General features: G+C 40.2%; 63 protein-coding genes and 8 pseudogenes (2 of these 71 only partly in view). 16 read left to right on the top strand and 55 right to left on the bottom strand.

Features of this window, described 5'->3' with window-relative positions; translation table 11 throughout:
• The 8 genes and pseudogenes from BXP28_RS01240 to BXP28_RS01205 form a co-directional block, all read right to left on the bottom strand.
• On the bottom strand, positions 1-1266 hold the 5' portion of the coding sequence (locus BXP28_RS01240) for an amino acid permease (RefSeq protein WP_023483532.1). The gene continues 105 nt to the left of window position 1, outside the view; only the first 1266 of its 1371 coding nucleotides appear in the window; the start codon lies at positions 1264-1266; its stop codon lies beyond the left edge, outside the window.
• Positions 1267-1356: 90 nt separating this feature from the next.
• Complete coding sequence (ald, locus tag BXP28_RS01235) at positions 1357-2469, bottom strand: alanine dehydrogenase (RefSeq protein ID WP_036658160.1); 1113 nt, start codon at positions 2467-2469, stop codon at positions 1357-1359.
• A gap of 118 nt (positions 2470-2587) precedes the next feature.
• A pseudogene (locus BXP28_RS01230) lies at positions 2588-2855 on the bottom strand (Tn3 family transposase); the annotation flags it as partial.
• Positions 2856-3803: 948 nt separating this feature from the next.
• The gene (locus BXP28_RS01220; RefSeq protein ID WP_036658155.1) at positions 3804-4037 is read right to left on the bottom strand and encodes a hypothetical protein; all 234 of its coding nucleotides are present in this window, start codon (positions 4035-4037) and stop codon (positions 3804-3806) included.
• Positions 4038-4079: 42 nt separating this feature from the next.
• Entirely contained in the window at positions 4080-4556 is a 477-nt protein-coding gene (locus tag BXP28_RS01215; RefSeq protein WP_036658153.1) for a hypothetical protein, read from the bottom strand.
• A 69-nt stretch (positions 4557-4625) separates the two neighbouring features.
• Positions 4626-4700 carry a hypothetical protein gene (locus BXP28_RS25720; protein ID WP_496543689.1) on the bottom strand — a complete coding sequence of 25 codons (75 nt, stop codon included), beginning with the start codon at positions 4698-4700 and terminating at the stop codon, positions 4626-4628.
• An 11-nt stretch (positions 4701-4711) separates the two neighbouring features.
• Positions 4712-4840 carry a hypothetical protein gene (locus BXP28_RS23735; RefSeq protein ID WP_257125659.1) on the bottom strand — a complete coding sequence of 43 codons (129 nt, stop codon included), beginning with the start codon at positions 4838-4840 and terminating at the stop codon, positions 4712-4714.
• Between the two features lie 633 nt (positions 4841-5473).
• Complete coding sequence (locus tag BXP28_RS01205; RefSeq protein WP_235430733.1) at positions 5474-5974, bottom strand: YqxI family protein; 501 nt, start codon at positions 5972-5974, stop codon at positions 5474-5476.
• A 90-nt stretch (positions 5975-6064) separates the two neighbouring features.
• Here BXP28_RS01205 and BXP28_RS01200 point away from each other — a divergent pair, with 90 nt between their 5' ends.
• Both BXP28_RS01200 and BXP28_RS01195 read left to right on the top strand, forming a co-directional pair.
• Positions 6065-6550 carry a hypothetical protein gene (locus BXP28_RS01200; protein WP_046655214.1) on the top strand — a complete coding sequence of 162 codons (486 nt, stop codon included), beginning with the start codon at positions 6065-6067 and terminating at the stop codon, positions 6548-6550.
• A gap of 756 nt (positions 6551-7306) precedes the next feature.
• On the top strand, positions 7307-7501 hold the full coding sequence (locus tag BXP28_RS01195; protein WP_023484139.1) for a hypothetical protein: 195 nt from the start codon (positions 7307-7309) through the stop codon (positions 7499-7501).
• 235 nt (positions 7502-7736) lie between these two features.
• Here BXP28_RS01195 and BXP28_RS01190 read toward each other — a convergent pair whose 3' ends face one another.
• Positions 7737-7934, bottom strand: a complete 198-nt coding sequence (locus BXP28_RS01190) for a hypothetical protein (protein WP_036658150.1) — start codon at positions 7932-7934, stop codon at positions 7737-7739.
• A 555-nt stretch (positions 7935-8489) separates the two neighbouring features.
• Here BXP28_RS01190 and BXP28_RS01185 point away from each other — a divergent pair.
• Positions 8490-8981: a hypothetical protein gene (locus BXP28_RS01185; RefSeq protein ID WP_235430732.1), complete on the top strand. Its 492-nt coding sequence runs from the start codon at positions 8490-8492 to the stop codon at positions 8979-8981.
• Between the two features lie 751 nt (positions 8982-9732).
• On the opposite strand, the gene BXP28_RS01175 is transcribed toward BXP28_RS01185, so the two are convergent.
• On the bottom strand, positions 9733-9933 hold the full coding sequence (locus BXP28_RS01175; protein ID WP_036658145.1) for a hypothetical protein: 201 nt from the start codon (positions 9931-9933) through the stop codon (positions 9733-9735).
• Between the two features lie 223 nt (positions 9934-10156).
• Here BXP28_RS01175 and BXP28_RS01170 point away from each other — a divergent pair, with 223 nt between their 5' ends.
• Positions 10157-10567, top strand: coding sequence for a hypothetical protein (locus BXP28_RS01170; protein ID WP_023483462.1), 411 nt, complete (start codon positions 10157-10159; stop codon positions 10565-10567).
• A 674-nt stretch (positions 10568-11241) separates the two neighbouring features.
• On the opposite strand, the gene BXP28_RS01165 is transcribed toward BXP28_RS01170, so the two are convergent.
• From BXP28_RS01165 to BXP28_RS01135, 10 genes are all read right to left on the bottom strand, one after another.
• A complete protein-coding gene (locus BXP28_RS01165) occupies positions 11242-12384 on the bottom strand; it encodes a S8 family peptidase (RefSeq protein ID WP_023483463.1) in 1143 nt (380 codons plus the stop codon).
• A 44-nt stretch (positions 12385-12428) separates the two neighbouring features.
• Positions 12429-12815, bottom strand: a complete 387-nt coding sequence (locus tag BXP28_RS01160; protein ID WP_023483464.1) for a DUF1878 family protein — start codon at positions 12813-12815, stop codon at positions 12429-12431.
• Between the two features lie 104 nt (positions 12816-12919).
• Positions 12920-13294 (bottom strand): YqxI family protein, encoded by a 375-nt coding sequence (locus tag BXP28_RS01155; protein WP_023483465.1) that lies wholly within the window; start codon positions 13292-13294, stop codon positions 12920-12922.
• Positions 13295-13985: 691 nt separating this feature from the next.
• Positions 13986-14135 (bottom strand): hypothetical protein, encoded by a 150-nt coding sequence (locus BXP28_RS22365; protein WP_155116258.1) that lies wholly within the window; start codon positions 14133-14135, stop codon positions 13986-13988.
• Complete coding sequence (locus BXP28_RS01150) at positions 14125-15099, bottom strand: hypothetical protein (protein WP_023483466.1); 975 nt, start codon at positions 15097-15099, stop codon at positions 14125-14127. The genes BXP28_RS22365 and BXP28_RS01150 overlap by 11 nt, the downstream gene beginning before the upstream one ends.
• Before the next feature lie 39 nt (positions 15100-15138).
• Positions 15139-15480, bottom strand: coding sequence for a hypothetical protein (locus tag BXP28_RS01145; RefSeq protein ID WP_051428090.1), 342 nt, complete (start codon positions 15478-15480; stop codon positions 15139-15141).
• A 107-nt stretch (positions 15481-15587) separates the two neighbouring features.
• Positions 15588-15698, bottom strand: coding sequence for a hypothetical protein (locus BXP28_RS24820; protein ID WP_367869704.1), 111 nt, complete (start codon positions 15696-15698; stop codon positions 15588-15590).
• 514 nt (positions 15699-16212) lie between these two features.
• Entirely contained in the window at positions 16213-16365 is a 153-nt protein-coding gene (locus BXP28_RS22355) for a hypothetical protein (protein WP_155116257.1), read from the bottom strand.
• Positions 16355-16963 carry a hypothetical protein gene (locus BXP28_RS01140; protein WP_023483545.1) on the bottom strand — a complete coding sequence of 203 codons (609 nt, stop codon included), beginning with the start codon at positions 16961-16963 and terminating at the stop codon, positions 16355-16357. The genes BXP28_RS22355 and BXP28_RS01140 overlap by 11 nt, the downstream gene beginning before the upstream one ends.
• A gap of 213 nt (positions 16964-17176) precedes the next feature.
• Complete coding sequence (locus BXP28_RS01135; protein WP_051428089.1) at positions 17177-17707, bottom strand: hypothetical protein; 531 nt, start codon at positions 17705-17707, stop codon at positions 17177-17179.
• Positions 17708-18621: 914 nt separating this feature from the next.
• On the opposite strand from BXP28_RS01135, the gene BXP28_RS01120 reads away from it, so the two are divergent.
• Complete coding sequence (locus BXP28_RS01120; protein WP_036658141.1) at positions 18622-19059, top strand: hypothetical protein; 438 nt, start codon at positions 18622-18624, stop codon at positions 19057-19059.
• A 132-nt stretch (positions 19060-19191) separates the two neighbouring features.
• On the opposite strand, the gene BXP28_RS01115 is transcribed toward BXP28_RS01120, so the two are convergent.
• The 10 genes and pseudogenes from BXP28_RS01115 to BXP28_RS01070 form a co-directional block, all read right to left on the bottom strand.
• Entirely contained in the window at positions 19192-19563 is a 372-nt protein-coding gene (locus BXP28_RS01115) for a 3'-5' exonuclease (RefSeq protein WP_051428088.1), read from the bottom strand.
• Between the two features lie 267 nt (positions 19564-19830).
• Positions 19831-20130: a tyrosine-type recombinase/integrase gene (locus BXP28_RS01110; protein WP_036658138.1), complete on the bottom strand. Its 300-nt coding sequence runs from the start codon at positions 20128-20130 to the stop codon at positions 19831-19833.
• A 33-nt stretch (positions 20131-20163) separates the two neighbouring features.
• Positions 20164-20397 (bottom strand): hypothetical protein, encoded by a 234-nt coding sequence (locus BXP28_RS01105; RefSeq protein ID WP_036658135.1) that lies wholly within the window; start codon positions 20395-20397, stop codon positions 20164-20166.
• Complete coding sequence (locus BXP28_RS01100; protein WP_158529810.1) at positions 20384-20719, bottom strand: hypothetical protein; 336 nt, start codon at positions 20717-20719, stop codon at positions 20384-20386. Before BXP28_RS01100 ends, BXP28_RS01105 begins: the two co-directional genes overlap by 14 nt.
• Positions 20720-21035: 316 nt before the next feature.
• Positions 21036-22565, bottom strand: coding sequence for an alkyl hydroperoxide reductase subunit F (gene ahpF / locus BXP28_RS01095; RefSeq protein WP_036658131.1), 1530 nt, complete (start codon positions 22563-22565; stop codon positions 21036-21038).
• Positions 22566-22576: 11 nt separating this feature from the next.
• Positions 22577-23140: an alkyl hydroperoxide reductase subunit C gene (gene ahpC, locus BXP28_RS01090; RefSeq protein ID WP_023485392.1), complete on the bottom strand. Its 564-nt coding sequence runs from the start codon at positions 23138-23140 to the stop codon at positions 22577-22579.
• A gap of 142 nt (positions 23141-23282) precedes the next feature.
• Entirely contained in the window at positions 23283-23447 is a 165-nt protein-coding gene (locus tag BXP28_RS01085; protein WP_036658506.1) for a FeoB-associated Cys-rich membrane protein, read from the bottom strand.
• Between the two features lie 16 nt (positions 23448-23463).
• Positions 23464-25451 (bottom strand): annotated as a pseudogene (gene feoB / locus BXP28_RS01080) (ferrous iron transport protein B).
• Positions 25448-25675: a FeoA family protein gene (locus BXP28_RS01075; protein ID WP_036658128.1), complete on the bottom strand. Its 228-nt coding sequence runs from the start codon at positions 25673-25675 to the stop codon at positions 25448-25450. The pseudogene feoB and the gene BXP28_RS01075 overlap by 4 nt, the downstream one beginning before the upstream one ends.
• 795 nt (positions 25676-26470) lie before the next feature.
• Complete coding sequence (locus tag BXP28_RS01070; RefSeq protein WP_036658125.1) at positions 26471-27349, bottom strand: LysR family transcriptional regulator; 879 nt, start codon at positions 27347-27349, stop codon at positions 26471-26473.
• 111 nt (positions 27350-27460) lie between these two features.
• On the opposite strand from BXP28_RS01070, the gene BXP28_RS01065 reads away from it, so the two are divergent.
• From BXP28_RS01065 to BXP28_RS01055, 3 genes are all read left to right on the top strand, one after another.
• Positions 27461-28618 carry an MFS transporter gene (locus BXP28_RS01065; protein WP_023483535.1) on the top strand — a complete coding sequence of 386 codons (1158 nt, stop codon included), beginning with the start codon at positions 27461-27463 and terminating at the stop codon, positions 28616-28618.
• A gap of 258 nt (positions 28619-28876) precedes the next feature.
• Positions 28877-29389, top strand: a complete 513-nt coding sequence (locus tag BXP28_RS01060; protein WP_036658123.1) for an IS630 family transposase — start codon at positions 28877-28879, stop codon at positions 29387-29389.
• Complete coding sequence (locus tag BXP28_RS01055; protein ID WP_077584845.1) at positions 29386-29679, top strand: transposase; 294 nt, start codon at positions 29386-29388, stop codon at positions 29677-29679. Before BXP28_RS01060 ends, BXP28_RS01055 begins: the two co-directional genes overlap by 4 nt.
• Before the next feature lie 143 nt (positions 29680-29822).
• On the opposite strand, the pseudogene BXP28_RS01050 reads toward BXP28_RS01055, so the two are convergent.
• From BXP28_RS01050 to BXP28_RS22350, 3 genes and pseudogenes are all read right to left on the bottom strand, one after another.
• Positions 29823-30741, bottom strand: a pseudogene (locus BXP28_RS01050) (ABC transporter ATP-binding protein).
• 482 nt (positions 30742-31223) lie between these two features.
• Positions 31224-31586, bottom strand: a complete 363-nt coding sequence (locus BXP28_RS01045; protein ID WP_023484911.1) for a hypothetical protein — start codon at positions 31584-31586, stop codon at positions 31224-31226.
• Positions 31587-31600: 14 nt separating this feature from the next.
• On the bottom strand, positions 31601-32560 hold the full coding sequence (locus tag BXP28_RS22350; protein WP_024093569.1) for a hypothetical protein: 960 nt from the start codon (positions 32558-32560) through the stop codon (positions 31601-31603).
• A 239-nt stretch (positions 32561-32799) separates the two neighbouring features.
• On the opposite strand from BXP28_RS22350, the gene BXP28_RS01035 reads away from it, so the two are divergent.
• Positions 32800-34056, top strand: coding sequence for a hypothetical protein (locus BXP28_RS01035; RefSeq protein ID WP_051428087.1), 1257 nt, complete (start codon positions 32800-32802; stop codon positions 34054-34056).
• 90 nt (positions 34057-34146) lie between these two features.
• The gene (locus BXP28_RS22345; RefSeq protein ID WP_155116255.1) at positions 34147-34287 is read left to right on the top strand and encodes a hypothetical protein; all 141 of its coding nucleotides are present in this window, start codon (positions 34147-34149) and stop codon (positions 34285-34287) included.
• Between the two features lie 487 nt (positions 34288-34774).
• On the opposite strand, the gene BXP28_RS01030 is transcribed toward BXP28_RS22345, so the two are convergent.
• Positions 34775-35065 (bottom strand): hypothetical protein, encoded by a 291-nt coding sequence (locus tag BXP28_RS01030; RefSeq protein ID WP_077584844.1) that lies wholly within the window; start codon positions 35063-35065, stop codon positions 34775-34777.
• Between the two features lie 39 nt (positions 35066-35104).
• On the opposite strand from BXP28_RS01030, the gene BXP28_RS01025 reads away from it, so the two are divergent.
• On the top strand, positions 35105-35503 hold the full coding sequence (locus BXP28_RS01025; RefSeq protein ID WP_158225746.1) for a S8 family serine peptidase: 399 nt from the start codon (positions 35105-35107) through the stop codon (positions 35501-35503).
• Between the two features lie 13 nt (positions 35504-35516).
• Here the strand turns inward: BXP28_RS01025 and BXP28_RS01020 are convergent, their stop codons facing one another.
• From BXP28_RS01020 to BXP28_RS23700, 17 genes and pseudogenes are all read right to left on the bottom strand, one after another.
• A complete protein-coding gene (locus BXP28_RS01020; protein WP_023484916.1) occupies positions 35517-35912 on the bottom strand; it encodes a PRD domain-containing protein in 396 nt (131 codons plus the stop codon).
• Positions 35913-36177: 265 nt separating this feature from the next.
• Entirely contained in the window at positions 36178-37047 is an 870-nt protein-coding gene (locus BXP28_RS01015; protein ID WP_257125689.1) for an IS3 family transposase, read from the bottom strand.
• Between the two features lie 20 nt (positions 37048-37067).
• Positions 37068-37751, bottom strand: a complete 684-nt coding sequence (locus BXP28_RS01010) for a helix-turn-helix domain-containing protein (RefSeq protein ID WP_036658119.1) — start codon at positions 37749-37751, stop codon at positions 37068-37070.
• Between the two features lie 403 nt (positions 37752-38154).
• A pseudogene (locus BXP28_RS01000) lies at positions 38155-39470 on the bottom strand (DUF418 domain-containing protein).
• A gap of 653 nt (positions 39471-40123) precedes the next feature.
• Positions 40124-40279, bottom strand: a pseudogene (locus tag BXP28_RS25485) (sensor histidine kinase); the annotation flags it as partial.
• A 126-nt stretch (positions 40280-40405) separates the two neighbouring features.
• A pseudogene (locus tag BXP28_RS24815) lies at positions 40406-41893 on the bottom strand (binary toxin-like calcium binding domain-containing protein).
• Positions 41877-42068 carry a binary toxin-like calcium binding domain-containing protein gene (locus BXP28_RS00975; protein ID WP_051428085.1) on the bottom strand — a complete coding sequence of 64 codons (192 nt, stop codon included), beginning with the start codon at positions 42066-42068 and terminating at the stop codon, positions 41877-41879. The pseudogene BXP28_RS24815 and the gene BXP28_RS00975 overlap by 17 nt, the downstream one beginning before the upstream one ends.
• A 52-nt stretch (positions 42069-42120) precedes the next feature.
• Positions 42121-42693, bottom strand: a complete 573-nt coding sequence (locus tag BXP28_RS00970) for an ADP-ribosyltransferase (protein WP_226989795.1) — start codon at positions 42691-42693, stop codon at positions 42121-42123.
• Positions 42654-42866, bottom strand: coding sequence for a hypothetical protein (locus BXP28_RS23715; protein ID WP_024093468.1), 213 nt, complete (start codon positions 42864-42866; stop codon positions 42654-42656). Before BXP28_RS23715 ends, BXP28_RS00970 begins: the two co-directional genes overlap by 40 nt.
• Before the next feature lie 187 nt (positions 42867-43053).
• On the bottom strand, positions 43054-44670 hold the full coding sequence (locus BXP28_RS00965; protein ID WP_257125658.1) for a beta-ketoacyl synthase N-terminal-like domain-containing protein: 1617 nt from the start codon (positions 44668-44670) through the stop codon (positions 43054-43056).
• Positions 44655-45500, bottom strand: a complete 846-nt coding sequence (locus BXP28_RS23710; protein WP_237088780.1) for a beta-ketoacyl-[acyl-carrier-protein] synthase family protein — start codon at positions 45498-45500, stop codon at positions 44655-44657. Before BXP28_RS23710 ends, BXP28_RS00965 begins: the two co-directional genes overlap by 16 nt.
• Positions 45501-45511: 11 nt before the next feature.
• Positions 45512-46558, bottom strand: coding sequence for an aminomethyltransferase family protein (locus BXP28_RS00960; protein ID WP_023484160.1), 1047 nt, complete (start codon positions 46556-46558; stop codon positions 45512-45514).
• A gap of 49 nt (positions 46559-46607) precedes the next feature.
• Positions 46608-47653, bottom strand: a protein-coding gene (locus BXP28_RS00955; protein WP_104932612.1) for an IS630 family transposase whose coding sequence is annotated in 2 segments (ribosomal slippage) — positions 46608-47147 and positions 47150-47653 — 1044 coding nt in all. Because the reading frame shifts where the segments join, the coding sequence is not laid out codon by codon here.
• 808 nt (positions 47654-48461) lie between these two features.
• Complete coding sequence (locus BXP28_RS22335; RefSeq protein WP_155116254.1) at positions 48462-48605, bottom strand: hypothetical protein; 144 nt, start codon at positions 48603-48605, stop codon at positions 48462-48464.
• A 139-nt stretch (positions 48606-48744) separates the two neighbouring features.
• Positions 48745-49053, bottom strand: coding sequence for a hypothetical protein (locus BXP28_RS00945; protein WP_024093317.1), 309 nt, complete (start codon positions 49051-49053; stop codon positions 48745-48747).
• Positions 49054-49169: 116 nt separating this feature from the next.
• Entirely contained in the window at positions 49170-49313 is a 144-nt protein-coding gene (locus tag BXP28_RS23705) for a hypothetical protein (RefSeq protein WP_235430758.1), read from the bottom strand.
• A gap of 286 nt (positions 49314-49599) precedes the next feature.
• A complete protein-coding gene (locus tag BXP28_RS23700; RefSeq protein WP_024093316.1) occupies positions 49600-49767 on the bottom strand; it encodes a glycosyltransferase in 168 nt (55 codons plus the stop codon).
• 825 nt (positions 49768-50592) lie between these two features.
• Between BXP28_RS23700 and BXP28_RS23525 the strand changes: the two genes are divergently transcribed.
• Positions 50593-51627: a hypothetical protein gene (locus tag BXP28_RS23525; protein ID WP_218918697.1), complete on the top strand. Its 1035-nt coding sequence runs from the start codon at positions 50593-50595 to the stop codon at positions 51625-51627.
• A gap of 87 nt (positions 51628-51714) precedes the next feature.
• A pseudogene (locus BXP28_RS00930) lies at positions 51715-52726 on the top strand (IS3 family transposase); the annotation flags it as partial.
• On the opposite strand, the gene BXP28_RS23125 reads toward BXP28_RS00930, so the two are convergent.
• Positions 52646-52900, bottom strand: coding sequence for a hypothetical protein (locus tag BXP28_RS23125; protein ID WP_162544273.1), 255 nt, complete (start codon positions 52898-52900; stop codon positions 52646-52648). The pseudogene BXP28_RS00930 and the gene BXP28_RS23125 sit on opposite strands and share 81 nt — an antisense overlap.
• A gap of 153 nt (positions 52901-53053) precedes the next feature.
• Between BXP28_RS23125 and BXP28_RS00925 the strand changes: the two genes are divergently transcribed.
• The 3 genes from BXP28_RS00925 to trhA all read left to right on the top strand — a co-directional run bounded on the left by BXP28_RS00925 (position 53054) and on the right by trhA (position 55313).
• The gene (locus BXP28_RS00925) at positions 53054-53260 is read left to right on the top strand and encodes a cold-shock protein (RefSeq protein WP_023483458.1); all 207 of its coding nucleotides are present in this window, start codon (positions 53054-53056) and stop codon (positions 53258-53260) included.
• A 100-nt stretch (positions 53261-53360) separates the two neighbouring features.
• Positions 53361-53639 (top strand): HU family DNA-binding protein, encoded by a 279-nt coding sequence (locus tag BXP28_RS00920; protein ID WP_036656232.1) that lies wholly within the window; start codon positions 53361-53363, stop codon positions 53637-53639.
• A gap of 1035 nt (positions 53640-54674) precedes the next feature.
• On the top strand, positions 54675-55313 hold the full coding sequence (gene trhA, locus BXP28_RS00915; RefSeq protein WP_023482516.1) for a PAQR family membrane homeostasis protein TrhA: 639 nt from the start codon (positions 54675-54677) through the stop codon (positions 55311-55313).
• A 395-nt stretch (positions 55314-55708) separates the two neighbouring features.
• Here the strand turns inward: trhA and BXP28_RS00910 are convergent, their stop codons facing one another.
• The 3 genes and pseudogenes from BXP28_RS00910 to BXP28_RS00900 all read right to left on the bottom strand — a co-directional run.
• Entirely contained in the window at positions 55709-56431 is a 723-nt protein-coding gene (locus BXP28_RS00910) for a methyltransferase domain-containing protein (protein ID WP_036658111.1), read from the bottom strand.
• Positions 56432-56448: 17 nt separating this feature from the next.
• Complete coding sequence (locus BXP28_RS00905) at positions 56449-57090, bottom strand: acetyltransferase (RefSeq protein WP_036658109.1); 642 nt, start codon at positions 57088-57090, stop codon at positions 56449-56451.
• A pseudogene (locus tag BXP28_RS00900) lies at positions 57087-57671 on the bottom strand (DegT/DnrJ/EryC1/StrS family aminotransferase); it runs 554 nt beyond the window's last position. Before BXP28_RS00900 ends, BXP28_RS00905 begins: the two are co-directional and overlap by 4 nt.

The raw sequence follows: 57671 nt of genomic DNA, 5'->3' as shown, positions 1-57671 counted from the left end.
CAAAAAGAGACAGAATAATATGGCAATTATTGGAAGTATAGGCATGAACGGTACTTTAAATCCGCTTTGAATCTCTGGGTGTTTTTTTCTTAATATAATTGTACATATGCTAACCAATATAAAAGCAATTAATGCACCTATATTAGATAAGTTAGCCAAACTTTTTAAATCTATAAAACCAGTAATAAGTATAATTATAGTACCTATAATCCATACTGAAAAGGTAGGTGCATTTGTTCTTCTGCTAACAGTCGAAAAAGATTTAGGTAATAATCCATCTCTGCTCATTGCAAAAAACACACGTGTAGCAGCATAAATATAAGCCAGAATAACTGCCATAATACCTACTATAGCACCGATAGATATAATACCCGCAATCGTATTCTGATTCACAAAATAGAGTACATGTGCCATTGCATCAGGTACATTAAGCTCTGAATACGGCAATACCCCCGTCATTACAAGACAAACCGCTATATAAATAAGTGTACATACTGCCAAGGATGAGATGATTCCAATAGGTAAATTCCGTTGAGGATTTTTCACCTCTTCTGCCGATGTAGAGATTGCATCGAACCCTAAAAACGCGAAAAAAACCGCTGAGGCTCCATTTAGAACCCCTTCAATACCAAAGGGTAAAAAAGGTGACCAATTTGATGGTTTAACATAGAAAAAACCAACAACTACAAATAGGAAAATTATGAATAACTTAACAAGCACCATCATGTTATTGATTTTTTTACTTTCTTTTGTGCCCAGGGATAAAATAAATGTAATGAATAAAACAATACCACAAGCTGGCAAATTAATGATGCCACCAGCTGATGGTATAGTGACTAGATATTCTGGGAGATGAAAACCAAGTCCCTCTAGAAATCCAACAAAGTATCCTGACCAACCACTTGCTACAGTTGCTGTTGTTAAAGCATATACTGCAAGCAGTATCCATCCAGTGAGATAGGCAACAAACTCTCCAATAGCAATATAGGTATAAGTATATGCACTTCCCGATACTGGAATACCGGATGATACTTCTGCATAACACAATCCTACTAAACCACAAACAATGGCCGCAATGATAAACGAAAAGATCACCCCTGGCCCTGCATCCGTTGCAGCTACTAAACCGGTTAAAACTAATACACCTGTTCCAATAACAGCACCAATTCCCATTAAAATCAAATCAAAAGCACCTAGATTTTTTTCAATTTCGTTTCTTTTTAAGGAGCTTACATTTAATTGCTTTTTTTTAAAAATCGATGACATGATAATACCTCTCTCGTCAGAGTTTTCCTAGTAGTAAAAAGAAAGGCAAACTAATACAGAATGCCTTTCTTCAAAATTTCATAATACAATTCAATCAAGTAATGAAAGAGGTTCTTTATAATCATAACCAATTGCATCAGCGACAGCTTTAAATGTAACTTGTCTTTTCATAACATTAATCCCTTTTTGAAGTGCCAAATTTTCCAGGCAAGCTTTTGAATAACCTTTATTGGCAATTTCTCTAGCATAAGAAAGTGTAACATTTGTCAAAGCAATGGTAGACGTCCGAGGTACTGCACCTGGCATATTAGCGACAGCATAATGAACAATTCCATGTTTTTCGTAAGTAGGATTATCATGAGTAGTCACACGATCACTTGTTTCAAAAATTCCTCCCTGGTCAATAGCTATATCTACTAATACTGAACCAGATCTCATTTGTTTAATCATTTTTTCAGTAACTAATTTAGGCGTTTTTGCCCCTGGTATTAAAACAGCTCCAATAACAAGATCCGAATTCTTTACTGCTGTTTCAATATTTGTCTCGTTGGACATTAAGGTTGTGACTTTCTCATCAAAAATATCATCTAATTGACGGAGACGTTCAGGATTTAAGTCGATAATGGTTACCTTAGCTCCTAAACCAACAGCAATTTTTGCAGCATTCGTCCCCGCAGTTCCACCGCCAATAATAGTTACTTGTCCCCGTTCTACACCAGGTACACCTGATAGAAGAATCCCTTTTCCTCCATGATTTTTTTCCAAAAATTGTGCGCCAATTTGGCTTGACATACGTCCTGCGACTTCACTCATCGGTGTTAATAATGGTAAAGAATTACTCAATTGTACTGTTTCGTAGGCGATAGCAATAACGCCACTCTCTACTAAGGCTTTCGTAAGCTCTGGTTCTGAGGCAAGATGTAAAAATGTAAATAAAATTAAGCCCTCCCGGAAAAAGCGATACTCTTCTTGAATAGGCTCTTTTACTTTTATGACCATATCTGTATTCCATGCTTCTTTGGCACTAGCTACAATTTCAGCTCCAGCAGCCTTGTATTCTTCATTTGTGAAAGAAGAACCCAATCCTGCATTAGTTTCAATATAAACTAAATGTCCATTCTTTACTAATTCCGTAACGCCTGAGGGAGTTATTGCGACCCTGTTTTCATTGTTTTTAATTTCCTTTGGAATACCAATTCTCACACGGCATCGCTCCTATGTTAGTATTATTATGCATTAATATGATAGCGTTTTCAAAATAATTTGGCAAGTATTATTTTCATTATAATTTAGGCTCAAAGCCAGAAACTTTCTACCACTTTAACCCTTCGTTGATTTCGCATCGCAGCTCCTCGGAGTGTAAGTAATTGCAAAGGAAGATGGCTTTTACTGCTTTCCCTAACTCTCCTAAAGCTTGATAGGTGGGATGCTTCAGGTTATTTCGTGTGAATCTTTTCAGAATGGCTTCGGTTTCTGCCGTTTCCAAGCGTAGAGCTGTAGCATACTTCATCATTTGATCATACTGCTGCCGAATCAATTCCCAGGTTGATCGGATGTATTAATACCGGCTGCAGATAAAGATAAGCATTTTTTATAGGATTAATATAGCTTTCGTGGTAGAAATATACAATAAAGGGCGTAGAATATACGAAGTTCCAAATACAAAACCAAATTCGGAACTTAAAAATTATCATATGCAAGTTGGCACTTGGTAACAGCTAGCTGAGATTACCGGAATACACCCTTGCAACGCTCAATTAATAATCCTTAGCGTACGATTTTTTCCTTTTCGTGAGGTAAGCCCTACTTTGCGGTCTCTGTCAGCTACGCTGGTATTGCCCCTAATACCAAAATTTACCCCCCTTTGCTTCAAGGGGGGCTATGTCATCAATCATTGTTTGATTTTTCGCGATTATACCAAAGTGTTGCAGCAATACTTGAAAATACAAGTGCTAATACCGCCAAAATAGCTCCCATAATCTTTACACTCCTTTACCAAACACAAGAATAATCTACGATTGTACCCCTATAACTTAAACCATAAGGACTGTATTGTATCTTTTGATACCATTTAATTTTATAGTGTATATCGGGAATTATTTTGCCATATTTAGCAATGGCGGCCTTACGGCCAGCAGCAGATAAAGTTAAACTTGGAGAAGAGTGCTTGGCAGCCCAAGTATCAAGCTCTGAACCAATAAAAACTTTGTAAAATGGCCCTTTAATTTGCGTTTGGTAAGCTGCCTCAGCGTTTGAACTAAAAAATCCTAAAACCACACATAGCAAGTAAAATTTTTAACGATTTCTTAATTGTTACCACACTCCTAACTTTATTTAAATACCGGATCTACCAAAATTATACTGGTATTTATTTGTGTTATCAACATAAAATGGTTGTTCTTATTTTAAGAATCAAAAAAATAACCCTTCCAAAGGTGATATGCTTCCCTTTAGGTAGACAGATGAAATAATAAAAATCTGTTCCTGAAGGGGAGTGTTTTTTATGTCTAAAAGAGCTTATTCCGCAGAGGATAAATTTAAAATCTTGAAAGCGTACGAGGATGGCCATTATCCCCGTTTTCAATCCCCATTCTCTTCACATCAGTTTCTTTAACAAATATATTGCTACCATCATAAGCAGCTTCCATGATGAAATCGCCAATTAATTTCCTTCGAAACTCGTATAGTTTAGTCTTGTCCACATAAGTTTTAGTATTTTCAGCTTCTTCCAGATCTGAATTACAACCTTCTATTGATTCCGGTGCCGGCAATAGATTATCTAAAGTAAACCTTTCCTTTTGATCAAGAAGTCCTTAAAACCCTACAGGCCATTCTCCCAGAAGCAGCTCGAGCTTAGATAGTTGGTGGTTGAACTGCAGTAATTCAGAAGTAAGTTCGTTCATTTTCTCCAACCGGGTCACTTCGGTGACATAAGCCGGTGATTGTTCAGTAACATATTTTCTTGTGTAATAATAATTCAGTTCCATCTCCAATGATCCGATCTTTTCCTGTACTTCCTTTTGGTCTTTATAGAGCAGGTACTCTTTATCACTTTGTATATAATCAATCACTTCTTCCAAAATCATATCCTTAAATCTATGATCGGACGATTCGGTATACTCTATAATGTATTGGCCAATCGGAAAACTTTGTAACAAAGAATCAAAAAACTTCCGGAAACTTGCATCCGTAAGCAATTTTTTATTCTCCTGAAGGATGATTGAAAACATATGAATATCCGTTTTCGCCAAATAAAGAGCTATTCTTTCTACAATCTCTTGGTTACTCATTAAAAAATTTCCTTCTCCTTAGATTTTAATTATAAATACTAGCTCCTTTGTTAGACTCAACCCGTATTTTTAGTATTCCCAACTTTTAGCCACAATCTGACGAATCAGTCGGGCTGCTTTATCAGTATTTCCTAAGCTCTGAATAACACGATGCTTTATCTTTTTTCCGTCCCGGTAGCTTTCAGCAAGTCCTGAATGTACTGTTCAACAGTATCTATAAACCAATAGACTTTTCCGCCTATCTTTTTATCTTCGGGAGGAAGCTTACCCCTTTTATAATACACATTTATTTTTCTCCTATCGTAACGAAATCCTGCCTCCCGTAGCATATCCGCAAATTGAGTTTGATTTAGTAATTCAACCTCCGCTTTATCCACAATATACATATGGTCCGAGCCCTCAGGCAATAAATAGGTATCTTTTTTAAAGAAAAGGTGAATAGCTTCTAATGCCAAAGTTAGCCATGACCCATCTAAAAATTGAAACAACTTACTCAAATCAAAGGACGTTCGATCCGGGTGTTCAAAAAAACAACAGAGCTCAAGAAAAATCTGTTCTACATCCGAAAGCCCTTCACAGCTCTTTTTGTTCTTAATGTGTTCTTCGATATCAAATTCCCAAACTCCATGATCAATAAATGCTATACAGTCTTCGTTACTACTTTCTGCGTCGTACTAAGTGCAGAACCACCTATCAATGTAATCTCCACTGCAATACATAAGATCCAGTTCTTAATTTTCACCTTTCAGCACCCCTTTCATGATGTTAGCGAATCTTGAATGATAACAAAAACCCCTTATGCTCTTGCAAGTAAATAACCATTTATTGGCATGCAATCACCATTCCTATTTTGCTGGCATATAAAAAAACAGGCCTGGAATCTTATGTGAAGATTCATAGCCTGTTTTTTATTAGTCTTATATAAGCCACATAATGATATCTGCAATAGATTCAGCCGTTTTTTCTGGTACTCCTACCGCTTTTAAAGCAGAAACAAGAGCACCTTTTGATGCAGTGTTTAATCTTTCTGTAGCATCTGCAATTTTATCGGCATATTTACTGATTACCTTCGCTTTTTCAGGAGACAAAGGTTTGAGTATCCATTGAAGAGATTTGCCTCCGACTCTACATATTGATCCGATAAATTTTATTGCTCTAAGAGCACCAAAAATTGGACCCCTAGGCTGTATTTTTCCTGATTTAGCTGAATTGAAGACATATTGTGTAGAAGCTTGTGAATACTTTAAAACAGTTGGTTTTTGATTGAAATTAGTTGGCACTGAAGGTGTTTGTGTTTTAGAAATTGATGTTTTTTCAGCTGCTTGAGCTGATGAAATTGAACCAAATCCTGAAGTAGTTAAAATGGTTAATGCTGTGAGTGCTACTATGCCTCGAGTGATGTTTTTCTTTAACTTCATTAAATAGTACCTCTTATTTTTTCATTTTGGTGCAGTAAATTGCACCCGAGTGATATAATAACATAAAATACAAATTTTGGGGTGTTTGTGTTGGTAAAACCAGAAAAAAATAAGGAAACCAAGAAAGAGACTATTGGGGATCACGTTTTTGCAATTACGGTTCTGGCTCTGATGTTGCTGTTTATACTTTCTATACCATTCTTTATCTTTTATGGAGTGCTTAAGTTGGTTTCTTTAACACCTTACGTATCCATAAATTCAAGTAGCACTTTCGAATCTATGGTTATTGTCTTTAAATTTTTTGTTATTACTGTAGTGACATTATTGATTGTAGATGGATTCTTTTGCCTGATTTTAATAAAAAAGAAGGGGTTATTTAATCTCATCTTAGAGGAACTGTTAGTGTTAATGGTGATGTATCTTTATGTATTAATTTATTCTCTGTATTCCGAGGATATTGTCATTAAGGATATTGGGGTAGCCCTTGTTTCTTTGTCCTTGTTTGTCTTATATCTTTTAATACACCTTTTGGATTTTGTGGTAGAAAAACTCAAGAGTAAGCAAAGGAACAATTAACAAAGCAAGGATTATCAAAAGTAATAGGGGAAAAGTGGGCGAAGAAAGCCAGCCAATCTTTATCTTTATATAAAGTAGCTGACGTTATTGAAGGAGTACAATTTGTTGCTGGCGGACTTCCACCTGATATTGCATAGAAAGTCAAAAGCCTCAAACGGAATACTCCTCCCCTTTGGGAAGGGTATTTTTATGAATGGCTTCGTTTTCTGCCGTTCCCAAGCGTAGAGCTGTAACATACCTTTATCATTTGGTCATGAGTGAAGTTCTTAAAAAAATTTCCATTGTTTGCGACTTATTGCACCCTGGCCTAATAAGGAAAAAAATTTAAACAGAGGAGAACAGAGAAGGTGTCCCAAGTCCGAAAGGATAAGCGTTTAATAAGGGATCGATGCCCTTTTTAACCCCTGAACAGGTTCCAATTAAGACTTTCCGAAAGGAAAGACCCATGTGATAAAAAAGAAAAAAGGCAGGGCATAGGCCGGACCTCCTATTTACGGTTTTTGTTCTTCCACGCCACCGGGTACCCATGGTTGCGGAGTGAAAGCGCAGCAAAAAAGCCCAATGGAACCTAGAGCCCGTTCCGGATTGCCGGTTAAGGGGTCTGGTTCGCTTGGGCTTTAGTGGGTGGTGGGGTTTCGTGGCCAAGTTAATATCAATGTATTTGCCAAGCATTCCCTCTACTAACATTAAGCCTCAACTAAAAGTCTGCTCAAGAAACATTGGGAGGATCTTCCCGTCCGAAAGATATCCGTCTCGTTGGAAGGGCTTGTCCGTGATGATACGATGCAGCTCATCTTTTTTGAAGATCGGATGAAAAAAATGGCTTTGAAAAAGGCACTTGACGGTATTAAAGTCCGGTTCGGCGATGCTTCGATCATGCGTACAGAATCCATTACAGGATCCGGCCAGGCTAAAGAGCTTCACATGAAAATTGGAGGACATTATAGATGATTGAGACTCCCACGGCTAAAGCCGCAAGCTGTCACCTTTGGTATCATTGAGATTCTTGAATGTTAGTTGGTCATACAGACTTTAGATTAACAGTGACAAGAACGAAACCATGCACACTATATTGGAACTATCATCGATCTAAAATTAGAGTAACCTACCGTGCTTCGGAAACGAAATCGATCAAGAGCACCGACTAAAAAAATTCATGGCTCCTTATCGGAACCATGAACTCTTCTTACGAATCCCTCTCTAAAACTGCTTGTGCATTCACCTCCTTTCGGAAGTAGCCACTTAGCCGGTCAAATGGAACAATTTCCCCATCTGACCAGCTCATCTTAGCCAGCCGGCCAATGTAAAAACCTGCGGCAGATCGTAATACCCGTCGCCCCGTAATTTCCAGTACATCCTCGTATTCGATTCCGTCAATGATCATCCTTAATCATCCTCCTTTGTTATGTGAACATCTTCTATGTTCAAAGAAACTGCAAATTTTTCCGCAAGGGCCGTCAAGGGGCTTGAAGAATGAAAAATTTTTTGAGTGAAGTTCTTAAAAAAATTTTCATTGTTGGCGACTTGTCGCCCCCCTTGATGGCCTAATAAGGAAAAATTTATTCTAAAGAGAACAGAGAAGGTGCCCCCACCCAAAAGGAGCAGCTGGGAAGTATATTCGCAAAGCGAAGATATTTTCCACTGCACACTGTCCGACAGGACAGGCGTTTAAATAAGGGCTCGATGCCCTTTTTAAACGCCCTGAACAGGGAAGACTTTCCGCAAGGAAAGTACCCATCTAGGGGCATCTTCTAATTACCAATGTGGTAAATCAATGCAAGAGCATAAGACCGTGAAAGTTCCTGAACCTGGTGAGTATCGGAGGAAAAATATCTCATTTAAACAGTTGTAAAAGGGCTTTCATTTTGTTACCCTTAACCTAAAAGGTGTATATAATGGATATATATTCCTTTTAATCATGGTAAAGGGGATGTGTTTAATGAAAGTGAAAATTATAGGAAGTGTTTTAGCTGCCACTTTAGTTCTAAGTTCAATTGGAGGCTCATATGCATTAGCTAACTCATCATATATGATCTCAACCGGGGTGAAATATACAAGTTATGAAGATGCAGATATTACTAACCATGATTTATATAAACGTTTAACCAAAGATAAACAAAAGGAATTTATGGAAATCGTCAAAGGAACTAATTTGAATTACCAACAACAAGTTCAATTACTCAAAGACAGAGAAAATATGGGGCAAGAGCAAGAAAAAACGTTGAAAGTTTCACTTATTAAAAAAGCTGCTAAAATTTTAGCTGCTAAACTAGGAGAAAAATCAATCGCAGACATAGCGGACTATCTTTTTGATTGGGAAGATAACCTTCAACAAGGAATTGAAAATTACTTAGTAGATAACAGTAGCCCATTGGACAGCAAAAACTATTATGTTTATCCTATTTTAAAAATATTTAGGAATGGCAGTTGATGAAAATTGGACAATTTTAAAAAAATAGCATTTTGGACATTAATGTTGTTTTTCTTAGTAACTAGCTCTATAAGAACTTTTATAGATTCTAATTTTGGTCAACCTATAAGAGATTATTTCCGCGATGTCTCTATTATTGTAAAAATAGTCATCGTAATACTGTTTGTGTTACTACTGCTTTATTTGTTTCCTTATAAGCCAAAGAAAAGCAGAAAGTAACTAAAAATATCCGACAAACTTAACCTAAATGGTGACTTATGGCACTCTACTTTTTTAGGGTTGCGGTAAGTCACCATTTTCGCTTAACCCAATAAAAGTTATTTATTTGCAAGTACATAAGCAATATCAGACTGAACATTAAAACAACCTAAAGGCTGTTTAGCTTTTCTTTCAATCAGATCTCGTGTCATGAAGTCCTGCTCCTAAAAGAGAGTCATTTGCCTATTATCAAAGTTCATAAGCAGAAGTTCCTGTGCTGTATTATTGTTACCGTTCACAACTTGTCGCGCTGCTTGAAAGGTTTCTCGATAAAAGTTACCACCATTTTTCGCTATTTTTTTATTTTCCCACTCCACCGGATGGTACGCATGGTTTCGGGACGAAATCGCATCAAAAAAGCCCAATGGAACCTAAAGCCAGTTCCGGCTTCCGATAATGGGTCTGGTTCGCTTGGGCCATATCTTTAACCATTTCTTGGTAGGGAAAATGGCGATTTATCACACCACCTAAAAAGGGGGATAATATTCGCCAATTAGGGTAACCAGAAAGCCACACTATTTTTTTTGTTTTTTCTATAAATTGCTAAAGGCACTACGGTTAAAAAGACTATTACAAAACCAATTACAGATACTGTATCACGTATAGTGATATCTTTAGTTGAAAAATTAACGGCTGCCATGGTGCCTAAACAGATTAAAATAATTAAGTGGCCATACTTTTCCAATATATCCATAAAATCACCTCCAAATACCATTATATGAACATTGAACCAATAAAAATACCATGATACTATATATGGGAATAAAATACATTTGAGGTATTTATTATTAACATTTCTTTTTTTCGTAAAAAGAGTATTTTGTGGGTGATGGCTTTTGTTTTGTTATTTTCATCTATTGGGTCTGCGAATGCAGCATTTAATCCAGAAGCTGACAAAGAGTATCAACCATTAGAAGATGTTTTTTCTGCTTGAATCTTTGCCTGATAGTGTTATTGCAGAGGGTGACAATGCAATAGTTGATTGGTTGAACAAGAATTCTAATATGCACGTTGGACAGCAAGGTGATTTTGCCACTTTTGGATTAATTGGTTGTGTTTCTGCTATTGGAACTGCACTTTTTACTAATTTGATACCTTTTGCAAAAATCGCCAAAATTAAAGCTGCAATTAAAGCAGCTGGAGGCGCGACAACGTTTGTTAAGACTTTGATGTCGGCATATAAAGCTGCAAAAAATGCAGGTAAAGCAACTTGGGATGCTGTAAAAATAGCTGTTTCTAAAGCTGGAGAAAAAGCAGGTCCAGAAGCTACAAGAGCACTGATAGAATTGTTTAATGTTGGAAATGTATATTCAGCTTGTTTTGAATAAATGCCATAAAGGAAAATGCAGGTCTAAATAGGGATATCGCCAACAAAACGCGAATTTCGCACGTTAAGGGGGCCCGCCAACAAAACGCGGAAAACGTACGTTAAGGAGAAGAAGCCAGCAAAATCGCCATTTCCCGTACGCTAAGGGATACAGCACAAAGTCAATTGTGTTGTGTAATTCTCGCTTTAACAATCGTTACAATGGCCTTAACGCAACACAATATAGCCAATTATGGCCGGATCACGATGCAACACAAGTTGTTAGCGTACGTTTTCCGCGTTTTGCTGTCTCTACCCCTTATCCGGATTGACCAAAAATAAAAAAGCCTTTAAAACCAGGCTTTCACTCGCTTTTATAGAAACCGTATTTCCTACTTACCATACATTATTTTTTTTCTTTGTATTTTCTACTCCCCTATTAGTGGGGGGGCTTATGATTCGCTTCGCTCATCTTATTTTTACGCGGCTTCGCCGCTGTCTGTCTCAGCTCCTTCGCTCCCGTTGCCACTCGGCGGCTTACCGCCGCCTGCGCTCCGGTCGCTTCGCCAGACGAATACGCTACCCCTTTGAATCCAAAGAAACTAACCGATCTTTATTTTCCTCTTAAGGAGTATTCTACAAGAAAATTTTAGAAAAGTAAACGACCTTAAGAACCGCTGGCATCGCTCATCAACCCTATGGGTTATCCGCTATACGCACCGTATTAGTATCTATCATTTTTAGAGAATTTTTTATACTTACTTTACCATTTCCATATTCAAAGGGGTCTCCTAATGGTATAGCTGATTTATTCATAATTTCTCTAACTTTCCAATTGGTTAAATCTGGGTCCCTCTCAAAAAGTAACGCAGCAACTCCTACAACATGAGCGGCAGCCATGGACGTTCCACTGTCACTTTCATAATCTCCGTTATTCCATGTGCTTAATATATCTGTACCCGGTGCCATCAACTCAAGTTTTGCCCCCTTACTTGATAGAAATCCTCTTGAATCATTTTTATCTAATGCTCCCACTGCTATTACAGAATCAAATTTAGCTGGATAAGTGATCGTATCATCGTCTATATATCCTTTATTTCCAGCAGAAGAAACTAATAATACTCCTTTTTGATAAGCTTTTGTCATTGCATCTTCAAAGAAAGTCGATTTTTTAGTTCCTCCTAAACTCATTAAAACAATTTTTATTTTATGTTCAATAGCCCAATCTATCCCTCTAATTACAGTACTATACTTTCCATTAGATTCGGAATCTAAGACTTTTACAGCATACAAATCCACATCGGGTGCTATACCTGCAACACCTCTGTTATTATATTGAGCTGCAATAATTCCTGCTAAATGGGTTCCGTGTCCATTGTCATCATCAAAATCCACATTATTTTCTATAAATGAAATACCATCTTTTATCCTTAATGCTTTATGATCCTTATCAATTCCTGTATCCAGGATTGCTACAGATACTCCTTTTCCTGTTAATTCAGTTTTCTTTTCTTGATTTTTAACAGGAAATTTAAGATTTGAAATTTTATTTTGATGACTATCTTGTGCTTTTACAACTCTATCTTGTTCAACCCGTTTAATCTTTTTATTGTTTTCCAAAATCACATTTGGATTGTATGCAAATTCAGCTTTTACTGCAGATATATTTGGAAATGTTTCTTTGATTGTCCCACCATTTTCAACAATAATAAATTTTTCATCAATTTCGTTTTTAAACAAAATTAAATAGTCAGCCTTTTTGATGATCTCTGCATTTGCATTCTTATACATTCCAAGCAAAGTAAATAATGTTAAGAATAACCCAAGAAATTTCTTCATTTTTAGCTCCTTTTAAAACACAAATAAGGCTTGTTTTACAAGCCTTATTTGTATTGTTGAAGTAAATATTGACAGGCATCATCTGACTCTTTTTGTTTATTGATGGCCATTAACAAATATTTAGGATCTATCGGAATACTGAGTTTCTGTAAATAAGATTCATATTCATCGATAGTTGGAGTCACATCTACATCATAAATTACATCTAAACCAATTGAATCAAAATAATCCTTTTCAAATCTTAGGTTATCGTTTTTAGATAATCGATTGTTAAATAAACTGATTATGCATAAGACTGATTTCTCAATTTGCTCATCTAAGTCATAATTGATAATTTGATGGTAAAAAGCAAATCTTTCAGGATCATCATGTAAAATCATAGTTAGCATCAACTTTTGATGGTACTTCACTTTCTTAATCTCTTGTTCCATCTTATAAACCACCCGACCTGTTTAAAGTATAAATGTAGTAATAGCTTTTGCTATTACTCTAGCAGATCCTTGTGGAATTCCACACTGAAAAATCATAAAATCAACTAACCTTTGTTCGACTTGTGATTCAATCTTTCTAATGAATCGGCAATTTTGCTAGCATTATCTTTTAAATATTTGGCTTCTTTAGTTCCAAAGCCTAGCCATTCTGTAATTTTATGAAAAGCACTTCCACCGTTACGTAAACCCCACACGACAACGGATTTTTTCCATCCCTGTGCAGTTACTTCACCATCTTGATCCATTGTCACTACTGATTGATTATTTGCATTTTTTTTAAAATCGATTGATCCCCAATTCATGGGAACTTGTTTTACTTCTATAGTCGTATTTTCTGCCGCAAAAGAAGGCATCGGTGCAATGGTTAGCATTGTTGCGACTGCCAAAGACGCCAGAATTAGTTTTTTAAATTTAAACATAGATGAATCTCCTCCTAATATATGGTTATAAATTTCAAAAATTATTATTACATATACTTCATGTATAGTCAATAATTGTTTGTATATCCTTTTTTGTCCAATCACAATTATTGCCACATTCAGGTATCGCCAGTAAGGGGTTTGCGGGTGGTATCAGCAACGCTGGTACTACCCCTTGATGCAATAATTTTTATTTAACAGTACTCAGGGAAATCCAATGCCCATGTTTAAAAAACTTTTGTTCTTAATGATAATAGAAGATCAAATCAGAACAGGGCTAAATCAACGCATCGTCGATTCCTTGCTTTTTCAATTTTGAGTGAGTCCGGCTTCCTCGGAATATTTGCCCAGAATCTTGCAGATTCCCCGATCCGTGTATTTCTTCTTCCAGGAGGATTCAAAATACGGTTTTTGTTCTTCCACGCCACCGGGTACCCATGGTTATGGAGCGAAAGCGTAGCAAAAAAGCCTAATGGAACCTAGAGTCCATTCCGGCTTCTGGGTCTGGTTCGCTTGGGCTTTTTAGGTTCTACTTGACAGGGGTAAGTGCAAAAGCCTAGTTTTAAAGGGCTTTTTTATTTTGGTTTCCCGTCGGGATTAGAGGGTAAGAATTAAGCAAATAACCGGCTGCCTAAGTGGCCGGTTATTATTTGGGGGTATAATAACGTAGTTGTGGGTTTGAAGGAGAAAATCATGAAGCATAATCTCCCCCAACTCCATGATCAGAAAGAGCAATAGTAGCATTTGATGCTGTTGCTTGAGTAGTTGTACTAAAAGCGGATGACTCGCCTATCAATGTAATCGCTACTGTAATGCATAATATCCAATTCTTAATTTTCATCTACCGACACCTCTTTCATGATATTTGCGAATTGTTCTTTCTGGGAATCTGAAGCATGCTTAATATATTGCTGAAACCGTCCAACGAACAATAAAGTTTGAGAGTGTTTTTTAGTGGAAATAGACAGGGGAAGGCAATATAAAATGGTTTCCAGTCCTTCTACAAAACGATGGTGATTAAATGCATAAATTGCTTTTTGATAATGAATTTTACAGTGTCGTTCGATCTCTATAGCGGTTGCCTCTTTTCCGATGGAGGTAATGGGAATCTTATTTAAGATGTAGTCTACGTTAAACGCATAGGTATTTGCAGCTTCTAAAATGTTACAGAGACCGGCAGGAATTTCATTAGGGTGATCAGTAAGGTAATTTGTATATTCATCAAGTATACTTGTATTTCCCAAAAGCAATTCTATACCATATTTATTCGCTTGTGCCCATAAACGAAACTTGTCTACTTCTTTCTTTCCATGTTCGTCTAAGATCTCAAACCAGCCTAAATCCTCATAACCTTGTAAATATTGTTTCGCTTTCTCATAATAACCTTGTTTAGTCAGTGCCACACTTTTCATAAGGTAAGATTGTCCATAATATACAACAAGAGGGTGTTCTCTTATAGATGGCTCCGATGTTCTTTTGCTCCTTTGTACCAGTAGTTCTTCTTGGTACCTAATCGTAACAAGTATTCTCAATTCATCAGCAAATTGTTCAGCCAGGTTCCATTTTTTGAGAGAGAAACAAATTCGGGCTAATTGAAATAAAGCATCCAACTGAAAATTTTCAGGGAGGTTTTTGCGGAAACCCTCAAAACGAATTACTGCTTTGAAGTTTTCATCAGCATCAGATCCAATACTAGCCCTAAAGACTCGATAATGACTGATGGCCAAGCGCTCAGAGTGATTAAATTTTTCCTCCTCAATGACTTCCTCATAAAAAAGAAGCGACTCTTCAACAAGACCATTCAATACAATTCCTCTGCTGCAGAAAAAAGCAGTTCGGTGTACTTAGGATGTTCCACCGACATATGGATCGCATTCATAATCAAGTCGGTTTTTCCCTAGCTCAGCACAGCGAATTAAAAAGGATTTTATTCTGGGGATGGAAACTCTATTATTATTGGAACACTCAGCAAGGTATAGATCATAGTAATGTCCTTCGGGTAAGCCTAAGGCTTCTGTTAACGTATCTAATTGTTTCAAGGTGATAGGCCGCAGTTTTTTCTTCTGCAGGCTGGCACTAAGATTACCGATAGATAGTCCGCTGTATTCTGAAAGACTTGATAGCGTATATACGGATTTTACTATGGCATTTTCAATTTCGACACGCAGTGCAATTCGACTATCCATTTTTCTCCTTCTTTACGAGATTAATAATACCATATATAGTTAATTTTAACAATATTAACAAGACCCATACCTAAAAGCAAGGGCTTCCCAGATCATCAAGAACCTTTTCATGCAATTTGGCTAGTACGTTTAGAACCGCGTTTCTTGCGTGTTATAGCACGTTGGAGCTGTTTAAGATGACTTTCGTTTCTTCGCAGTTGCTTGGGTGCCTTAAACATTGTGCTGTCTGAAGTAACAGCAAGGTGTAACAAGCCAAGATCAATACCCAATTCTTTACACCTACCCGCAAGGCGGACATGCCATCAGCGGTAACAAAGTTCGTTTGTCTAAGATCGGTGACGTAAAGATTAAACTTCAAGGAAAGATCAAAAACCTGTACCATTACCGTGAAAAACGGGAAATACTACGCATGCTTTTCTTGTGAAGTAGATCCGCAACAACTTCCCGTCTCTGATGAAAAAATACCGTTGCTCTGGTTTAAACCGGGGAAAGCCTGGCGTTTCCCCATGTTTAACACAGCGAAAAAATGCTTGAAAAGCCTTACCTAGTCCTCCTGGATATTCTTTTTAACAGAATGTTTCCATAGCACCCGTACATGCTCTGGATTACCTTCGTAAAACGCAACATTAATCAAGTCTCCGTTCTGGATCCGTTACGGATAAAAAAACCGGTTCCTTGTACACTTAGGAACCGGTCTTTTATTATCTTAGCGTAAGGTTTGGGTGAAGAATATCATGAAGATGCTTTATGATCCCCAATTCCATGATCGATTAAAGCCATAATAGGATTTTCTGTCGCTACTTTTTGAATCGCTGTGCTAAGAGCAGAACCACTTATCAATGTAATTGCGACTGTAATACATAAGATCCAATTCTTAATTTTCACCTTTCAGCACTCCTTTCATGATGTTCGCGAATTGCTCTTTCTGGGAATCCGAGGCATAGTTCAGGTACTGCAGTAACTGGGCTGCACATAATACAGTTTCAGAATGTTCCTTATTTGAAATAGATAAAGAGAGACAGTATAGAAGGGTTTCCAGCCCTTCTGCAAAATGTTGCTGATTAAAAGCATAAATAGCTTTTTGGTAATGGAATCTAAAATGTTGTTCAATTCTTACAATCTCCACTTTATTGTTATCTGTAGAAAACTCAGGGAATCGCTCTAATATATGCTCTATGGAAAATCCGTGTGCATTGGCAGCTTCCATAATTCTAGCCAAACCAGTAGGAATTTCATTTGGATGTTCGGCAAGATAATTCGTGTACTCATCAAGTACACTGACATTTCCTAGAAGTAATTCTATACAGTAAGTATTCGCTTTTGCCCACAAACGAAACTTCTCCACTTCTTTCTTTCCTTGTTCGTCTAAAACCTCAAACCAACTAAGATCCTCATATCCTTCTATATATTGTTTAGCCTTCTCATAATAACCCTGTTTAAATAGAGCAGCACTTTTTATTAGATAGGATTGGCCATAGTACATAACAAGGGGTTTTTCCGTTTTAGTTCTGTTACACTTTTGTCCTTTTTCTTTAACAGTTCTTCTTGGTATCTAATCGTAGCAACTATTCTTAATTCATCAGCAAATTGTCAGTAAATCTCCATTTTTTAAGACACAAACAAACTTCAGCTAATTGCAACAAGGCTTCCAACTGCAAATCTTCAGGGAGTTTTTTGCGGAAGCCCTCAAAACGAATCACTGCTTTGTAATTTTCTTCAGCATCAGTTCCGATAGTGATTCTAAAAATTCGATAGTGACTGATGGCCAGCCGATCAGAATGATGTACTTTTCCTCCTCTATGACTTCTTCGTAAAAAAGAATTGACTCTTCAAGAAGACCATTCATATATAAATTCTCTGCTACAGAAAAAAGCAGTTCCGTATACCTGGAACACTCCGCTAACATATCGATGGCCTTCATGATCAATTCGGTTTTTCCAAGTTCTGCACATCGGTATAAAAAGGTTCCCATTCGAGGTCTAGCCACTCTATCTTTATAAAAACACTCCGCTAGATAGTACTCATAATAATATCCTTCTGGTAAGCCAAGTACTTCTGTTAGCTTATTTAATTGTTTAATGGTGATAGGCCGAAGCGTTTTCCCTCGTAAGCTGGCACTCAGATTCCCAACATGAGAACCGCCCATCTCTTGAAGTTGAGACAGTGTACATCCGGTTTCAGCTATGGCCTTTTCAAGTTCATCACGCAGCGAAATTCGGCTATCCATTTTCATCCCCCCAAGACGACAATAGCATATATGGATAATTTTGGGAATATTAACTATGTTGAATACTGAGAAGTACCCAGGTTTTCCCTATACGCACCGCATCCAACTTTCTTCTCAGCACAATCTCTTTATCTGGCCGGGAGTTCTTCCCCACTTAGCACCGGCTTCCTTGGCACCCATTATAAGTTGTTCAACCTTACTTTTCACGATTTTTCTCCTGTCACGTTTTCTTGTTTTCTTTTCCTTGAAGATTGGCAGCCTTAATAAGGCTCAGTATATTATTAATCGTTCTTTGTTCATATCCAGAACTTTTTATCATTTCACACCAAATATAATACTGGATACTTTTCTACAAATGATCTGTATTGCTTAACTTGCCATTCTTCTATAACAAGACCTTCTGGCCGTGTTGGGCATGCGAGATCACGTTCAATCCATTCCACACAACCTTACACCTTTATACTGCAAATCCATCTGCTCACCGCCTATTCAGTTAAGTTATTTAACCATTCTGGCCATTTGACCAAACACGCAAATGGAATACAATTACATTAAAAGGTAAAAAGGGAAAGTAGGTGAACGTGGTATGTGGAATAAATTTCTAGACAGAATGTTAAAGTTGTGGATTGCGATTCCCAATTCATTGAAATCAGGAGTTGTTCACTTAATACTTATTGTGTTTTTTTTCATTTATCTAGTAAATGGAGTCGAATTTGTAATCGAGTTTTTTAATGGTTCTTCTTCCTTTAAAGCCTCTGATTTTATCATCTCTATGGTTCTGGCATTTATCCTTTTCTGGTGTATTAAAAATGTAACAAAAGACAAGAAAGAAAAATGATAAGAGATACACCCAAATTATGGTTTTTGGGTGTATATTTATGGTGTGACAAATAAAAAATGTAAGGAGGTGTGTTATGAAAAAGAAGTTTTTTTCAGCCTTTTTGGCTATAACTGTCTTGGTTACCCTCTTAGGAGGAGGAATTAGTTCAGCTTCGACTGCTACAGGAGAGCCTACTCCCCAAAAAGTGGAGTTAAACATGAGTTTAGTAAAAAACGGTCCCAAAACTACTCCATCTACTGAACAAAAAGGTATTATAGGTTCTTTGATTAAAAAGTTAGCTACCAAGTTGCTGCGTTTTTCTGCACCATATGTAGAAAAAGGATTAGCAAAAGTAATAGGGGAAAAGTGGGCGAAAAAAGCCAGCCAATCTTTTTATAAAGTAGCTGACTTCATTGAAAAAGCACAAAAAATAGAAGAACACGCAATTGCACAAATATTTATAGCTGGCGGACTTCCACCTGATATTGCATATCAAGCTGCACATTACTTAGTTTTGCTTCTCCCGGGCTAAAAAGTCTTAAAACAAAAATAATCCTCCATTTTGGAGGGTTATTTTGCTTTCGTCTCAAACTAACAGAGAATTTATGTCACATCTTGACGAATATAGGTAGGGGTACCGCCAGCAAAATGCGGATTTACAACGTTAAGAAGTTTTAGCACTCTCAACTTCAACTCTTCTTTTAGCCACGATTCGGTTAATTATCCGGGCACATGTTATACAATCGGCTTTTGCTCGGTGACTGCCTATTATTTGAATGTCCTGATCATAAGCAGCATCTACCAAACCTACCCAAGTAAAATCACGCTGATCCTTGGAATAACTACCGACAAATTCCGCATAGGTCTGCATGATACAAAAACTTTCAAAAGGGATATAAGATAAGTTATGACGCTTGCAATTGTTTCGGATCATGCGAGTATCGAAATCGGCATTATAAATGAGCATGGTCTTACCGGTGAGAAGTTTTTGAACCTGTGCCCAAACTTCAGGCCAACTTGGAGCGTCAGCAACCATTTCGTTCGTGATTCCATGATGCTATTGATTCTGTTCTTTAAATCGTCGGTCATTTTAAAGCCTTTTGTGGTTTCAGCCATAATATTACTCTCCTTTTTAGTTAACTATAATAATCAGTGTTACCAGTTGGTTAACTAGGTTTACTAAGTTAATTTATTGCCTGTTTTTCTTGTGAAGTAGATCCGCAACAACTTCCTGTTTCATTACCAATGATCACCGATGCATTCCAGTCCGGCATACAAACAAACCATTCGCATGAGAATCGGATCATCCCCATACTTCCTTCAGCTTACGGTTGAACTGCTCCATACTCGGTTGAGTATATCGCACCGTGGTTTGTATAGCTGGCGTTCCCTTGTTGGTGACATGCCCAAGATAAAAAGCAATCTCCTTCAGGTCCCAACCAGCCTCCCTCGCCCGGTGTGCAAAATCATGCCGTAAGTCATGGAATGTCACATCCTGGATGAGTTCCCACTCATCCTTCGTTGCACGGCTCTTGATTTTTTCCAACCACTGATGAATACCACTCTCAGTAAGCCGATCCGATCTTTGGGGATGTAAATACATATTTGCTTTCTGGAGATTTCCTTTGTGATCTGTTTATATATTCGAAGAGTTTCCGCCGAACCTCATTCCGGAGATCCAATTCCCGGATCTTCCTACTTTAATTCTTCCGATTTTAGGACCAACATAAACGTTGTTTACCAGAAGCCAGGAAACATCACTTGGCCGGCAGCCGGCCCAGTACCCAAGTGCAAAAATGGCTGCGCTTCGTTCTTCCCCGTCCCGTTCTATAAGATTCTTCAGCACATAACGTTTATCAGGAGATAACATCCGGGGAGCCATTTGCGGTTGTGGAGGTATCACAATCCCCTGTGCAGGATTTTTCCGGATCAACCCTTTTTCTTCTATGAGCTTCTGTAAATTGCCTTAATATCCTCATATAAGCATCAATGGTAGAATCATCTTTATTAGATAATTCTTTTCGATATTCCTCCAAAATAGGAATATACTCTGGAAATGGTATAACATTCACTTTCAGTCCCTCTTTTTGCCCCATTTTTTTCTGTAGTGAGTTGGATAAAACGCTCTCTTCCCCTTCTCTATTTTTCTCTAGTAGGTTAGGTTTTAACTCTAAGAATATATAAAAATACAAAAGAAAAATTCGCATTGAAGAAGGATACGCTTTGTGGGTTCGATATATGGGTAGAACCGGAGAGTGTATTCGGGCAAATGAAAAACGACTCGAGGTCCAGACGATTCCTGCTTCGCGACTTAGCGAAAGTGAGCCTGGAGGTGAGAAGTGACAGAGTATGACCGAAAAAAGGTCGAGTTCGAGAGCCAATATGAGCTCTAACTCGACCTTTTTGTATAAAACTTAAATTGTTTTATAAGCGGTGGCTGTCTTATAGTAGTTAAAAACTACTTTTGGGACAGCCCCATTGTTCCTATCCTTCCAAGAGCACTTACTTCTAATTACGAATTAGATAATCGAAAGCACCTAAAGCTGCATTAGCGCCAGATCCCATAGAAATGATAATCTGCTTATATGGGCTATTCGTACAATCCCCGGCAGCAAACACTCCAGGTACGTTTGTAGCGCCGTGGTTATTTACAACGATTTCACCTAAGTGAGTTCGTTCAACCGAGTCACCTAACCAATCAGTATTTGGTACAAGACCAATCTGCACAAACACACCCTGCAATTCAATATGCTGAGTTACTCCTGTCTCACGCTCGACATAAGAAATACCGTTAACCTTGTCAGTTCCGGTAATTTCTTTTGTTTGCACGTTCTTAAGGACAGTAACATTAGGCAAGTTGTAAAGTCGCTCTTGCAGCACAGCATCAGCTTTGAGCTCTGGCGCAAATTCGAGTACCGTTACGTGTCTCACAATACCTGCCAGATCAATCGCCGCCTCGATACCTGAATTCCCACCGCCAACAACCGCAACGTCTTTTTTCATGAATAAAGGACCATCACAATGTGGACAGTAAGCTACACCTTTGTTCTTGAACTCTACTTCGCCGGGTACACCCATATTCCGCCAACGAGCACCTGTTGATACGATTACAGTCTTACTCCTTAGAATAGCACCGTTTTCCAGTTCAATTTCGATTAGATCCTTCTTTTCTAAACACTTGGCACTCTGTGATTTCATAACATCAATGCCATACTCTTTCACTTGCTGTTCAATATTAGCTACGAGCTGAGGACCTTCAATATATTTTACACTAATAAAGTTCTCAATGCCCAAAGTATCATTGACCTGACCACCAAAGCGTTCAGCAACAATACCTGTGCGAATCCCTTTACGTGCTGCATAAATCGCTGCACTTGCACCTGCTGGGCCACCGCCAACAACAAGCACATCATATGGATCCTTATTGTCAAACTCTGATGCGTCCAGAGCATTACCGATTTTGGCAAGAATTTCTTCAACCGTCATACGGCCACTTTCGAAAAATTCGCCATTGAGGTAAACACTTGGTACAGACATAATGTCCTTTCTTTCTACCTCTGTTTTGAATACTGCACCGTCAATCATCGTATGAGTAATGCCAGGATTGAGGATGCTCATCAAGTTCAGTGCTTGTACAACATCAGGACAGTTATGGCAGTTCAGACTGATATAAGTTTCAAACTTATATTCGCCACGAATATTTTTGATTTGATCAATTAAACTTTGCTCAACCTTTGGAGATCTCCCGCTAACCTGTAGTAAAGCCAATATTAATGAAGTAAACTCGTGCCCCAAAGGAGTTCCTGCAAAGGTTACACCAGTATCTTCGCCCACACGATTTACACTAAAGCTTGGTGTTCTAGATAATTGTGTTTTTTCCACTGTTATCTTCGAAGACATACTGGAAATTTCATCCACCAAAGCCAGCATCTCTGTAGATGAATCATCGGAGCCTGCACTGACTTTGAGCACCACATTACCTTCCAAGAGCTGAAGATATTGTGCTAGTTGGCTTTTTATTTCTTGATCTAGTATCATCATTTTGCACCTTAAATCTTGCCTACGAGATCAAGACTTGGCTTGAGTGTTTGCGTACCTTCCTGCCATTTCGCTGGACAAACTTCACCCGGATGGTTGTGAACATACTGTGCTGCCTTGATCTTGTTAATAAGAGCACTTGCATCACGGCCAATGCCTCCTGCATTAATCTCAGCCGCTTGGATAACACCGTCCGGATCAATGATGAAAGTACCACGGTCCGCAAGACCTTCAGCTTCGATCAGTACATCAAAGTTACGAGAGAGTACATGTGAAGGATCACCAATCATAATATACGTAACCTTACCGATAGCAGTAAAGCTTTCATGCCATGCTTTATGTGTAAAATGAGTATCCGTTGAAACGGAATACACTTCAACACCAAGTTGTTTCAAGGTTTCGTATTGATTTTGCAAATCTTCGAGCTCGGTAGGACAAACGAATGTAAAGTCGGCTGGGTAGAAGCAAACTACACTCCATTTACCTTTGAAATTTTCTTCTGTAACTTCAATAAATTTACCATTGTGAAATGCGGATGCTTTGAATGGTAATACTTCTGTTCCGATTAGTGACATGTTCATCTCTCCTCTAGGTGTATTTTGGTGATTAGATCATCCTGCAACAATATGTTCTAAACACAATTTATAATTATTATAATTAAGCAAATAATGAAATTTGTCAAGCTTTTTTTCTTATCTGTTTTTAGAGACCGTGTTTCTATTTCATGTCTTGTTTGATAACTGGATTACAAGTTTTTGACTGACACGATTTATTTAAGGAACACCCCGCGCACTTTCCTTTTTTATTGTTCTTAATAAAATTGAATAAAGTATATCCTGCATAACCAAAAATAACAGTTCCAATGACACTATTGACTATTATCATGACACATCTCCTTTTAAAATCCAAATAAGGATCCGACTTGGTATATAACAAGCGTTAATACATAAGCAATAATAAGCGGATACACAACAGAGAAAATGGTCCATTTTACAGAACCTGTTTCTCGGCGGATAACAGCTACTGTTGCGAGGCATGGAACGTACAATAAAATAAAGAACATAAACGCATATGCTGATAAGGCAGTATAATGCGCTCCCATTACATTTCCTAGTACATCTTCTTTTACCGCATAAATAATTGCCATTGTGGACACAACGACTTCTTTTGCTAAAAATCCTGTTAAAAGTGACGCTGCGGCTTGCCATGTTCCAAAACCGAGCGGTGCTAAAAGGGGTGCAATAACTCCTCCAATTAGCGCTAAAAAACTATCTCCCATTTCGACACCAAAGCCAGATGGGCCAGCATAGTTTAATAACCAAATGATAACAGAACCGCCAAAAATAAAAGTGCCTGCTTTTCGTACAAAGCCTTTTCCTTTATCCCATGTGCTAAGCCATAACGTTTTTGCTTGTGGTATGCGATAAGGAGGTAGTTCAATAACAAAAATAGATTTTTCTTTTTTTAAAATTGTAATAGACATTATTTTTGTAACAAGCAATGCAAGTATGATGCCTGCAATGTACAAAGAGAACACAACAGTTGCCTGACTATGAGGGAAGAAGACCCCTGCAAATAAAGCATATATAGGTAGTCGAGCTGAACAAGACATAAAAGGGGTTACTAAAACAGTTAGTAATCTTTCTTTTTCCTGTTCGATTGTCCTTGCTGCCATAATTCCTGGAACATTGCAACCAAAACCGATAATCATTGGAATAAAAGCTTTCCCGTTTAATCCAAAGAATTCCATAATACGATCCATAACTACAGCTATTCGGGCCATATATCCTGAGTCTTCTAATAGTGAAATAAAGAAGAACAATACAAAGATTTGTGGAACAAATACTAATACAGCACCGACACCTGCTATAATTCCGTCCGTAATTAGATCTTGAATAAATCCAGATGCACCAATGCTTGCAAGGCCACTTGTCACCCAATCTGTAAACTGCCCACCTATAAAGTTATCAAATATATCTGACAAGGGTGTGCCGACCCATGTAAACGTAACTTGAAAAATAAAAAACATAACACCTAAAAAAATTGGAAGTCCGAAAATTTTATGTGTGATTAACTTATCGATTTTCTCTGAAAATGGAATCTTTCCTTCTTTTTCATACCACATAACATTTGTTTTTAACTTTTCAATATACATTACACGTGTCTCATAGATATGTTGTTCTAACGTACGATCAAGTTTTGCTTCCAACTGAGAACGAATTGATATTAAGTCATTATAAATTGGTAATCCTAATACCTCTTGTTCGACCACTTCATTATTGCTTAAAAATTGAATGGCAAACCATCTTGGATGCTCATAATTTTCTTTCATTAAAAGCTTCGTTATATTTGCAATTCCTGTGTCTACTTGTTCACCATACGAAGGAATAAATGGCTTAATATCCTTTTTCTTGCTCTCATGTAGGGTAGCAAGTAATTCATCGCAACCTTTACCACTTCTTGCAACAACAGGAAAAACTGTCACTCCTAATATTTCTGATAACCTTTTTGTATCAATCACAATTCCGCGCTGCTTTGCCACATCAATCATATTTAAACCTATAAAAAGGGGTTTACCTAATTCCAATAATTGCAATGTTAAATGCATATTACGCTCAAATTGAGATGAATCAACAATATTTAACATATGATGGAATTCTTCTTTTAATAAAAAGTTGGTAACAACACCTTCATCTCGAGAAACAGGATTTAAATCATATACACCCGGTAAATCGATTAATATTCCTTGCTTATCTTTTAGTTTACCAACTTTTTTTCTACAGTTACTCCGCTCCAGTTCCCTACATACTCATAAGAACCTGTTAACGCATTAAATAATGATGTTTTTCCTGTATTTGGGTTTCCTAACAATGCAACCTTATTCATGCTAATTCCACCTTTATCATTTTTGCATCGCAATGACGAATACTAACTAATTGCCCACGGCACACTAGTGTGTAAGGCCCTTTCAGCATTGCTTTTTGTTTTATTTGAAGTTCACTTCCTTTAGCAAATCCAAATGCAGCTAATCTTCGTTGTAACAGTTTATCTAACGCCTCTAAGTTTATAATTAAAACTTTTTGGCCTATTTTAACATCAACTAAACTCATAACCTCAACCTCCAATAATATTGATAATGATAATCATTTTCAATATTGTACATATCCTAAAAAATTAACCGCTATGACTTCTCTCACATATTTTAAATTTTTGGTCAATTATAACAATATAACGGTTTGTTCCGTATGGTTGACTTCAAAAATGACCCTCTATGTACCTATTCGTAGGCCCAATAGCTATCTACTTCCTTTAAGTGGTTTATCCGGTTTTATATCTCCTACTGGTGAAACGAAAAGCTATAAAACAGGTATGGTTTCTGAACTAAAGCCAACCAGGAAACCGAAAATAATGAAATAACGACCAATAAAATAGCTGCTTTTTGACACTCTCTCCTCATCACCTTCTTATGATTTTGTGCAAAAAAAAGAACCCAACATTGGGTACTGTTACACTACGACGACCACCAAGCCCGAGAGGAAAACCAGGCTTAGAGAACCACTAGTTCTAAAAAAATAAACGAAGTGAGTTCTGAAGGAAGTCGAAAGTGCATTCGGCTTATGTTCCAAGAACGTAAAATCACCGCAAAACGCGCGATCCAGACTCCAGTGTTTCCTCTCGTTACGGCACACTGCCCATCATCTTTCGACTTGTATCCGTCACATATATGTTAGCATCTTAATACCTATCAAAAATCCCAAAAAAGTGTCAGAAAAATCTCACTAAAATCTCTAGTTACCAAAATAAAAAAACACCTGGCTAGGGTCTGTCAAGCAAATACAGGTATACATATTCCTATGCATCTGTATACCTGTATATAAAACTTCTCTCTCTTTGTGACTCTAAACTCAATTATGTGAGAAATACTGAATAGTAAATTCACGAAAGTCAGATGCTACATTAGATAAATAACATCTCTCTTTCCATGAAAGGCCAATTATTCTTTGATAATAAGGAGAATCAATTCGTATTTTTACTGGTGAATTTACCTTGTTTTCCTTCCACCAATATGCGGGCATAAAGGCAACACCAAATCCATCTGTAACGAGCTTACCTATTACCTCTAGATCATTGCTTTCAAACATGATCTTAGGTTTAAATCCTGAACGTATACATAAACTGTAAATGCTTTCTTGAAAGCTATAATCCATCGTTAAGCTGATAAAAGATTCTTCCGCGATATCACTTAGTTTAACTGTTCTCCTATTGGCAAGATAGTGATTTTGCGGAACTGCTAAGAAAAACTCTTCAGTCATTATCGGTATTGAGACGATTCCAGATTGATGGATAGGGGGAGAGGAAATACAAAAATCAATAGTTCCTTGTTGAATTTGCTCCTGTATCTCTGTGGTAGAAAATTGAAAAAGTTGAAATTTAACATCAGGATGGACTGTAAGAAACTCCTTAAAGAGATCAGGTAATAGCCGTGTAATCGTTGCCCCAACCACTACCCTTTTATTTTCTATTCCTTGTAATTCTGCTATTTCTTCTGTTCCTTCTTCTAATTCTGTAAAAATTCTCTCTACCCGGTTTAAAAAACGTTGTCCAAACATATTAAGGTGAATTTGTCTCCCCTTGCGTTCAAACAAAGATACACCTAAATCTTCTTCTAAGCGACTAATAGTTCTACTTAAAGAAGACTGTGCAATATGAAGCTCCTGCGCTGCTTTGGTCATGTGCTGTATTTTAGCGACTTTTTGGAAATACTTTAATTGTAAAAGTTCCATTATTTTATCTCCTTTAAACCAATACCTTTGAATACATAAATACATAACAAATTATGTATTAGAATATATTTTCGGTCAATAATATAATAAATCTAAAGGGGGAACGAAACTATGAAACGCATTTTATGGGTTATAGGGATCATTGCATTTAGTGCTAATTTACCAGCACCCTTATTCCCGATATATCAAATGAAATATAATCTAAACAATTTTGCTATAACGGCACTGTTTGCTATTTATGCAGTATGTATGTTACTCATTTTATTACTAGCAGGTTCTCTTGCTGAAAGAAACGGAACAAAATGGGTTGTAACTGTAGGGGTCATTTTTGCTCTTATATCATCAGCAATTTTTGTTGGAGCAACTTCTCCTTGGATGTTATATCTTGCAAGGGCAGTGGAGGGGATTGCTTTAGGAGCTTTTATGGGGACAAGTAATGCATTATTATTACACTATACTCCATCTCAGTATATAAAGCGTTCGCTCGCTTATTCCAGTATGGCTACCTTATTAGGATTCGGTCTAGGTCCGGCAGTTTGTGGAGTGATTATCCAATATTCTTTGTTTATTCCTGAAATTATTCCTTATGTGGTATTACTTATTCTGTTACTTTTAGCTTTAGGACTATTAATTACAGTACCACCAACTAATGAAAATAAAAATAAGCAAATTCCGATTCGATTTCGTTTAGGAATTCCCTCTACATCTCGATCATTGTTTATAATGTTTATTTGTCCTGCTGTTTTTGTGATGCTTGCCCTAAATGGTGTAGTAATCTCTTTAATCCCAACATTTGTTCACTCTATTCTACACTCAAATAATTTGGCTTGGTCTGGTCTATTACTTCTTATCTTTCTCAGTGGTGGAGCAATTGCTCAACAGATTTCATGGCCAACCTGGGCCATTCTCCGTATTCAAGTGGGGATTGTTTTATTGCTTATTGGAGCATGGCTCATGATTAGTGCAGGATCAACAGCAAGTATGATTTTGTTATTTATAGGGATGATTATCTTAGCCATCGGTAACGGATGGACGTTTCAAGCTAGCATGCAATTAGCAGGTAGCTTAGGAAAACCTTCTGAACGCCCAGGCATTATATCTACGTATTATCTTGCTGGCTATACAGGGATGGCAATTCCAACCATCGGTGTAGGTTTATTATCAACTATCGTAGGACTTTTACCGGCACTTATTATTTTCGGATCAATTGCTACATTAATCGGTGTAGGTATTATTGCCGTTCCGAATATTTCTGAACAAAAAAATTAACTTCTATCAGTTCGTTGCTGTGGTTTAAACCGGGGAAAGCATGGCATTTCCCCATGCTTAACACGGCGAAAAAATGCTTGAAAAGCCTTATCTAGTCGTTTCGCAACATCCTGAAGGACTTGAGAATGCACCTGTTTTAAGGCATGGATATGCCTTTCTATATAAGTTGAACTTAAGTTTTGGAAAAGAATGGTAAGGAAATGTACACCTGCTTGTCGAATAAGATAAGGAAACCCATTCAGACAGGCAGGTATTAAGATGAATAATCAATTCGCATTAAACGAAGTGACACAAGCCATGAAACAAGCAAAGAAACGGCGCATGTATGAACGTTATCAAGCCTTGTATTTGCACCTGAAGGGAAAGTCAGTTAAAGAGATTGCCGAGACCCTGAACCGAAGCGCAGAAACAGTGAAAAACTACATCCAAGCGTATGAAACCGGTGGATTAGCGGCTCTGCAAATGAAGTATTCTCCCGGTGCACCAGCCCGGTTATCGGCAGAACAACAGGAAAAGCTGAAGCAAACCATCATCCATTCGCTCCCGCATGAGGTCGGCTTCACGGCACGGCATAACTGGACGCTTGAAATCATTGCCGCTTTTATTGAACGCGAGTTCGGCCATCGCTACTCCCTGCGAGGCGTCTCTAAAATAATGCATCGCCAAGGACTGAGTTACACCAAACCCACGTATACGTTGGCAGCAGCGGATCCAGAGAAGCAACGTCAGTTTTCTGAGCACACCTTTCCCGAATTAAAAAAAGACTCTTGAACGATGAAATCGATCACTTGCTGTTTGAAGATGAATCCATGATTCGGGACTACCAGGCTATTCAGAAAACATGTTTTCTTCGCGGAAAACAGCATGTGATTCGAACCACGGGCAAGCATCGGGGCGTGAAACTGCTGGCTACGGTGGACTATGCAACAGGTCAGATCATTTGGCAAGAAGACGAGCAATACATCGCCGAGACGTTTTTGAATTTTCTTCAAAGAGGCGTTTCCGTTAGCGATATCGGCGTTGTAAAAAGCAACATCGAAACTCGTGATTTCTGTGTTTGAATTTCCAAAAACGGTGCCTAATATAAAAATTAGCGCGGTTGGAAACAAAAGGAGTTTAAAATAGAACTGTTTATTCTTTGTGAGTAGTTTGAAGTCCAAAAAAAACAATCGTACTAATCTATTCAATGTGTCATCGCCCCCGATTACTCTCTTAATGTCTTCCCTGTGATTTGAAGGAAGATGCTTTCCAGATTAACCTCTTCAAAGCTAAAGCTGATAATCGGTACACCGAGTTTCTTTAGATCATCGACTAAATCAAGTACATCTATCTTTGTAGAAACGAGCATTCTAATCTGGTTTGACTCTACTGTGACCTTCTCTACTCCTTGGATTTTCTCTAAATTATTCAATAATTCCGGGCTGTTTTCACTAAATTTAACGATAATCGTATCGCGTAAAGGCAAACTTTCTTTTAATTCTTCCTTCGTACCCGAAGCAATAAGGGAACCATGGTATCGCCACTCTTTTACACAAGAATTAGACTTCTTCCATGTAATGGCTTGTGTAGATAACAGTCATTCCTCTTTCTTCATTTAATTTTTTGACAGTCTCCAAGATGTGATTTCTGGACTGTGGATCTATTCCAACTGTGGGTTCATCCAAGATGAGTAATTTGGGGTTATTCATCAGCGCAACACCAATATTTACTCTACGTTTCATTCCCCCGGAAAATGTTGAAACATCTTGATTTCTTTTATCCTGTAACTCGATGATGTCCAACACTTCATCTGCCCTTTTTTTTAACTGTTTTCCCGAAAGTCCGTATAAGCTTCCGAAGAAATGTAAATTTTCTTTAGCAGTTAATTGCTGGTACAGCGCTAAATCTTGTGGAACAATACCCATTATTTTTTTGATTTCGCGAGGACTCTTTCCCAAAACCTTATTGTCCACTTTGATTTCTCCAGATGTAGGGAAAAGAATGGTACTGATCATAGAAACAATCGTGGATTTTCCTGCTCCATTCGGACCAAGCAATCCAAATATTTCTCCTTGTTCTATGCGCAAAGAAATATTGTTAACAGCAGTAAAATCTCCGTAATTTTTTATAAGAAATGAATAAATATATAGTTTAATTTTTATTTTTGAAAAAAAGATTTTGCACTTTCTACCGTTGCTTGTTGGCCAATGAAGAAAAGGATAAAGCAAAACAGTGACTTCACGTTGAAGTCACTGCCTCTTTCCTTTCCATAGTTTTTAAGGTAGATATACTGGTTGTTACCAAAGGAATGTTGGAGACTACCCGCCCATACATTTCCTTTGATAGCTCAAAGCGCTTTGCCATGACTTTATCGAAATATTATGCTGCATCTGCCTGAAACTATGAGTCTGGATGATGTTTCAGAAATAACCACAAAAGGAGGAACATCCGTTACTTATTTGTCTCTCTGCGCGGTTAAACATACAAGTGAACTGTGACCCGCAAAACACTTTTTTTAGAAGCACCTCAAGGCCCTTTTAATTTTACCAGGTTTTGATAGTAACACATAGATAACAAAGGTTTCGGACTGCTGAACCCATTAATCAGCAGGCAAGCTTGCAAAATTTTAAAATAGCAATCCTACGGATAAACCAAAGAGTAGCATGATTATTAATTTAATGCCTTTTTTATGTTCTAAAAAAAGCCCTAATGGTTTATTTTTGAACCAGTAAACAATACTTCCAATCCCGAAAACGATATAAAAGGTATTTAAGACACCGTCACTGAATAAATCAATGTTAGCACCTTTAATCCAGCTTCCGATGTATATCGAACCGAAAACAAGTACAACATGTTCGGGGGACCAATTAAAGTCATTAACAATATCATCCGTACTTACAGTTTTCATTCGAAGGGCATCTATTAAATGCTTTATCGCGGTTATTAGTATTAAAATACCAAAACATAAACCTATACCCGCATTAATCATTGAATCCCCCCTTTTTAACCCCAACAAACAGAAAGTGCGCCTACTCCGGAAAGTTCAGCTGCTAGGCCTACTAGTGCTTTACCTCCGTATTTCATTCTTTCTTCCCAGGTAGAGGCTTTCAACATTAACTCAGCAGCTTCAAAAACACCCCCTAATTCTTGCATATATTTTTTTATTTTTATAATTTTATATACAGAAAATACATTTGTTCCAAGAAACCAAGTAATTGCACCAGCACATTTTGCGATTTGAAACCAGTTCGGATCAGCAACTACAGGAAATGCGGTGTTTTCATTAAATTCTACTTTTTGAACTAAATCATTCCCTCTAATTTCGTAATGGGTTGGAATATCATTACCATTAGCATCTTTAGCCCATGCAGGAGTGAAAATACTCTGAATTTGATTTTTTTCATCCACAATAAAAACTTCTTTAGTATCAAAATCAGCTCCAAGGTAATCAGCTGCTGATACCAGTTTACTTCCTTCAGGGATTTTAATATTAAAATTGTACTCTTTTGGAGCCGTTGCGTCATTGATTCTAACCAAATTACGTACACCTTTTGTTGTAGGTTGTACGGCAAGATCGACTGAACTATTCTCTTCTTTCCCTTTATAAACGATAGTTCCGTTGGATGTTTGAACGGCTTCTTTTGTATCCACTTCAGGCAATGAAATCTTTAGAGAATCGGTTCTCCCCCTGATTTCAATTGATTGCGAATCATTTTCATGTGGAATACTGATTGTTCCAGCATCATTTTTAACAATATACTCAGCATTTTTGTTGTTTGATTGTACAATATCATCATTCCCTGTTACTTTTTCGATATTTTCGGCGACTTGTTTAGCTTGTTCTTTCTCTTGTTCAGTTGGAATCGATCCTGTTTCTGCATAAGCGCTATAGCTTGGCAAGACGAGTGTTGCTGATAAAGCTACCGACAGTACTACTGTAAAACCCTTTTTAAACATGTTCATTTCATTCGTTCTCCTTTTCCTAAAATATGGTGTCGACTTCAGCAATAATGCCGATGTCTCCCAGAAACCATTATATAGTCCAAATTATAAAAAAATCCATGTTAGATTTTTTGAATTTGAAAAAAACTTTATAGAACCCGTTTCTGTAGCATAAACATTCATACAAATTTGCAGAAAAATTCAAATGTAGTATTATGGAATTAAATGGTACTCTGGGTAAAGAGAGGAGGAAGAAAAAAATGGACTATAGGATTACGTTGCGTGGCGAACTTGAAAAAGCCATAGATGAAACCGGATGTACACTATCCCAACTGGAAGAAAAGGGCGGCACCCAAATTGGGAATCTGAGTGCCTGCCTTAGAGGCAAAACGCTCCGGCCTATCACCATGAAACAATTAGATAAGCTGACAGAAGTACTTGGCTTACCGGAAGGATATTATTATGAGTTCTACCTTGCGGAGTGTTTTTACAAAGACAGAGTGGCTAGATCCCGAATGGAATCTTTTTTATTCCGCTGCGTGGAACTTGGAAAAACTGACTTGATTATGAAGGCGATTAATATCCTAGTAGAGCATCCCAAGTACACCGAACTACTTTTTTCTGTAGCAGAAAAATTATATCTAAGCGGTTATGCTAAAGAATCTGTTTTCTTTTACGAAGAAGTCATCGAGGGAGAAAAGTACAATCATTCTGAACGCATAGCCATCAGTCACTATCGAATCTTTAGAGCCAGTATTGGATCAAATGCTAAAGAGAATTATAAAGCAGTGATCCGGTTTGAGAGCTTTCGAAATAAACTGCCTGAAGGCTTTCAGTTAGATGCTTTGTTACAGCTGGTAAATGTTTGTTATACTCTAGAATTTTGGCCCATGGTTGAACAGTTTGCTGAAGAACTTCGGGCACTATCGAATATTGTATATCTAGAGGAGTTAAGAAAACTTGATAACAATAGATCAGAACCACCGATAGAAACCGAACGGCATCTTGTGGTTTATTACGGTAAATCATACTTAATGAAAAGTTTAACCTTATCTAAACAAGGTCGTTACGAAGAAGCAAAAGCATGCATAAAAGGATATGAGGACCTCGGTTGGTTTAAACTGTTGGACGATTTAGGAAAGAAAGAAGTCGCTAAATATAGTCAGTTTGCCAAAGGTAATAGATATTGTATAGAATTGCTATTAGGGAATACAGACATGCTTGATGAGTTTATAAATTTTCTCACAGACCATCCTACACATACCTCAGGTGCACTTTTAGTTATTTTAGAGGCGGCGAATACATACAGATTGAATATAGACCACATCTTAGAACGTTTCGCTGAGGCCTATCCTCAGACATCTCATCAAAGTGGGTATTTGCTCATAGGAATTTTAGGTTTTATTATCAAAAAGCGATTTATAAGTTTAATCGGAAGCTGTATGAAGAAGGGTTGGAAACTATTTTATATTGTCTTTCCTTGTCTATTCCGGCCCATAAATATCGCGAATCATTAATGTGCGTTAATAAGTTTGAAAATTTCATTGAATATGCTTCCCATTTCCAGAAAGAAAAATTTAGAAACATTTTAAAGGAGGGATTTGAGCGTGAACATTAAAAAATACATCGCGTGCCTTGTCTTAATGTTTTCAGTGTTATATGGTGCAAGTGGGATTAGTCTGGATAAAACCCACAAAGAGGCCAAACAACCAATTATAGCTTGTGTCGAAATTGGAGTAGAGGATTAAATATTAAAAAGCATCAGCTGCCGGTCAATCCCTGCTTTGATGCTTTTTAGTTTGTACTGCAAACTGTATTTAGAGCGATTTTTGCTGTATATTTAAGTTAAGCCATCATGTTTCTTTGTAGTGCTAAGCAATTTTTGGTTGAGCTTCATGATAAGGAATATCTTGTTCTAGAAATCGAACGACAAGCAATAGAATGGTGGTATAAAGAAATGAAAACACAGAAGTTTTGAGTAAAATAAACCTTTCCAGAGTCTATTTCTTACAACGGAATATATAAAAAACGCTCTTATATTGCTATAAAGCAACTATAAGGGCGTTTTTTTAATAGGTTAGCCTTCTAAAATTTCAGGATGGGATGACCATGTTTGGTGTTAGACTCAATTATTTCAATACATCATGTGTTACTGTCAAACCCGTCAACAATTCCAACCGAAGCAAAAATCTGCAGTTTCAATACACCTTGTGTTACTGTCAAACCCAAGTAAAATCAAGCTTTGCCAAAAATCGTACTGGGGCTGACGATAAAAACTTTGTTGTCTTTTTTCTTTATGGGAGCGGTAGATATGACAAAATCCACATCATACGCTGAGGATTCATATTCCCTTAGCGAGGTAACCGCCACAATGTCTACGGTTGAAAGTAAATGTTCCAATTGCAATTGCAAGATCCGGGAAGTGGATATGCCGTTTCCGCAAACGATTAACGCTTTCTTGCGGGGAGGCGGCTGGGAGCCTTCTCTTCTCATCCATCCTCCGAAATGCATCGCAAGGTAGGCCATCTCTTTTTCACTTGCTTCTCTTCCGGTGAAACTTTCAAGATGATGGAGGTCGAGAATCCCCTGACCGAAACGATAAAACAAAAGTACAGTGAGATATACGAAATTACCAAAAAAGTAATCGTTGCATCTGCGGGAAATCAGGAGTTTAACCCTAAAGGGAATGTCGCCTACCCCGCTTCATATAATAATGTGATTGCTGTAGGTGCTGTTGATCAAGAAAAGAAAATCGCAAGTTTTTCTTCTGTTGGCAAAGAACTTGCTCTTGTCGCTCCCGGTGTAGATATAATTTCGTTATTTTCGGATGTATACGTTCCTTTCAGAGGAACTTCGATGGCTGCTGCTCATGTAACAGGAGCGATCGCGTTAATAAAATCAAAATATCCGAATTTAAGTAACAAGAAAATAGAACAATTACTTAAAAAAGCGCTACTAATTTAGGTAATAAGTTCACTTATGGACATGGTTTTTTGAAAGTTGACTCCGCAATTAAGCAGATTTGCTGTATATAGTTTGTTTCGGTCAGGGGATTCTCGATCTCCAAACCGTATTTGATCCGGTAATAGGCCGGTTTTAAGCGAATAAGCATGTTTTCCTCAATGAGCGGGCGTTCATGAAAGAAAACACAGGCAAACCTTTGAAAGTCGTCTGCCATCCTTTGAATAACACCTTTTAATTGTTGTATGTCCGCATCTCTTTCTGTTCCGGTGCTCATATGATTCACTTTCGAACCCAGAAGGTTCATTGCGATATAGCAGACTTCATCCTCCGGAAACGGAATTAAAAATACTTGCTCAAGCTCCTTGCTGATGTTCACGGCAGCGGCATATTCGGCAGTTGATTTCAACACGTTCTTCTCATCCTGATCGATGACTACACGTTCCCCCTTATTTACACCTTAACCCCCCAAATGTAAGGGTTTCCACTGGTCAAAGAATGTAAGAAGGTTTGTGCAAATCCTGTACAGTCTTTATTGTACATTTAAAACATAAATTCAACATCCACTCATTGACGCAAAAAAACCCGGCATTTTGAACTGACCCCTGTCAAGTAGACAGTGTAAAAAACAAAAAAAGTTGTGGCACTAACCGTATCCCCATGGTTGGTGCCATTTTCTATGCTGCTGAACTTAGAAGGTATTGCCTATATTCCAACGGCGTCATACAATTAAGTCTTTTCTGGTATCGACGAGTATTGTAGTAATCGATGTATTCTATCACGGTTGCTTCCAGTTCCTCATATGTATAGAACTTACGAAGATAATACATTTCGGATTTCATCATTCCCCAGAATGATTCCATTGGGCCATTATCTATACATCTGGATACCCTGGACATGCTTTGAGTCATACCTGCATCGTCTAGTTTTTTCTTGAAGATTTTACATGTATATTGGAAACCCCGGTCACTGTGAAAGAGGGGTGTAGCGTCAGGATAAGTCATATGGGCGATATCAAAAGTTTTAAATACAAGTTCATTGTTGTTGGAATGCCCTACCACAAAAGAAACAATGCTTTTATCCGATAAATCAAGGATTGCACTAAGATAAGCCTTGTTTTGGTTGCCATACTTCATTTCAGTCACATCTGTGAGCCATTTTGTACCGAACTCAGAGGATTCAAAGTCTCTGTTCAAGATATTTTCCGCCGTAATTTCAGGCGTGGAATGGATGTAGTTTTTTCGCTTCCTGCGGCATACCGATTTAAGGCCTAGGATGCCCATAAGTCTGTATATTCGCTTATGATTGACAGTTAAATGGCGTTCCCGGTTTAGTTTAATGGTCATCTGGCGATATCCAAGGATGCCATCCTTTTCCTCGTAGGCATCTTTAATCATGGGAAGCAACGCTTTATTAAAGATCTCATTCATGCTTTCTTTCCGGTTGATCCATTTATAATACGATGAACGTTGGATCCCAATAAGATCACATAGTTGACATATGGGATATGACTTCGTTTCATGGAGCTCGCGTATTGCAAGGTATATCGTTTCATACCTTACCTGGCTTAGAACCGCCTCCTTTCGATCTCGTCCAGCTTTTTTAGCAAATCGATCTCCATCTGCTTCCTTCTGTTCTCAGCCTGTAACAGCTTATTCTGAGCCCTTAGTTTCTCCACTTCGGACATCTCATCCTCAGATTTTCTTTTCCCGCGTCTGTCCTGAAGTGCATCCACACCAGATGTTAAGTATTTATTTGTCCATGAATACACTTGCTGATAGGATACCTGGAATTTATCAGCTGTCTGGGCATAATTGTGTTGATGTTCAATGCAGAATCTGACGATTTCAACTCTCTCATCGTAAGTAGTTGTTCGTCCTTTTGTCATGATCGGCGCTCCTCCCGTTCCAAAAGTGTTCAACTTCTCATGACCATTATACTTCAGAATCCAATCGCGCAATTGGCGAGTTGACTTAATGCCATATCTTTTACATATATCCATGTGAGAACCGCCGCCAGCCAAATAGTCCTCGACAGCTATTCTTTTTAACTCTGCGGAGTAAAATGCATTCTGTAATGTTTGAAGCAATCCGTTTGGGCCTAGCGACTGGTAAGTCTGAAGCCATTGCCTAACGGATGAATGGTGTACATCAAGAAGTGCTGCTAAATGATTAAGCGAATCTTCTCCACGTAAATACTTTTCAACAGCTGTAATCTTTTCTGATCCTGATACTTTTGCTTTATGGGACATGAAAAAAACCTAGCTAGTGCCATTATGTTCTTCATCTTGTAATAAGTTGATTATGATAAAGTAATAGGGTGGGCCATGCACCTCACCCAATAAGACAGGAGGATCTTTCTTATGAATATTGACAAAAAATGGCGGGGCCACTAAGTGTTATTCCAAGCAAAAATTGTACAGATATAGGACCAGTACCGTCTGCATACGTAATAGTTGAAGGAATTTGCTCGCTCTCCTCAACTGTGCTCTGATATCCCACCGAAGCCAGTTTCCACATATCGTTTTTTGGCGATAAAGGGACTGACTTCCTTAAAAGGATAGTAGGTAGCTTCATAATCGAGGTGGTGGTTTTCATTTTCTTAGCTACTGCCTTGAGGAAAAAGGTGAGTAAGTCGTCGTCGAGGACGAACGCCTACCTCGACGACTGTGCTGTACGGGAGGCGCTGAACGCGCGGTCAAAATGTCTCATCAATGACTCGATAGGACCGTTGGGGAGCCGTGCGACCAACCACCCTGTCATCAGCGTTGCAGCAGCAACGAGAATGTCACCAAATGGAATCCCTCCAAGGCTATATTCGATTCCCGCGTGTTTGAGAACCCATATCACGACAAACTGAGCCGCATACATCGTCAACGCCACGCGTCCGACTGCAGCAAAAGGCATTATCACGGTAGAGATCTTCTTCGGTACGAGGCATACCAGTCCCAGCACCAGGAATGCAACCCCCAGTCCAATCAGCGTCTGGAATGTCGACGCACTGTGCGGAGATGTCCAAAGAAGCATGTTCCACAGCGGTGTTTCCACGTTGAGCGGCCAGATTGCATACGGGTCCGGTTGGGCGACGACGGTACCTTGAACGCTAATTAGCCACGCCTCGAAGGAACGGCTCAGCCCGGGAAGAACGAAAGCGCCCAGCACCTTACCGAAGACAAGCATAATGCCGCCGCCGCCCACGAGCGAGAGTGCGGTACGTATCTTGGTGAGGTCGAGACGCCCGATCGCCATACCGGCGACGAAAGCGGGAGCGAGTGCGAGCGCGGACATCGGACCGCCCGCAATATCACTAAGGACGTACGCTTTCGAAAGGACACTGCCTCCAAGAATCATCAGCGGTGGGGCCACCACGGTCAAAACGATTGCTGTCGTAACGAGTACCCGAATCGAACGACGAACCAACACCAACGCCAGCACGAACATTGCCGCATAGGCGGGTAAAATTACCCCGTACGAGGTATTCAGCAGGATGAGCAGATACCCTATAACATCGACGAACACCGCGCGAGCTAGCATCCTTGTCTGGAACGCGGTCGTCTCCGTTTGTCGATCCTTCATGCGTTGAGCCATGATCGAGTAGGAGATGCCGCCACAGAGCACGAACAGCAGCGTCGTGTTTCCGGAAACGATCGCAGAAATCGTTTCGTTCGATGCGAAGTGCTGCAAATACATCCCTATGACCGCCAGCCCCCGCGCTGCATCAAGCGCCACGAGACGCCCCGCCCCCGCGAATTAGCCCGTGCGTTCCTAACATCGGCAGACTCCCGGTTGGCGATGTCAACTTGCTCACGATCCTGAAGCGGTGCCGATACATCCACGAACATCTCGTTTGATTCGCCTACAACCGCATTATTTTTCAGTCCGATGTTTTTGGAATCCACTATATCCTTGATGGTTACTCCCGTTTCATTTTCACTACCGGACTCGTCCGACAGCTTGATACTGACTGACAATTAGCATTCCTCCTTAAAATGGTTATTTCTTAGGTGAAACCGCGCAGCAGGTAAGGACGGGTGTACTTGGCGTGAAGGCGTTGGCTCAGGTTCGGCTTCGGATGGATCGCCTTAAGCCCCACCGTTAGCATTGATTTTTTCTTGCTGTCATTTTGTTCTTCCTTTCGTCTCCTTAGAAGTAAGTGTGAACCTTTACTCAACCTTCACGTATTATTCTTTCAGGGCGTCTATTAAAAGCAGGACGTAATACTTGCATCCTTCCGGCTTTAAATGCACGCCATCATTATAAAAGTAATCGTTTTTGCCCTCACTGGCAGAGTACCAATCGATAACTTTTACATTGCTGAATTCACTCGCCACTTCCTTAATATGAGAATTAACCGTATCCTGCCAGTTTTTTTGGAACTCGAGTTGTTACCAGCAGTACCCGCTCCGCCCCAGAAAGTGATTCTAATAAAGATAGAAGCTGACTTATTGAATGGACCGTTTACACCTATCAATAATCCTCTTTTTTATTTCGCGATATTTTCATGATCATCCTCATTTTCCCTATCATTGTTGGCTTGATAACCAGATTAATAGAGAAAGATAAAGATAACATGCAGACAATGTCAAAATTAGTTAAAAAATAAAAAACGTGCAGAAACTAATTTCTACACGCTTTTATTTAAATAGAAGTAAAATAATACTCCGTCTTCTGTATTATATACCCCGTACCGGACACCATGCAGCTGCAAAATATTTTTGGAAATAGCAAGTCCTAAACCCGTTCCGTCTTTTGAGCATTGGTGGAAGGTATCCCCGCGATAAATGTTATATTGAATATACAAAAAAAACCGTTCCTTTCGTAAATGGCGGATGACACTTCCATTTTACTAAAGAACGGTTTTCTTTTGTTTTACCATCTTACGAAAGGAGCCATTTTGAAACGGGAACTATCTTCTAGTTATTTTAAAATTGGTTACATTCATTGGATGCGTTGTGCCGGAGCTTGCCAAATAAACAAAGTATAACCCTACTTCGGTATTTTGACCGGAATGAAAATTGAATGTGTAGGTTTTGAATTCGCCGGTTGATTCTTTTTCTTTTATAGCAAGTTTTCCTAACTCTTTACCGTCTTTTGAAGCAATTGTTACTTCCGATCCATCACCTGCATCTTGTTTTACCGTCAATTCTACTTTGTAATTCGTTTCCGGTAATACCTTGATCCACTCCTGGCAGATTCCGCCGAATTCTGAAATACTTAAAACATTCTCCGAATCAGGTCCCTGGCCTTTTTCAATGGTCAGACTGCCAAGCTTTTCCCCCCAATCGCCAAATTCATTTTGAAAAGAACCGTTATGGACTAAATTTGTTTTTAGCATGACTTGCATACCCGCTTTTAATTTCACATTTTGGAGGTCCGCTTGATCTCCCATATTTTTAAGCTGTTTTTTAACCTCCTTCGCCGTATTTTCATCAAAAACATACTGTATCAAATCCCCCTTATAAGCAGGCTTATCACTTTTCGGAATGCCAAAAGTTAATTCCATAGCCTCCCCTAACGTTACTTCCGGCTTTGTCTCTTGATCATATCCTTCCGCTGTTCTGGCGGCTATTCTTCTTTCTGTCTCCGTATCCCCGTCATTTAAAATTAATCTTGCTGAGGATTGTTCAATTTGGGTTAACCAGTAGGTCCAAGGTTCCGGAGAAGACTGATTCCCGTTAATCACCTTAATATAATCCCCGGCGAATTGGTCCGTCTCTAAAGAAAGAGGGGTGCCTTTTTCTAAATCATTTAATTGATCATATGAAAGTGGAATTGGAGTGCTGCCGAAATCATCCATACTTCTCATTGATATAGGTGCCAGTCCTTTTCGCGGATAAGAATCGCCCGGTTTGACAACCTGTGCTTTTTGGTTCTCTTTCGTTTTCACGGTAAATAAAGTTTTAGCTTTTTTGCCCGTATCTAAAACCAGGCTTGTCGTTGGTTCCGCATTATAAATCGGAGCGGTTCCCCGGTTGAAATACCGGATATTTCCGTTATAGTAAGCACTGTCCGCTGTATTCAAGCCTATACTTTAGGACCAACTTTTCCCTTTGCCTTGTTCTGTTGACAGGGTATGCGAACTGCCCTCATGAAAACTCGCGGATACACTGGCTCCAAAATCCAGCAAACTTGCATGCAGACTTGTATTCATTCCAACATCAACGGATTTTGTTGTGCTTGAACCTTGGGAAATAGTTAAGCTTTTCCCCTCTTCTTCCGTTACGTTTTTGTTTTTGGAAATAATAAACTTTTCCATAGAAACTCCAATGGACGGATAAGCGGGAACTAACGGATTCAGCGCTACTCTGGAGACAGCCTTATCTATAATGCCGGCAGCTTTCTCATAGTCCGTATAAGGATCGCCTGCTGTATGGGCATCATTCGGGAGGTTTATGTTTCTCCTGGTCCCATTTCACTACAACGCGATTGATAACCGTGTATCCTTCTCTCTCCCAACTGTCATAAATGCCGTCATCATCTGTATCCATTACCTCTTCAACTTCTCTTTTTTGCCGTGTATGTTTTGGAGTCATTTCATCTTTTTTCGAATCTTCTGCGTTTGATGGCAATACGAGATTTTCCTCTGGTATAATTTGTATAGATTAGTACTGTTTCTTAATGTCAGGGTTGTACAGTAGCCTCAATTTTGATAGTTTCGCTCCCTTTATTTACTATAATATACATTTTATCTATTTTATACTTTGTATTTCTCGGTAATAATAACTCATATTGACCCTTATATTGGCTAATCTTATCCACATAACCGGCATGGGCTCCCTTGGGTACTTTTAATGTGGTTAAAACAGGTCTCATTGCAAACTGCTGGTTAGAAACAATGGATGTACTTAAATATCCATACTCTGTTCTGATTTTTCCCTGGTATTCATCTCTTAACTTTCTAAATAATTCTCTGTTCACTTTATTTCCCTGGTATATAGAATTTTGAAACTCTTTACCGAAAATAGAAGTGTCATCACCTCTGTATACCTGTACAGTTTCACTTAACTTTGATTTTTTTAGTGCTTCATCCAATTTCAGAATCTTTTTATCAATCTCCGGCTTAAAACCCAATTTCCCTTCATTTGCCCGCAGATAAGTATTAAAGGGTTTGGCATTGGCCGTATACTCTTTAACGAGTTCCTTTTCATTTGCCCTTAGTTTTTTTTCCCAGGCTTTATATTCCTTTTCCCCCACTTTTCTGCTGTTTTTCTGTCTTCTTTAAAATCTTTTGCCGAACGGTTATCTTTAACTTCAAAACGATTGTAGCTGCTTAATCCTGCACCGCCATAAGCATAGGCTGCATGGCCAATTGCTGCTGATGCTAAAGTAAAAATAAAAACAAGACTAAAATAAAACTTTTTCTTCATTTCCCTCTCTCCTCTTAAATTATTTAGGGCCTTATTTTAACATTGTATTTATTATAAAATTATTAATCTTTTTGACAATTATAGTAACATTAAAATTTTGGTTTTTATGTTAAAATAAAAACAGAATTACATTTTTATACTTGAGAACAATTTGCTTAATAGAGAGAATAAAACTGTTTATATAGTTTCATTGTCCGTACTTTCCGATTACGACGGTATTGTAATTGCCTCCATAAGAATACGTACTGATTAAAGCATGGTCAATCTCGGCATCACGGGCTTGTTCAGTGACAAGGTCAATTCTTCCGTTATGGGAGGTTACATTTTGGGTAGGAGGAATTTTTCCGTCGAAAGCACATAAAGCGCTAATCAATGAAAGAAGTCCTGAACTGGCAAAGGTTTCGCCAAATACTGACTTTGAAGCACTCACAGGCACCTTGTTCCCGAATATGTCTTGAATGACCCTTTCTTCCACACTGTCAAAGTAAGGATGTCCATTAGCAGCTGCACCAATATATCCGATATCACCAGCAGATACTGCCGCTTCGCTCATGGCCATTTCCATAGATGTTTTCCAGGCTTCCCCCGTATGGTTCATACTTCCGATTTTGCTGTCATCTGACGTTAACCCGAACCCTTTGAGCTCTGCCAAAATAGCTGCATTTCTTCTTAAGGCCGCTTCCTCGCTTTCTATTATAAAAGCAACACTGCCTTCTCCGAGAATCGTCCCGCTTCTATTCGAGTCAAACGGTTGAATTTCGTCTGATGTTAAGAATCTGTTAATTTTGGAATGTCCCTCTACGATCGGTTTATTCACTTCATCCGAAGCCACAACGATAAACGTATCGTAATCACTGGATTGAATCAAAGAATAGGCGTAATACAGGGCACTGATCCCGGATACATTGCCGCACGAAACCGTTGATGTAGGGCCTTTCACTTTAAAATTTAATGAAATATGGCCGGCGGCCGCATTCATGACTGTATTTGGGAATAATTTCGCGTTTGCTGATTTTACCCCTTCTTGTATAATAATCCGGTTAAAACTTTCCACGGTTTCAATAGGGCCAGTACTCGTAGCAAAAATAATGCCAATTTTCTCCCTGTTATCACGGTCAATCTTCAGTTTCCCATGTTCTAATGCCATTTTGGCGGATACAACCGCATTCCGGCTTATCGTATCCATCTTACGCAATAAATTGGGATGAATCATTTTCCGGAAATTTAATTCAGGGATTTGACCGGCCTTCAAGCAAGAGGAAGATTCCGCTTCCCATTTTTCAATGGTAGAGACGCCGCTTTTCCCCTGAAGCAGGCATTCCTTGACTTCCTCCAGGTTGGCGGCGTTTCCTGCCAGGGCCCCGATGCCCGTGATGACAACTTTTTTCGCCGGCTTTTCCACCCTCCGTTCCTTTCCATCCTGATATTTCCGGAATAGAATGCTGGCATTGTTCCCCCCAAAAGCAAACGAGTTCGACAAGACGTAATCCAGATGCCCGTCTCTTCCTTCATTCGGAACGAAATCAAGATCAAATTTCTGACTCTCTATATCAAAATTAATGGTTGGGGGCAAAAACCCGTGTTGAATGGCTAAAATACTCGTCACGGCTTCAGCCGCTCCCCCTGCTCCCAACATGTGGCCAATCATGGATTTGGTCGATGATACCGGTATCTTATTGTCACCAATCAAGGATAGAATTGCCTTCGGTTCAGCCATATCATTAGCCGGGGTACCTGTCCCGTGCCCATTAATATAAGATATGACGTTACTCTCAACATTTGCTTTTCTTAACGCACCCTGCATAGACCGCAGCGCCCCTTCCCCCCAGGGTCCGGTGCCGTCTGATGGTACGCATCGGAAGATAAATCGTAATCCAACACTTCTGCCAAAATAGAAGCTCCGCGTTCCAAAGCATGCTCTAACTTTTCTAAAACAAGGATCGCCGCTCCCTCTCCAATTACTATACCGTTGCTTTTGCTGTATGGAGATGGAGGAGTCGGGATTAACGCCTGCAAACTGTTAAAGCCGCTCAACGATAATCTGGATAGCGGATCTACCCCGCCTGTTATCATAACGTCAGCTTTATCATTCCGAATGATGTCCAATGCATACCCGATGGAATTCGTTCCCGCCGCACAGGCATTGGAAATAACCATCTTGGGGCCTTTCATTCCTAATGCGCGTGTAATATTATCGCAAGGAGTATGAATGAGATATTTATAAAGTAAAGCTTCATCCGCATGCTGAATGCCCTTTTTCAGCCACTGCTCATGAAATTCTTCTCCGCTCAGCATTCCGCCCAGGGAGGTTCCTAATGAAATTCCGACCCGGTAAGGATTGAGAGACTCCATCTGCAGATTCGCATGTTTCACCGCTTCCCTGGCTGCAACAACGCCTAATTGGCCGCAGCGGTCCATCTCTTTTAGCTCTTCTTCGGAAAAATAGTCTTCCGGATTAAAATCAGCAATCTCTCCGCCCAAATTCGTCAGCATGTCGGACATATCAATATTGTTTACGACTTTAATGCCGGACTTTCCGGCTTTTACCCGTTCCCAGAATTCATCCAGATTTTTGCCGTTCGGACAAATAATTCCCATTCCGGTTACAACAATGCGCTGCTTATTGGTATTCATATTTGTCACCCTTATATTGTTTTCATTTCCCATGACTTGCAAAGGATATATGGTGAAGATTGTGTTGTTGCATCAAAAATCTGGTTTTGTTTGTTTTTTATTTGGAAGTGAATTCCGGAAACGGCAAAAGGCTCACGTAATAATCCGATCCCAAGCTTGGCATTTAATCCCGGGCTCTCTTTCATTTCTATTACTTTTCCGATGGCATGTTCACCCACATAGATTTCATCATCCAATGAAACGGGATTTTCCTTGTTTGTTGTGAATCCAACGATTCTTTGGCTGAACCCTTTCTCCAATTGCTGTTCCAGAAACTCTTTTCCAATAAAAGCATCTTTGTAAAAATCAACAAACCATTCCAGGCAAACTTCAAATAAAGACAGCTCTTGTCCTGTTTTAAATTCAAAATAAGGGTGCCGAATCTCTAACATGGCTGTTTCCAGTGCTTCTTTATCTACGTCCTGAAGGTCTATTTCTTTAAAAGAATTCATTGTCTCCAGGACAGCATCCCTGAGTTCTCTTCCGAATAAAAGCTGGTATCCATATTCTCCGGTAACCCCGGTTCTTGCCAATACGATTTCTGTCCCCTGCAAAGTAGTCAAAGCAAACGACTGAAACGGAAGCGATGAGATTTCGAAGTGCAAAAATTGCTGTGCAAGTTTCCAGGCATAAGGTCCTTCAAATCCAATTAATGAGTGGCTTTCACTTATATCCGTAATCTCAATTTGATTTTCCTGCTTTTCCCGATTCTCTTGCAGCCAGGCGAGAACCTGCTCCTTCTTTTCTGATGCCGTAATGATCGTAATAGAATCTTCGTTTTTAAAGAGATTGACAAGATCAATTACAGTTCCGTCTTCCCGCAGCAGCAGCGTATAAGCGGTTCTCTCTTCTTCCATAAATTGAATATCTTTGGTCACAAGTCCATCGAGGAATTCCACATGCTCATCACCCTTAACCACAATCTTTCCGGCAGAGGACAAATCTATTACACCAATTCCGCTTCGAATTGCCTCATAGGCACTTTTTTCTATTGTTTGGATACCTGTTTGATTATTCATAATTATTCCTCCAGTTCTTCTATATAAGTTGAACGAAAGAAAATAGCAATCAAAGTCGCACGCACAGCCGGTCAATAATGGCATGAGGATGCTTCATGATTTCATCCATAAATTGCCCGACACGCAGACGGATTTCGGAAACGGCCGAATAGAATACGTTATTGATCACACTGGACTTGAGCCATTTCCAGAGTCCTTCTACGATATTTAACTGAGGGCTGTATGGAGGCAAGTACACAAGCTCAAGCCGATTTTTTTGCGCTTCCAGAAACGGCCGAAGCAGCTTTGCATGATGAATCCGGGCATTGTCCAAAACCAGAGCCAGTTTCCCTGTTGGATAAGTCGCCATGACCTTTTGAAGAAAGGAAAGAAACGTTTCAGCGGTGTACTGTTCATCTTCTTGCCAAACGATGTGTCCCGTTTCATAGTCAACCGTGGCCAGCAGTTTGACCCCACGATGCTTGCCCGTGGTTGGAATGATGCGTTGCTTCCCGCGAAGGAACCAGGTCTTCTGAATCGCCTGGTAGTCCCGGATCATCGACTCATCCTCGAACAGCAAGTGATCAATCTCCTCGTTCAGTAGCTTTTTTTCAGTTCAGGAAAGGTCGTTTCGGTGAAATGGCGTTGTTTCTTGGGATCTGCTGCTGCGAGCGTGTAGGTCGGTTTCGTATAGCTGAGCCCTAGCCGCTCCATGACCTTGGAAATGCCTCGGAGCGAATAGCAATGGCCCCATTCGCGTTCCACGTACGTGGCAATCAGTTCAAGCGTCCAGTTGTGCTTTGCCGTAAAGCCGACCTCATGGGGAACCGAATAGGCGACGGTTTGTTTCAAGCGATCCTGCTGCTGCTTCGTCAACCGAGTAGGAGCACCTGAGGAATGCTTGATTTGCAAGGCTCCCAGTCCACCGTTCTCGTACGTATGAATGTAACTGCTCACCGTCATTCGGTTTCGATTCAAAATGTCAGCGATCGCCTTCATGGATGTGCCTTTCAAATGCAAATAGATCGCTTGGTAGCGTTCATACATTCGGCGCTCTTTGGTTTGTTGCATGGCTGCCGTTACTTTTGCCAGTTCGGTATGTTTATCCATTGTCATCCCCACTTGTCTATTCTTGATCTGTTTCTTATTCGACAAATGGTTCCTTTTTCCTTGCCAAGGTTTGCTAAGAATATTGATTCAACTTATATAGATGCCTCAAATTTCCCAAAACTAGGGTTTTGTTTACTGCAGTTGATACTGTATGGTATGGAGTCTATCGAAGTTATGCTTGGGTAAACATGCCATAGAAAGCGAAGCTTATGGGACGCTTTCATCCGGATATCGGAAGATAGTTGAATTGGGAAGAAATTTATTTAACAGCAGTAATGAATTCAATTTATCTGCTGCTCTTGGGACTTGGGATAGCATTCTTTTTGAGTAGGGTGGGGGCGTCGATTCAGGATGGATAATTTTGATATAGTTTTAGGAGGGGGATATTGTCACGCGGGGATCGTTACGGAGAAGTCAAGGAAGGGATTCAAAGGTAGAAGCTTCTAGCCGGCTGGAGGCGGGTTTTAGGAGTAGTTTGCTTTTTTAATTTCGTTTTTATAAACTCTATGTAAAGGAAGTTACCCTGTCTGGCGAAGCGATCAGAGCGATGGCGGCGGTAAGCCGCCGAGTGGCAACAAGAGCGAAGGAGATAGATAGGACACGGCGAAGCCGTAACGGGGATGAATACTAAATTAATTGTTCGGTATTTTCGGCAATTGCAAAGAAAAAAATAATATTGTGGGAGTAGGAAATACGGTTCCTATAAAAGCGCGTGAAAGCCTGGTTTTAAGGGCTTTTTTATTTTGGGCAATTCGGATCGGGGTATCCGGTATTACGAGAGTAATAGAATTAATGAATAACCGGCTGCTTAAGTCTATAAGAGGCCGGTTTTTGGGGTATAGAAATTTTTTTTAATCACCAGATCCATGTATGCTTGTGGTGTACTGAGAGCAATTCCACTGCCTAGTATTGCGGCGACTACTGCAATACTTAATAGCCATTTCTTAAATTTTTTCAACCTCCAACACCTCTTTCATCAAGTTTGTGAATTTTTCCCTTTGGGGATCCGAAGCATTGTTCTGATGCTTTTCATACTGGGCTGCACACAATACAGCCATAGAGTATCTTTTTGTGGGGTTTGTGGGGATAGACAGAGATTAGTATAAAATGGATTCCAATCCTTTTGCAAAGCGATGTTGATTAAATTCATAAATCGCTTTCTGGTAATAAAATTCAATATGATATTCAATCTTTACAGCGTTTACCTCATTATCTATAGAAGGTTCAGGGAATCGTTCTAAAGCAATCAGTCGTAAGTGGCGATGCCTGATCTTCACCCATAACCTTCGAGATATCCTTTCACCGCCTTCCCAGTAATGCTCCCACGGTTGATGATGGCATTGTTCCTTCCTTATATGTTCCAGCCAATAACGGTTTAACGCTTTTTTTTGATATCCTTCGTCCACGATGGGGTAACGGCCGGCGTCCTGATCGTCCGCCTGCAGGCCCCACTTCCGCCATGCCGCCCGGCGAGCTTTCCCTCTTTTGCCCGCAAATCAGGGCAAACGCGATTTCATCACGATCACCTCATAATCTCCTTTTTCCGGCCAAAATCCGGCAAGCTGCCTCTATGGTACCGATTTTCCGTTAGCCAGCTTATCGCTTCCAAAAGATCTCCGACGATCAGATCGCCTACCGGATCTTTAAACCGGCTCCTTCTGCCCACCGGATTGAGCTTCCTTACGTCGATATGGTGAACGGCCTCTTATACGGAGGCCTCGGACCGCAGCGATGGCCTGGGCTTTGGACGGGACGGCTAAATGCTCCGTACCAATCACGTGTAGAGCCCGCTGGCTCATCGCGTGAGGGATGTTGTGAGTGATGCGCCCGCAAGATCAGGACGGCTGATCATCGCATTTATTGCATGCTTGGCCGTAACCACCTAATGCACATCCTTGCGGTTTTGCTTCAAGGCAACATCCGTCCCTTGCCCAACCGCCTGGATGAACGGATCAGCTTCCCCGTCGAGGAACAGCACGATCTCCTCCCCGGGCTTCTTTGGCGCAGATGCTTCGGCCGGCATCGTGACCGAGCGCTTCCCCGAAGCTGATCACCTTCGCGCCGAAACGTACGGCGATTTCCTTGGTACCATCGGTCGAGCCGTTGGCGACGACGATCACCTCGGTATCCCTGTGAACGCGGTAAGCTTCGTACAGACTCGCGCCAGCGTATTGTTCTCGTTAAAAACAGGAATGACCACCGATACTTTAGGATTCGGATACAGGTCGTTTTTGCCACTTTGCCACGTGTCCTCATCTCTTGTTCCAAGTATATAGATGCCTTATCGCCTTTTTCATTTTATGTATTTTTGCCGGGGGGAGACATGGCTAACGTTCCGTCCTTGTAAAATAGGCATGCCGGTATGCACAATATGTTACCCGGCAAAAGAAGCTTTTACGGCCATTTCAAAATATACGATTTCACCTCTGCAAACGCCGAGGCTTGCTCCTCATCATCACATACTATATTAAAGGCTTCACGATCTTAAGTTTTTAGGAGTGAAGCTACATCAGTATACGGAGGTGACATCCAGTTGGCCGAATCCGCATTTAGAGCTCGTGCAAGTATAGACCAAATTTTTACAACAACCGGACCGTTCTACGTAGCCTTTCAAACCGTTGAGTATGATTTGAACGGCGAGTACAACCCAGCGACTTCTACCTTCGTCTCCAGCCAGGGTGGCGTGTATACGATTAGCGTCAGCCTTATGCTCGCGGCGGACCCTTCCGTTGAATTCGTTTCACTCGCATTGGAAGGACCTAATTTCTCCGGAACGATATTCATACGTAATACGGATCATCCGGATCTGCCTTTCACAGTAAACTTTACCGCTCAAATGAACTTCGCTCCGGGTGACAGCGTGAGGGTATTTCTTCAACCCAACGCCGGAATGGTTACAGTGGTAGCCGATCCCATTTATACTCATTTTGAGGCTGCAAAGACAGATGGAGCTATTGGGCCGACAGGACCTCAAGGGCCTCAGGGCGAACAAGGACCTCAAGGTACAACTGGCGATCAAGGGCCTCAGGGCGATCAAGGGCCTCAAGGTGATCAAGGACCTCAAGGTGATCAAGGCGACCAAGGACCTCAGGGCGATCAAGGACCTCAAGGTGATCAAGGACCTCAAGGTAACCAAGGGCCTCAAGGTGACCAAGGGCCTCAAGGTGATCAAGGACCTCAAGGTGATCAAGGACCTTAGGGCGATCAAGGACCTCAAGGTGATCAAGGACCTCAGGGCGATCAAGGGCCTCAAGGCGACCAAGGACCTCAAGGTACTCAAGGCGACCAAGGACCTCAGGGCGATCAAGGACCTCAAGGTGATCAAGGACCTCAGGGCGATCAAGGGCCTCAAGGTGACCAAGGACCTCAAGGTACTCAAGGCGACCAAGGACCTCAGGGCGATCAAGGACCTCAAGGGCCTCAGGGCGATCAAGGACCTCAAGGTACAACTGGCGATCAAGGGCCTCAGGGCGATCAAGGGCCTCAAGGTGATCAAGGACCTCAAGGTAACCAAGGGCCTCAAGGTGACCAAGGGCCTCAAGGTGATCAAGGACCTCAAGGTGATCAAGGACCTTAGGGCGATCAAGGACCTCAAGGTGATCAAGGACCTCAGGGCGATCAAGGGCCTCAAGGCGACCAAGGACCTCAAGGTACTCAAGGCGACCAAGGACCTCAGGGCGATCAAGGACCTCAAGGTGATCAAGGACCTCAGGGCGATCAAGGGCCTCAAGGTGACCAAGGACCTCAAGGTACTCAAGGCGACCAAGGACCTCAGGGCGATCAAGGACCTCAAGGTGATCAAGGACCTCAGGGCGATCAAGGGCCTCAAGGTGACCAAGGACCTCAAGGTGATCAAGGACCTCAAGGGCCTTAAGGCAAAACTGGCGCACCTGGGCCGTAATGACCTTCATTTACAACAGATAAGTTCCGCCAATATGAACTGGCTGTCGGGGGCTTCTCTCGGCAGCCTCTTTTTTTAACCTATAGCTCTGGATCGGCTATACTAAACTAGACAGAAAAATAAGGTCAAGTAGACTACAACTAACCTAGTTTGAGGAGAATCTACTATGACAACAAAAGAAAGAAGAACCTTTACGACCGAATTTAAAGAGCAGATGGTTCAGCTATATAAAAATGACAAGCCAAAGGAAAGATATCATCCGTGAATATGAGGCAAGAACTTATTAGATTGCGGAAAGAAAATAAACAATTGCAGATGGAGAATGATATTTTAAAGCAAGCAGCGCTGATACTAGGACGAATGTAAATGTGATTCGGAATAACCAGCACAAATACTCGGTACCAGCCATGTGCAAAGTCCTACAATTACCAAGAAGCACATATTACTATGAGGCAGAGGAAACACAGTCCGAAGATGAACGGGTCAAAATGATTACAGAGATCTTTTTGCATCAGCCGTCATAACTATGGAACAAGTAAAATCAAGGCGGAATTAAAAAAGAAGAACAGGATCGTATCACGGCGAAGAATTGGACGAATCATGAAAGAGAATGGGCTTGTATCAACGTATACTGTGGCTCAATTCAAACCTCATGAAAGATCATACAACGAATCATACGTGACAAATGAACTTGATCGTCAATTTGACCAAGAAGAACAACTAGCAGTCGTAGTTAGTGATTTTACATACGTTAGAGTCGAACAGAATGGAGTACGTATGTTTATTAGTTGATCTCTTTAACCGTGAAATCATCGGTTACAGTACTGGTCCATACAAAGATGCAAGGCTTGTCTACCAGGTTATCACATCTGTTCAAACCGATTTAAGTAAAATCCCAATTGTTTCATACAGATCGTGGAAATAAATTTAAAAATAAGCTGATCGATGAGGCCCTCTCAGCTTTTCATATCAATCGTTCTCTGAGTGTGAAGGGCTGTCCCTACGATAACGCTGTCGCTGAAGCAACATTCAAAATCTTCAAAACCGAGTTTGTACAAGGTAAGCATTTTGAAACTTTAGAAAAACTAATCCTTGAGTTATCCGACTACGTAAATTGGTACAACCACATCAGAATCCACGGCACACTCGGTTACTTGACCTCCATCGAGTATAAACTTGAACACCTTAAAAAAACTGTCCAATTCAATGTTGACAATCCAAATCGCTATAAAGCTCTTCCGGTAAGACGAGTGGATATCCGAAAGGAAACGGGAAGACCAGACCGTTGGGTATTCCCACGATGGAGGACCGATTAATACAACGACGGAAGAGAATCCAGTCGTTTCACTCAATAGCGAGGCCTTCAAGTATTGACTTATATTAGCGGACATGGTATTCTTATGTTAACCTAAAAATAGCGGACATCTGAAAGCCTTTATGACCGCTAATCTTTACTTAGTGCTCATATGGTCATGTTAATAAATTAAATTTTTTGGAGGAATCCTATGCAAACAGGTACGGTTAAATGGTTTAATGCTGAAAAGGGCTTTGGCTTTATCGAAATCGAACAGGGAAACGATGTATTCGTTCATTTTAGCTCGATTGAGGGTGATGGTTACAAATCGTTGGATGAAGGTCAACGCGTCCAGTTCAATGTGACCCAAGGTAATCGTGGACCGCAGGCTGAGAACGTTTCTAAAGTTTATTATTAATCTTTCAAAGCTGCCCTAAATGTGGGGCAGCTTTTTGTTTATTCTTGCTTATATCCATGCTCATTTTCGTAATTTTGATAACATAAGTGAGGTATCGCAAATGAACAAAGAACAATTAGTGGAAGTAGTAGCTAAATCTAGTGGGTTTTCAAAAAAGAATGCTGAAAAAGCAGTAACTCATGTACTCGATTCGATTTTTGAAGCTTTAAAACAAGGCAAAGAAGTTCAACTAGTTGGCTTCGGAAAATTTGATGTCCGTAGTCGTGAAGCACGCATGGGAAGAAACCGCAAAACCGGTGAAGAGGTGGAACTTCCGGCGGGTAAAGTCCCTGTATTTACGGCAGGAATCACTCTGAAAAAAGCTTTAAATAGAGTTTAACGCCACCAATGCTAATATAAAAAATAAAGATGTGACCACATCAGAAAAGCGGTTTTTTATCAAAACAAGTACAAATAATTCGAACGTTAGTGTCGTATTTTCTAATATTGATGACATTATTAATTTTTATTCCAACAGTTTAAAGAGCAAAGTGGACGATCTGAACAATTTAAAGAATCACACAAGCAAGGCTGTCGACAGTCTGAACCCGTAGATAACTACGGGTTCACCTTTTTATTAATATGGACTTGCATTTCATCGAAATAACTACCTGAATCTGTTCCTAACATTAAAGTATCTTCGCCTTATCCCCTCAGCGATCGTCTTCAAAGTGTTAAAGTCTTTCACCATCAATTCTGAAGCCCTTTCCCCCTCCCAAGATCTTAAAAAAGAAGACATTTTGAAGGGATTATACGTCCAGTCACGTCTCATGTATAGAAACAGGAAAAGATGAACATGTTGATTTCACTGTCCTGGCTCGTAGGCTTCTAGTTGATCATGCAAGTAATGAGCCAAGTGCCAACCAAGATTCGAAGTCACTTCCATACCGATCTGAATGTGCTGGCTTTGTTTGCGCTGATTCGTTTTATCAGCGTGTCGGCACCGTTACGGTTGTTGGGGATGGAGAAGGAAGCCATCGATTCTCCGTGAGGTCAATTTGTATTTCCAATTTGATTTCATTACCCTGTTGACATATCACCGCTATGCTTTCTATTTACAACAACGTATGCAGCTTAATGGGCTGAGGGTTACCTTAAATTGAACGAAAAGGCTGCCGGTTTTTGCGACATGGGATCACCTCCTGTAGAGCATAGATCAAGCTGATCTCAGACCTGGGTGCCCGCCTAAGCCACCTACTACAGCCTCGTCATCAGCACTCTTCTGAAGAAGATGACGATTTGGGCGCTACTCCCATTGTCCCACGGGCAGGTCCAAGATTCTAGCTGGAAAGTAGGATTGAAATTTTTCAATCCATAAGGGGCTGGAAATTGTTCGAAACCTTGTTTCAAAAAATACTATACGAGGAGATTGATTATGGAGTACAGCATCCGTGAAGAAATTGCCAATGCCATCAGTCATGGTATCGGTGTTTTGCTAAGTATCGGCGCATTAGCCGCTCTCATTTTTTATTCCGTCCAATACGGGGATGCCTGGCATATTGTCAGTGTCAGCATATTCGGAGCTTCATTAATTTTATTATATCTATGCTCCACACTAGTCCACAGCATTACTTACAAGCCGGCTAAAGACATTTTTGAGATTATGGACCACTCAGCCATATACGTCCTGATTGCAGGTACATATACTCCTTTTCTGCTTGTCAGCCTTAGAGGAACAATCGGCTGGACCCTGTTCAGCATAATTTGGGCCCTTGCGCTTGCCGGTATTGTATTTAAGATTTTTTATTGCAAAAAGTTTATTGTACTTTCTACTCTTCTGTACATTGCCATGGGATGGCTCATCATTTTTGCAATAAAACCGCTGGCTCAGCAATTAACCGCAGGAGGTATGATCTGGCTTGTTTCCGGTGGTATCCTCTATACAGTAGGAACTATTTTCTATGTATGGAGACGTGTCCCCTTCCACCATGCTATCTGGCATCTTTTTGTTCTGGCAGGCAGTGTGTGCCACTTTTCCGTCGTCTTATTTTATGTAGTACCTTTTCCCCGCTGATATACACTTTTCTGACCGGATACCGGATTATTGCAAAAACTAAATCTTATTAAAAAGCTTGCTATCCCCGGGAAGCCCTAAACAATCAGTATTCTTAAGAATAGGTTAATCATGACGATTCCCCATGCCTAAAGGCAGGGCTACTCAGATCATTGAGATTCGTAACCTCGTCTCTCCCAAGGTTTATCAGATGAGCGCACTCAAAAGTGGCTAAAGGGTACCGGTGCGGGAAAAATATTTATGGGCCAGCAGCTAGAAAATATATAGCCAAGGCCCGCTTCCGTCAAGGAAGAGCGCCTTGACAAAACCATGCTTTGGCTATGAACGGTTCTTAGCCCCCTTAATCGATTCTAATCGTAATTTGGGGGACTAACGATTCATTGTTCGGGAACAGTCTACTTGGTCCCGATATACAGCGTATCTTTCTCGGACAAACCGTATAGGTTTGCTTCCTCGATACCGTATTTTTCCGCCAAATTAAATAAAACGACATGAAACCCGGCCGCTTCCAATCGGCCAACGAATCCTTTGCGATTATAAATGCGTACATGATCGTCTTGGCCGAAGTGTTCTTTTCTTGCCTGCGGCGAGGTCATCGCCGGGTCCTCTAAAATCTCCTCGAAGTTTAAAGCGATCGGCACTTGCAGAATGCTCCAGCCGTCCGGTTTCAATACGCGGTAGATTTCCGCCATCGCTTTGTGATCTTCGGTGATATGTTCCAGTACATGGCTGCAAATAACGGCATCGAATGTTTCGTCAGCGTAAGGCATGGCCCTTAAGTCTACCCGCTCCATTTCCGCATCCTGAGTCATTAAATCGCCGCATATATAGGAAATGTTCGGATGCCCTTTTAACCATTTTCTTAAATTTTTCTCGGGTGCAATGTGCAGTAATTTTTGCGGCCTTACGAGCAGATCCGTTTCCCGTTCAATATAGAATTTATACAACCTTTCCCTGTCGAAAGAGGAGCACACAGGACATATGGCGGTCTGCTTGTTCCACATTTCATACTGGCACTTAGGAAAATCGTAAATATCCGGCCACGGGCGAAAACGTACAATCGTATTATTGCAATAAGGACAATAGTAAGGACCTTGATGTTTGAGATGGTCAACCAAATGATTTATCTCCTTTCCTATCTCTTGCCAAGCCGTTTTTTGATGACGGCCGGCACCCCCGCAGCCATAGTAAAGTCGGGGATATTGCCTTTGACAAAGGCTCCGCCGCCAATCATAGACCAGCATCCGATACGGCATTTCTCCCGAACCGAGGAGCCAATACCGATGTAGGCTCCTTCGCCTACGGTCACGTTGCCTGCCAGATTCACACCCGGGGCGATGGTGACATAATCGTCAATGACCGTATCATGACTGATGTTGGCGCTTCGATTGATGATCACATGGCATCCGATCCGGATATTATCGGTAAGGATGGCCCCTTCGCAGATCATGCTGCCTTGCCCCACGATATTTCTCCTCGACAAACGGACACGCGGATGGATCAGCGGGTCTGCGATGCGGAATCCCGACCGGATGGTATCGTAAGCGAACCGCTTCTTTAATGCCGGGGTCCCGACCCCGGCACATACGATCTCGACCTCATGCCGCATCGCTTCGATATCGTCAAGCGTTCCCAATACGGGAACTTCATTCACCAGTTGGCCCTTCATTTCAGGCCGTTCGTCCAGGAACCCCAGCACCTGCACTCCCATCTCTTCGCAAAGCCAGTTGACCTCGCGGGCGTGTCCGCCCGATCCCCAGATGATGATCTTTCTCATAAGGCATTCCCCTCGGTAATTCTTCCAAGCACCTTCACAATTCGCCCAACGGTGGCCTTATTCATTTCCTCCCAGAGCGGCAGACTGACAATCCGGTCTGCAATCCGTTCCGTCACCTGAAGATCGGAATGGGGGAGCTTTGAAACTGCTTTTGTTGATGGCATGCCGGGGAGAAGTAAGTCCGGGCTTCAATCGAATGGGAGGCTAACAGCCGGATGACTTCCCGGTTGCCGAGAGAGTCCGGGCTCAGCAGAGAGAAAAATTGCAGGGGCACTTGGCCTTGCATCTTTTGGGCAGACCATCCCCGTTGTAATAAATCCTGTTGCTGCAGTTCATGGCGATAATAGCCAATGATCGTTTTTCTTCTCTCCTGTACTGCCTGGAACCCTTCGAGAGTGGCCAAGGCGATAGCGGCGGTATATTCGGATATTTTGCTGTTTAAGCCCAACATTACGGATTCCCTGGAACTGGAGAAGCCGAAGTTTCCAGCCCGGCGGATTCACTGAATGAGATCCTGGTCCGCGCTATACACTAACCCGCCTTCTCCGACGCCAAACGTTTTGGTCGCGTGAAAGCTGAAC

It is taken from the genome of Paenibacillus larvae subsp. larvae, from assembly GCF_002003265.1.
GTDB classification, from domain to species: domain Bacteria; phylum Bacillota; class Bacilli; order Paenibacillales; family NBRC-103111; genus Paenibacillus_H; species Paenibacillus_H larvae.
The sequence above is the reverse complement of the archived record's forward strand: the minus strand, read 5'-3'. Positions and strand labels throughout refer to the sequence as shown.

Coding starts and splice junctions, on each gene's coding strand:
- BXP28_RS01215 (WP_036658153.1), bottom strand. CDS start 4,556: ATGAGTAACCAAGAGATTGTAGAAAGAATAGCTCTTTATTTGGCGAAA.
- BXP28_RS01205 (WP_235430733.1), bottom strand. CDS start 5,974: ATGAAGTTAAAGAAAAACATCACTCGAGGCATAGTAGCACTCACAGCA.
- BXP28_RS01190 (WP_036658150.1), bottom strand. CDS start 7,934: ATGATCATTGACGGAATCGAATACGAGGATGTACTGGAAATTACGGGG.
- BXP28_RS01185 (WP_235430732.1), top strand. CDS start 8,490: ATGAAAGTGAAAATTATAGGAAGTGTTTTAGCTGCCACTTTAGTTCTA.
- BXP28_RS01175 (WP_036658145.1), bottom strand. CDS start 9,933: ATGGATATATTGGAAAAGTATGGCCACTTAATTATTTTAATCTGTTTA.
- BXP28_RS01170 (WP_023483462.1), top strand. CDS start 10,157: ATGTTTTTTCTGCTTGAATCTTTGCCTGATAGTGTTATTGCAGAGGGT.
- BXP28_RS01165 (WP_023483463.1), bottom strand. CDS start 12,384: ATGAAGAAATTTCTTGGGTTATTCTTAACATTATTTACTTTGCTTGGA.
- BXP28_RS01160 (WP_023483464.1), bottom strand. CDS start 12,815: ATGGAACAAGAGATTAAGAAAGTGAAGTACCATCAAAAGTTGATGCTA.
- BXP28_RS01155 (WP_023483465.1), bottom strand. CDS start 13,294: ATGTTTAAATTTAAAAAACTAATTCTGGCGTCTTTGGCAGTCGCAACA.
- BXP28_RS22365 (WP_155116258.1), bottom strand. CDS start 14,135: ATGAAAATTAAGAATTGGATATTATGCATTACAGTAGCGATTACATTG.
- BXP28_RS01145 (WP_051428090.1), bottom strand. CDS start 15,480: ATGGATAGTCGAATTGCACTGCGTGTCGAAATTGAAAATGCCATAGTA.
- BXP28_RS24820 (WP_367869704.1), bottom strand. CDS start 15,698: ATGTTTAAGGCACCCAAGCAACTGCGAAGAAACGAAAGTCATCTTAAA.
- BXP28_RS01140 (WP_023483545.1), bottom strand. CDS start 16,963: ATGTACTATGGCCAATCCTATCTAATAAAAAGTGCTGCTCTATTTAAA.
- BXP28_RS01135 (WP_051428089.1), bottom strand. CDS start 17,707: ATGGATAGCCGAATTTCGCTGCGTGATGAACTTGAAAAGGCCATAGCT.
- BXP28_RS01120 (WP_036658141.1), top strand. CDS start 18,622: ATGAAAAAGAAGTTTTTTTCAGCCTTTTTGGCTATAACTGTCTTGGTT.
- BXP28_RS01115 (WP_051428088.1), bottom strand. CDS start 19,563: ATGGTTGCTGACGCTCCAAGTTGGCCTGAAGTTTGGGCACAGGTTCAA.
- BXP28_RS01110 (WP_036658138.1), bottom strand. CDS start 20,130: ATGTATTTACATCCCCAAAGATCGGATCGGCTTACTGAGAGTGGTATT.
- BXP28_RS01105 (WP_036658135.1), bottom strand. CDS start 20,397: ATGTTATCTCCTGATAAACGTTATGTGCTGAAGAATCTTATAGAACGG.
- ahpF (WP_036658131.1), bottom strand. CDS start 22,565: ATGATACTAGATCAAGAAATAAAAAGCCAACTAGCACAATATCTTCAG.
- ahpC (WP_023485392.1), bottom strand. CDS start 23,140: ATGTCACTAATCGGAACAGAAGTATTACCATTCAAAGCATCCGCATTT.
- BXP28_RS01075 (WP_036658128.1), bottom strand. CDS start 25,675: ATGAGTTTAGTTGATGTTAAAATAGGCCAAAAAGTTTTAATTATAAAC.
- BXP28_RS01070 (WP_036658125.1), bottom strand. CDS start 27,349: ATGGAACTTTTACAATTAAAGTATTTCCAAAAAGTCGCTAAAATACAG.
- BXP28_RS01065 (WP_023483535.1), top strand. CDS start 27,461: ATGAAACGCATTTTATGGGTTATAGGGATCATTGCATTTAGTGCTAAT.
- BXP28_RS01060 (WP_036658123.1), top strand. CDS start 28,877: ATGAATAATCAATTCGCATTAAACGAAGTGACACAAGCCATGAAACAA.
- BXP28_RS01045 (WP_023484911.1), bottom strand. CDS start 31,586: ATGATTAATGCGGGTATAGGTTTATGTTTTGGTATTTTAATACTAATA.
- BXP28_RS22350 (WP_024093569.1), bottom strand. CDS start 32,560: ATGAACATGTTTAAAAAGGGTTTTACAGTAGTACTGTCGGTAGCTTTA.
- BXP28_RS01035 (WP_051428087.1), top strand. CDS start 32,800: ATGGACTATAGGATTACGTTGCGTGGCGAACTTGAAAAAGCCATAGAT.
- BXP28_RS01030 (WP_077584844.1), bottom strand. CDS start 35,065: ATGGCCTACCTTGCGATGCATTTCGGAGGATGGATGAGAAGAGAAGGC.
- BXP28_RS01025 (WP_158225746.1), top strand. CDS start 35,105: ATGATGGAGGTCGAGAATCCCCTGACCGAAACGATAAAACAAAAGTAC.
- BXP28_RS01010 (WP_036658119.1), bottom strand. CDS start 37,751: ATGTCCCATAAAGCAAAAGTATCAGGATCAGAAAAGATTACAGCTGTT.
- BXP28_RS23715 (WP_024093468.1), bottom strand. CDS start 42,866: ATGAAGAAAAAGTTTTATTTTAGTCTTGTTTTTATTTTTACTTTAGCA.
- BXP28_RS00965 (WP_257125658.1), bottom strand. CDS start 44,670: ATGCAGGGTGCGTTAAGAAAAGCAAATGTTGAGAGTAACGTCATATCT.
- BXP28_RS23710 (WP_237088780.1), bottom strand. CDS start 45,500: ATGAATACCAATAAGCAGCGCATTGTTGTAACCGGAATGGGAATTATT.
- BXP28_RS00960 (WP_023484160.1), bottom strand. CDS start 46,558: ATGAATAATCAAACAGGTATCCAAACAATAGAAAAAAGTGCCTATGAG.
- BXP28_RS23525 (WP_218918697.1), top strand. CDS start 50,593: ATGGAGCTATTGGGCCGACAGGACCTCAAGGGCCTCAGGGCGAACAAG.
- BXP28_RS00925 (WP_023483458.1), top strand. CDS start 53,054: ATGCAAACAGGTACGGTTAAATGGTTTAATGCTGAAAAGGGCTTTGGC.
- BXP28_RS00920 (WP_036656232.1), top strand. CDS start 53,361: ATGAACAAAGAACAATTAGTGGAAGTAGTAGCTAAATCTAGTGGGTTT.
- trhA (WP_023482516.1), top strand. CDS start 54,675: ATGGAGTACAGCATCCGTGAAGAAATTGCCAATGCCATCAGTCATGGT.
- BXP28_RS00905 (WP_036658109.1), bottom strand. CDS start 57,090: ATGAGAAAGATCATCATCTGGGGATCGGGCGGACACGCCCGCGAGGTC.